We start from the raw sequence: 57,217 nt of genomic DNA, 5'->3' as shown, positions 1-57,217 counted from the left end.
TCGCCGGCATGGCCGTAGAGTCCGCCGAACCTGGCGATGGCCAGGCCGTACCGGGCGGTGTCCAGGCTGCCTGCATCCGGGGATTTGGTGCTGGCCAGCCGGACGCGCTGGAGCCGCGCATCGAGCAGGTTCCCGCGGACCAGCGCCTCGGCCCAGGCGGCCAGGTCCCCCGCAGTGGAAATGCCGGCGCCGGCGGCCCAGACCCACGAGGGGTTCAGCTCCGTGACGTCGCGGGGCTTCAACGCGCCTTTCCTGGCCCGCTGCTGCAGGGCCGCCGGGAGTGCCTGGCTGTACAGCATGCCGGTGTTCGTTCCGTACATGTAGCCCCGCGGGTGCGGTGCCGGCAGGCCGCTGACGCCGGGGAAGGGAAACAGCGTGTCCGCCAGTCCCAGCGGGGTGAACAGGCGGTCCTGGAAAATCCGGGCCAGCGGCTTGCCGTCCAGCTTCTCGGCGATCAGGCCCAGCAGGACGGCGTTGGTGTTGGAGTAGTAGAACCCGTTGTCCGGGGCGAACCAGGGCTTCTGGCCAAAGGCCAGATCCAGCAGCTCCTGGGGCGACCAGACCTTGCGCGGGCCGCTGTCGAGGGCCTGGTTCAGCTCCGGAGTCTCACTGTAGCTGTACAGCCCGCTGCGCATGTTCAGCAGCTGGGCAATGGTGATCTTCCTCCCATTGGGTACCCCGCGGTGGTACTTCGAGACCGGATCGTCCAGCTTCAGCCTGCCTTCCTGGACCAACTGGAGGATCACGGTACCGGTCCAGGTCTTCGTGATGGAGCCGATCCGGGTACGGTCCGCCAAGGTTACCGGGTCGGATCCGCGGTACGTCCTGGTGCCGTGGGCGAAGTTGAAGTCCCCGTGAGGAGTCTTCAGGACGACGACGGCACCCGGCACCACGAGCTCGGCGGCCAGGGACTTCACGGTCTTCTGCAGCGCCTGCCTGTTGAGCGGACGAAGCGCCGGGTTGCGCGCCGGTGCAGAGGCGGTTGGCGCTTTGGCCGTGGCGGCCGGGGACGTGCCCGGGACCGTTGCCGGCTGACCTGCAGCCGTGGCAGTGGAGACAGCAGGCGTGCCTGACGCCGGCGCCGAGGCCGCGGGCGCCGGCGCAGCCGGGGCGGACTGCGGAGGCGCCGTCGTCGTGCATGCGCACAACAGCACGGCGGAGACTGCCGCAAGCGCTGCGGACGTGGCCGCTCCCCCGCTTCTCACCGCCGGGCTCCGCCGTCCACGTGGACTCCCCTGCCAGACTCCGGGCCGCTCTCCAGGTCCGGCCGGCCGGCCGGACCGGACGCGTCATGGAACTTATTGGCGACGAAGCGTTCCACGGATTCTCCAGTGCTGCATCAGGCACGTTCAGGCGCTGCGTAGGTGCCATGATGGCACAGACGCCGGCGGCTGTCTGCTGCATCCATTCACCCCGGCAGCAGGCACGTCAGGAGAGCAACACCGGATCCGGAAAACAGCAGGAGCCGCCCGGTGAACGGCTCCTGCTGTCAAAACAAAGGACCTGCCGGAAAGATCCGGCAGGTCCTGATCGGTGGAGCTGAGGGGACTCGAACCCCTGACCCCCTGCATGCCATGCAGGTGCGCTACCAGCTGCGCCACAGCCCCGTACGGGAGACGGACAACCCCTTCAAGAGAGTCCGTCAGTGGAGCTGAGGGGACTCGAACCCCTGACCCCCTGCATGCCATGCAGGTGCGCTACCAGCTGCGCCACAGCCCCGTTTCCGGTTTGCTTTCCTCGAAAGCAACTCGAATATTCTATGCAGACTTACACGCGTATTCCAAATCGAGGAACCGGGGCGTGTCGGGCGGACCGCCGGTGCCGCTCCCCCGCCGGCTCCTGTCCGCCGAGGATCCTTGCTGTACGCCTTTGCCTGTGAGGCAATGCCCTGACCTGCGGACATGGGGCGGACGGGGGCGTTAAACAACGGAGCAGCCCGCCCCACCGGGGACTGGCTGCTCCGTATGCCGGCCGCCGTGGCGGCGGAGACCGTGGTTTCCTGCGGCCTACTCTGCGTCGACCTGGCTGGGCGCTTCCTCCAGCTGCAGGTCGATGGCCGGGCAGTCCTTCCACAACCGCTCCAGGGCGTAGAAAACGCGGTCCTCCTCGTGCTGGACGTGGATAACCACTTCCGCGTAATCAAGCAGGACCCAGCGGCCCTCGGTGCGGCCCTCCCGGCGCACCGGACGCAGATCCTGCTTGTGCAGTTCTTCCTCGATGCTGTCCACGATCGCATTCACCTGGCGCTCGTTCGGGGCCGAGGCGATCAGGAACACATCGGTAATCGCCAGCCGGTCGCTGACATCGATGGCGATGATGTCGCGGGCAATCTTCGCCGCGGCCGCTTTTGCTGCGGCGCGGGCGATCTCGATGGACTTTTCAGAGGCGGTCACGGGACTCCTTGTAAGGTGGCTGCCGGCAGCAGCAAGGGTAATGGACGCAGCATGGGCCGCGGTATCAGTTGCTCATTCCGATGATCATCATGATCAGGCCGAGGGCGAAAGCCAAGCCGCCCAGGGCCAGCGAGCCGATGACCAGCAGACGGTCCCGGTTGGCCTTGGCCAACCCGGCAGTCCGCGCGTCCAGCGGTTCGAGTCCGTGCGCGCGGGTGGCCCGCAGCGGCTGGGCGCCGCCCTCGGCAATATCCGGCAGCGGTGCCGGACGGCGGGTGGCCGGGGCCGGACTGCGGCGCGTGGCAGATCCCTGTCCCTGGCGTGTAGCCGGGGTCTGGCTGCGGCGGGTGGCGGGCGCCTCGCTCCGGCGGCCGGCCTGGCTGCGGCGGGTAGCCGGTGCGTCGCTGCCGCGGGCGGCGGGCGCCTCGCCCCGGCGGCTGGCCGGAGCCTCGGCACGGCTCGAGGCGGAAGCCTCGGCACGGCGGGGCTGGACTGAGGCGGCGCTGCCCGCTGCCGCCTCAGCCTTGGCCAGCAGGCGCGAGCGGGCACCGGACTGATCCGCTGTGGCTGCTTCCGGCGCCTGCCCCGAGGTGGACGATGCCTTGGGTGCAGGCCGGACCGTGGATACCGGCTGGGTCCTGGGGGCGCTTCCGCCGGCCTTGGGCTTCACCGCCGCCACCGGCTGCGTCCTGGGGACAGCTTCCGGCTTCGGTGCAGGCTTGGCCTTGGCCGCCGGCTGAGTCCGCGGTGCGGGCGCCGCCTTGGGGGCTGCAGCCAGCTTGGGCACGGCCTGAGTGCCGGTCCCGGCCGCCCCGGAACCGGAAGACTGCGGGTTGTCCGCGCTGCCGGGCGTACGGCCGGACTTGGTTCCGGCCGCTGCCGGCGCTTCCGACTTTGCCGGCTGCTGAACCGGAGCCGGGTCCGTAGTAACCGGCACGAAGGAAGTCGCTGCCGGGCGCATCACCTGGCGGTCGCTGCCGGGCAGCCGGACGAATTCCATCGGTGCCGACACCGGGTCCCGCACTACCGCCGGCAGGACAGCGGCTTCGCGGCCCTGCTTGGTTTGCTCACTCAGCCGCTGCTTGTCCGCGGCACGGCGGTTCAGGATTGCCGCACGTTCGGCCAGAGCCTTCTGTTCGGCCAGCAGCTTCAAGTCAACCTGACTGGGATCCTGTCCCGCCTCGGTTTCCAGCAGCTGGGCCAGGCCGGCCGCGTGGTTCATCAGCTCGTCACGGGCAGCCACCGCGTCTTCGGCAGTGAGGTTCGCGCCGTCGTCCGGTTGGGACTCCCGGCGCTCACGCCGGTCCCTGCGCCCGCCGCGCAGCGCGGGCCGCTCGGGATTGTAGGCGGCGTCGGCCACCATGCCGGGGCCCTCCAGGTCCCCCGCTCCGGACTGCTGCAGCTGCGCCGCCTGGTCCCGGGTGCCCTCAGCCGGTGCCGGCACCACGGACGCCGCGCCGCCGGCACCGAGCCCGCCGACGTGCTCGCGCTCCAGCTGCTGCATGCGCAGCTGGCGCCGGGTGGGCACAGCCGCCGGCTCCTGCACGATCTTTGGCATCGAGCCGGTGAGCGCATTGAGCACCTGGCGCGCCTCACGGTCGCGGGCCCGCACCTGGGAGGCGCGCTCGGACCCGGCACCCGCCGAAGTCTCCGCCGCTCCCCCGCCGGCACCGGCCGGCGCCGCACCGCGGGCCGGGGCTGCAACGGCATCCAGGGACCGGGGGGTCTCGAGCGCCACCCGGCCTCGCTGGTCCGAGCCGGACGGCGCGAGGCGGGCCTGCAGGCGGGCCTCTCGGCGGCTCCGCGGCGGCTGGGAATCCTGGCTCATGAAACTTACTTCTATCCCGTACTGTGGTCTTCGTCGCGGCCGGCTCTAGGCCGGCACTTCCGCCCCGGAAGTTACCGGGCGGTAAAGACGATGTTTGGCTATGTACTGTACTACCCCGTCAGGTACCAGGTACCAGACGGGATGATCGTGCGCGACCCGCTCGCGGCAGTCCGTGGAGGAAATGGCCATCGCGGGTACTTCCAGCAGGCTGACATCGTCCCTGCCGAGGTTGTGCAGAACATGGCCGGGCCGGGTCACGCCCACGAAGTGGGCCAGGGCCCACAGCTCGTCCTTGTCCTTCCAGGACACGATCTGCGCCATCGCGTCGGCACCGGTGATGAAGAACAGCTCGGCTTCAGGTCTGGCCGCACGCAGGTCGCGCAGGGTGTCGATGGTGTAAGTGCGTCCCGGACGGTCGATGTCCACCCGGCTCACGGTGAAGCGGGGGTTCGAGGCCGTGGCGATCACCGTCATCAAATACCGGTGCTCGGCCGGGCTGACTTCCCGGTGCGACTTCTGCCACGGCTCGCCGGTGGGGACAAAAACCACTTCGTCGAGACCGAAAACGGCAGCAACCTCGCTGGCGGCAACCAGGTGGCCGTGGTGGATCGGATCGAACGTCCCACCCATCACGCCCAAACGGACCTTCCGGCCGGCCGCAGGTTTGTGGCCCAGCACCGTTAGTGGCGGACGCCCTGGCCGTGATCGTGCTTGTTCGGGTGCTGGCGGTGCGGATCCGCGTGCTCCTCAACTGCCGGGTGGCGGTGCCCCACGCTCCGGAAGGCAATGGTCGAGAACATCAGCAGCAAGAAGATGCCGAAGATCACGGATCCGACGAGGAGGGGCGAGACGTGCGCCTCGGCGTGGGTTTCGGTAGCGGCAAGGAGCTGGATCAGCATGGTTCTCCCTGGAAGATGGTCGGTCCGGCGGCACCCGCCGCACGGTAAAAGGAATCATTCCCATGGTACGCGGTTCACCGCGGTATCCGAATTCCGCAACGCAGCCGGATACCTGCCCTGGCGCGCCGCACCGTCCCACTGCTCGCTTCGCTCGCAGCGGCGCCTTCGGAGTGGGGCGCGAGGGACCGCAAGAGAACGGCCAGGGGTCCCCGTGCGCGAAGCGTGCGGGGCAGGCCGTGAACGGGCGGCGCAACCGCCGGTCCAAGCCTTCCCGCAGCTCGCAAGCTCGCCGCAGGGCCCTTCGGCCTGAACCTTTGCGGGATCGCCCCAATCCCTAGCGCGTCGCACCGTCCCACTGCTCGCTTCGCTCGCAGCGGGGCCCTCGGAGTGGGGCGCGAAAGACCCGTAAGAGAACGGCCAGGGGTCCCCGTGCGCGAAGCGTGCGGGGCAGGCCGTGAGCGGGCGGCGCAGCCGACACTGCGGGAGCACCCCAATCCCTAGCGCGTCGCACCGTCCCACTGCTCGCTTCGCTCGCAGCGGGGCCCTCGGTGCTAGCTGCGGGTCTGGCCCTCGCCCTGGACGATCCACTTGGTGGTGGTCAGTTCCTGCAGGCCCATGGGGCCGCGGGCGTGCATCTTCTGGGTGGAGATGCCCACCTCGGCGCCGAGGCCGAACTCGCCGCCGTCGGTGAAGCGCGTCGAGGCGTTGACGATCACCGCCGCGGAGTCGATTTCGGCAATGAACTTCTCGGCGTTGGAGAGGTCGTTGGTGATGATCGCCTCGGTGTGCCCGGTGGTCCACCGGCGGATGTGGCTGATGGCCTCGTCCATCGAGTCGACCATCGCCACGGCGAGGTCAAGGTCCATGTATTCCCGGCCCCAGTCCTGGTCAGTGGCAGGCTCCGCGGCCACGCCGTCGGGCAGGAGCTGCGCCACGCGGCCATCCACGTGCAGCCGGACTCCGGCGGCGGCCAGGGCGGCCAGCACGGCCGGGGCCGCGGCGGCGCCGGAGTGGACCAGCAGGGTCTCCACCGTGTTGCAGACCGAGGGGCGCTGGGTCTTGGCGTTGAGCAGGATCTCCACGGCCATCTCCTCGCGGGCGGACTCGTCCAGGAAGATGTGCACGTTGCCTTCGCCGGTTTCGATCACCGGGACCCGGGCGTTGTTCACGACCGTCTGGATCAGGTCCCGGCCGCCCCGGGGAATGAGCACATCGACGCGGCCGCGGGCCTGCATCAGGACGTTCGCTCCGGCCCGGCCGTACTCATCCACGGTCTGGACGGCGTCCGCGGGCAGTCCCACGCGGTCCAGGGAATCGCGGATGATGCCGATGAGGGCGGCATTGGTGCGGGCGGCCGCGCTGCCGCCGCGCAGGATCACCGCGTTACCGCTCTTGAGTGCCAGACCGGCAATGTCCACGGTCACGTTGGGGCGTGCCTCGTAGATCGCGGCCACGACCCCCATGGGGACGTGGACCTGGCGCAGGCGCAGGCCGTTGGGCAGGGTTTGGCCGCGCGCGACCGTACCGACCGGGTCCGGCAGCGCGGCCAGGCTGCGCAGCGCGGCGGCCAGTCCGTCGATCCTGCCGGCGTCCAGGCTCAGCCGGTCCAGCAGGGCCTTGCTGGTCCCGTTCTGCCGGCCCGCTTCGAGGTCCTCCCGGTTGGCGGCAATCACCGCGTCCCGCCGGGCGACCAGCGCATCGGCGATCTCCAGCAGGGCCTGGTCCTTCCAGGCGCGGTTGGCGCGCGCCATCCGCCGCGACGCTTCCCGGGACCGGTCGGCGATGGCGTGGACAGCCGCGGTGACGTCCTGCGGAACGGTGCCGGCCTGCGCTTCGGGTGCGGCGGTTCCGGAGGTGTTCGTTCCGGCGGCGGTGCGGGGTACGGCGGTCTCAGTCATACCTTCGATACTACAATCCCAGGGCAATCCGGGCCGAAGTCGCGAGTGGTGCGCTCCCTACAGGACCACCAGGTCATCCACGTGGATCACTTCGCGTTCGTACTGCCGGCCCAGGCTGGAGGCCAGTTCCCTGGTGGAGCGGCCCAGCATGCGCGGCAGTTCATAGGAGGAAAAGTTCACCAGCCCGCGGGCCACTACCTGGCCCTGTGCATCGGCCAGTTCCACCGGGTCGCCCGGTTCGAAATCGCCCTTGACGGAGGTGATCCCTGCGGGCAGCAGCGAGCGGTGGCGGTCGCGCACCGCCTGCACGGCGCCGTCGTCGAGGGTCAGCCGCCCCTGGATGGAGGCCAGGTGCGCCAGCCACAGCAGCCGCGGGGTCCGGCGCGAACCGTTGACGCTGAACCAGGTGCCCACGTCCTCGCCGGCCAGGGCCGCCGCCGCATTGGCGGTGGAGGTCACCAGCGCCGGGATGCCCGAATTGGCGGCGATGTTCGCGGCCTCGACCTTCGTCACCATCCCGCCGGTGCCCACGCCGGCCTTGCCGGCGCTGCCGATGTTCGCGTCGGCCAGGTCGTGCGGGCCGGTGACCAGGGGGATGCGGGTCCCGCCGGCCTGCGGCGGCCGGTCGTAGATCGCGTCCACGTCGGAGAGCAGCACCATGGCGTCGGCCTTGACCAGGTGCGCCACCAGGGCCGCCAGACGGTCGTTGTCGCCGAAGCGGATCTCGTGCGTGGCCACCGTATCGTTCTCATTGACCACGGGAACGACGCCGAGGTGCAGCAGCCGGTTCAGCGCCCGGTAGGCGTTGGCGTAGTGCTGGCGCCGCATCAGGTCCTCCGCCGTGAGCAGGACCTGGCTCACGGTGATGCCGTGGGCACCGAAGGCCTGGGTGTACCGGGCCACGAGCAGGCCCTGGCCTACGCTGGCGGCGGCCTGCTGGGTGGCCAGGTCCCGCGGCCGGCGTCCCAGGCCCAGCGGTGCCAGCCCGGCGGCGATCGCCCCGGAGGAGACCAGGATGATCTCCGAGCCGGCGTTGCGGCGCTCGGCCAGCACGTCCACCAGGGAGAGCAGGGCCTCTTCGGAAATGCCGCCGGCAACCGAGGTCAGCGAGGACGAGCCGACCTTGACCACCAGGCGCTTGGCGGTGCGCAGCAGGCTGCGGTCGGCCCGCACCGGCCGCTTCGCCCGCGCCGGGGTCTTCACGCTGCCGCCGGTGTTCTTGACCCGCTCGGCCATCGGTGCACTACTCGTCATCGTCGTCGCCGGCCTGCTGCTCACCGTCGATGGACTCGGTCCAGATGCCTGCCTTGCGCTCGGCTTCCAGTTCGGCACGGGCGGCCGCCTTGGCGTCCTTGCGCTCCTGGTACTCCTCGCGCTTCTGGACGCGGGTGGGGCGGATGAACTCCTCCAGGCGCGCGTCCGTGCCACGCGGGGACGCCAGCAGTTCGGCGCCGCCGACCATGGTCGGCTCCCAGTCGAAGACCACACCGTCCTCCCCGCCGATGACCACCGTGTCCCCTGGCTTGGCTCCGGCCTTGAACAGGCCGTCCTCGACCCCGAGCTTGGCCAGGCGGTCGGCCAGGAAGCCGACGGCTTCGTCGTTGTTGAAGTCGGTCTGCTGGACCCAGCGCTCGGGCTTGTCGCCGAGCACGCGGAAGAGCGGCTGGAGGCCTTTTTCCTCCCGGCGGATGGTAAAGCCGGCCTGATTGACCGCACGCGGGCGCAGCACTGCGGGCTTGACCTTCGGCGGGGCGGTCTTGACCGCCTCGCGGGCTGCCTCGACGATCTCCGCCATGGCGAAGCCCAGTTCCCGCAGACCCTCGCGGGTCATGGCGGAGACTTCGAAAACGCGGTAGCCGCGCTCTTCCAGTTCCGGGCGGACAAACTCGGCCATCTCCTTGCCGTCGGGCATGTCCACCTTGTTCAGCACCACCAGGCGAGGACGCTGGTTCAGCGGCACCACTTCCCCGTCCACACCGGCGTAGCTCATGTCGACCGCGTACTTGTCCAGCTCGGCCTCGATGATCTCCAGGTCCGAGATCGGGTTGCGGTCGGTCTCGAGCGTGGCGCAGTCGAGCACATGCACCAGCGCCGCGCAGCGCTCCACGTGGCGCAGGAAGTTGTGGCCCAGTCCCCTGCCTTCGCTGGCACCTTCGATGAGGCCGGGCACGTCGGCAATGGTGAACCGGGTGTCCCCGGCCTGCACCACGCCCAGGTTCGGGATCAGCGTGGTGAACGGGTAGTCGGCGATCTTCGGCCGGGCGGCGGACATCGCCGCGATCAGGCTGGACTTGCCCGCCGAGGGGAAGCCGACCAGCGCAATATCGGCGATGGACTTCAGTTCCAGGACGATGTCGCGGGCTTCCCCGGGGATGCCCAGCAGCGCAAAGCCGGGCGCCTTGCGCTTGGGCGAGGACAGGGCGGCGTTGCCCAGTCCGCCCTGGCCGCCGGCAGCGGCCACGAACTCGGTCCCCTCGCCGACCAGATCCGCCAGGACCTCGCCGTCCAGGCTCTTGACCACTGTTCCGTCCGGCACGGGCAGGACCAGCGTCTCGCCGTTCTTCCCGTCCCGCCAGTCACCCATGCCGCTGCCGCCGTTGGTGGCATGGCGGTGCGGGGCATGGTGGTAGTCCAGCAGGGTGGTGGTCTGGTGGTCCACGCGCAGGATGACGTCCCCGCCGTTGCCGCCGTTGCCGCCGTCGGGCCCGCCGAGGGGCTTGAACTTCTCCCGCTTGACGGAGACGCACCCGTGGCCGCCCGTCCCGCCGGATACATGCAGAACTACCCGGTCAACGAAAGTTGCCACGTCTATCTCCTTGATGCTGGTGTGCGGTACTGGCGCGGTGCTGGTGCCGGGACGCAGTGCCGGGCGGGCCGGCGGCTGGGACGGCCCACTTGTGATTCTAGTCTGGTTAAAAAGCGGTGAGGCGGACCCGTGGCCCGCCTCACCGTGGAGCTGGTTACTGCAGCAGATTACTCGGCAGCTGCCGTGACGATGTTGACGACGCGGCGGCCGCGGCGGGTACCGAACTCGACGGTGCCGGCCTCGAGGGCGAAGAGGGTGTCATCCTTGCCGCGGCCAACGTTGGCGCCCGGGTGGAAGTGGGTGCCGCGCTGGCGGACGAGGATCTCGCCGCCGTTGACGAGCTGGCCGCCGAAGCGCTTGACGCCCAGACGCTGTGCGTTGGAATCGCGACCGTTGCGAGTGGAGCTCGCACCTTTCTTATGTGCCATTAGCTATGCCTGCCTTATCTAGCCTGTGATGTCGTGGAAAACTTCTGAAGGACCTGCAGCGCCCTTAGGCGATGGAGGTGACCTTGACCTTGGTCAGTTCGGAACGGAAGCCCTGGCGCTTCTTGTAGCCGGTCTTGTTCTTGAACTTCTGGATGACAATCTTCGGGCCGCGAAGATTCTCGATGACCTCGGCGGTCACGGTGACCTTGGACAGGGCATCTGCTTCGGAGGTGACCTTGTCGCCGTCAACCAGGAGCAGTGCGGGCAGCTCGATGGTGCTGCCGGCTCCAACGGCGACGCGGTCCAGGGTCACGAAGTCTCCAACGGAAACCTTTTCTTGGCGGCCGCCGGCGCGGACAATCGCGTACACCACTTGGGAACTCACTTCTCTCGACGTCTAATACATTTCTGCGCTTCGATATGCAGGCGGCGATTCCGCCCGTTCAGCGCTGTGCAGTCGCGCCTACGAGATTTTCCCTTCGAAGGCGGTCGCACCGAAGATCCAGCCTACGCCATGGCGGCTAATTCCCGCAAATGGCGCAGCTGCGGGACGGCGCACCGTCCACCAGGATCTCCGTCCGGCCGGAGGAAGGCCTCCGCCGGGGCGGAGCCGGTTCCACGGCCGGGGCCAGTCTACGCCCTGCCGGGGCGGCGGTTACGCATAGACACGCGGGGCATCGAAGAAATCCAGCTCGTAGCGGCAGGACTGCTCGAAGGCCGTGCGCATCCGCTGCCGGCCGGCAGCGGTTTCCGCGGCCGCCGCTGCGTCCATGATCGCCACGGCCTGGCGGGTAGCCTCGGCGAAGCTCTCGTCCGCGTACGTCTGCAGCCAGGCAGCGTAGGGATGGTCCTGGTCCGCGGCGGCCGGGCCGGCCTGCAGCTGCTCCCCCACATGGGCGTAGAGCCAGTAGCAGGGCACGACGGCGGCCACCAGTTCGCCGTAGCTGCCGTTGCCGGCAATGGCGAGCAGGTGGTCCACGTACTGTTTGGTGACCGGTCCCTGGCCGCCAGGCACCTCGCGTCCGGCCAGCCAGCTGCGGTGCAGTTCGGCCTCGACCTCCAGGCACTGGTGCGCGCCCTTGGCCCAGAACAGCTGTTCCGCCTCGGTCGGCGCCAGCGCACTGGCCCGGGCCAGCACCCGGGAATAGCTGTTGAGGTAGCGGGCATCCTGGGCCAGGTAGTAGCCGAAGTGCTCCTCCGCCAGCGTACCGGCGGCCAGTTCGCGGATGAACGGCAGGGCCAGGATGTCCTCGCGCACGCCGGCGGTCTGCCGCCACAGCTCCTGGCTGAATCCCTGCGCCGGGTGGTCCGCCGGCTGCAGGTGGTGGAAATGGTGGATCGGTCCGTGCCCGCGGCCCACCTCGAGTTCCCCGGAGCGCTCCAGGGCCCCGGTGAGCCAGTGCTTGACCTGGCGAAGGGTCAGGGTCCAGTCCAGGGTGCGGGCCTGGACGGTGGCCACCGCCGCGGAGAGCGAACAGCCGGTGCCGTGCGTATTCACGGTGTCCACCCGCGGTGCGGACAGCTCCACCACGTCCTGCCCGGGGCCTGCGGCGGCGTCCACCAGCGCGTCCGGGCTGTCGGCTCCCTGCAGGTGGCCGCCCTTGACCAGCACCTTCAGCCCGTGGCGGCGGGACAGCTCCCGGCCCTGCTCCAGCGCCTGTGCCCAACTGCCGGCCACGGGCACTTCCAGCAGGGCGGCCAGTTCGGGCAGGTTGGGCGTGACCAGGTCCACCAGTGGCAGCAGCCCGCGCAGTGCGTCCTCTGCCTCGGGCCGCAGCAGGCGGTCGTTGCTCGTGGCCACCATGACCGGGTCCAGCACGACGATCGGCGGGCGGGTTTGCTCCAGCCAGGTCTTGACGGCCAGGATCGCGGGGGTGTCTCCGAGCATGCCGATCTTGACCGCGTCGATGGCCACGTCGTCGCTGACCGCCCGCAGCTGCTCGGCCAGGAAGTCGGCCGGCGGTGTGTGGACCGACCGGACACCGCAGGTGTTCTGCGCCACCAGCGCGGTGACCGCGGCCATGCCGTAGCCGCCATGTGCGGCAATGCTCTTCAGGTCCGCCTGGATCCCGGCGCCGCCGGTCGGGTCGGTGCCGGCAATGCTGAGCACCCGGGGTACCGGGCGCGGCAGGGCTGACGGCGCATACTCCGGTTCCGGTGCCTGCCGTGCCTGCTGTGCTGTGTCCAAGACCGTTGCTTCCGTCACTTCTGCTGTCGCTCCTTCTATGGCTTCTGTTCTCGCCATGGGCGGTGTTTCTTCCTGGGTCAGTTCCACTGCGCTGCAAGCTGCCGGGCAGCGGCGGCCGGGTCCGCGGCCGCGCAGATGGCGGAAACGACGGCGACGCCGGCGGCTCCTGCCGCCTTCAGCGCCGCGACGTCCGCCGTCGTAATGCCGCCGATGGCCACGCACGGCAGCGGTGCGGCCGCTGCGGCGGCCGCGAATCCTGCCACGCCCAGCGGCTGCGGGTGGTCGGGTTTGGTCGAGGTGGGGTGGATGGCGCCCACGCCCAGGTAGTCGACGGTGCCGGTGGGCAAGCCGGCGGCTTCGCGCAGTTCGGCGCCGGTGGCGGCGCTCAGTCCGATGATGGCCTCCGGGCCGGCCAGCCGGCGGACCAGCTGGGGGGGGGCAGGTCGGACTGGCCGATGTGCACGCCGTCCACATCGGCTCCGGCCGCACGGGCCGCCAGGTAGACGTCCACCCGGTCATTGAGCAGCACCGGCACCCGGCCGGCGGCCGCTTCGGCGACCGCGGCCAGCAGTGCCAGCAGCTCGCGGGCCGGCGCGTCCTTGTCCCGCACCTGCACGCAGGTCACGCCGCCGGTGATGGCTTCGGCGACCACTGCCGCGGTGCTGCGCTCTCCGCACAGCCGGGTGTCGGTGACCAGGTACAGCGGCAGACACGACGAGGGTTCCCTGCGGGCCATCAGCGCGCTGCTTCCGGCTGCGGCGCTTGCTCCAGCCCGTCCGGGTCCAGCGCCGCCAGACGCAGCGAGGCGGCGATGTCCGCCGGCGTCACGGAGGCCAGTTCGTCGAGGAAGGCGGGCGCGAAGCTGCCCGGGCCGGATGCCAGCCGGGCCGCCCGTTCGGCGGCGACGGTGTAGGTGCCGGTGGCCGCGGCGGCGGCTAGGACGGCGTCGGACGTTACGGCGCTGAAGGCTGCCATCACGGCCCCGAGCGCGCAGCCGCCGCCGGTCACCCGGGTCAGCAGCACGTCGCCGTTGTCGATGCCGAGGCAGGTCCGCAGGCCGCCGGGGCCGAAAACCAGATCCCGGGCGCCCGACACGGCCACCGCCGCTCCGGTGTCCCCGGCCAGCTGCCGGGCCGCGCCTGCCGCAGCGGCAGGGCTGTCAGTGGCGTCCACACCCCGGCCGCCGGCACCGCTGCCGGCCAGGGCCAGGATCTCCGAGGCGTTGCCGCGGATGATGGCCGGGCCCATCCCCGCCAGCTCCTGCGCCGCCGCGGTGCGGACCGAGAGGGCACCGACGGCCACAGGGTCCAGGACCCAGGGGGTGCCGGCGGCCCGGGCTGCACCGGCGGCCTCGAGCATGGCGGTGCGCTGGGAAGCCGCAGGCGTACCCAGGTTGACCAGCACCCCCGAGGCAACCGGGGCGAACTCGGCGGCTTCGCCGGGAATGTCCACCATGGCGGGGGCTGCGCCGACGGCCAGCAGCACGTTGGCGGTGAAGTTCGTGACCACGGCATTGGTGAGGCACTGGATGAGCGGCTGCCGGGTCCGGACCGCCTCCAGCAGCCGGGCACAGTCCTCTGGTGTGTAGCGAATAGCCATCCGCGACATCCCTTCGCTAGTCCTAACTAGATCAGGTTCAACGGGTATTCATCTCAGCTGCGCCCGACGGCCAGCACCCCGTGTCACTGGGTTCAGACTACCGCAACGGCCCGCGGCCGCCGCATTGTTGCGCAGCTCCGGCCGCTGTCCTGCCCTGGCCGTTGCCGAAGGGCCGGGCGGGGACGCTGGCGGCGGACATGATGCCTTCCGTATTTGTCCTCGGGTCCTCCGCGGTTGGGGCAGATGTGGAGTAGCGTCATTTGTGTCACCAACGTCACCACAGAAAGATTTGAACAGCCCGCCGGCCCCGGCTACCTTCCAGGTCATCCAGGCACCTGGGAAAGCGTTCCTCCCATGAGAGGACTTCCGGCCGCCGCGCTGACGGGCGTGACCGCTACCGTCGTTATCCACAGACCCGGGCCGTGACCTGCACCGTCCGGGAGCAGCCGAGCGACCCGGATCCGGCCCTCACCCAGCTGATCGGGGTCCGCCCCAGCGCGTCTACGTCGACGACGTGACGTCCGACTGCTACCGCACGATAAGCCCGCAAGGTTCGGCAATGGATGCGCCAACTCAAGGAAAGAAGCCGTGAGCGACCGCCGCCCTCGCTTCGAGATCGTCGACGAGCCCGACGGTCGGGCCTCGATCCTTGACCACGCCGCCCGCGTCGCCTACCCGTTCCTCGACCGGTCGACTGCCGAGGAGGTCCTCGCCAAGCTGACGCCGGTCGAGATCATCCGCCGCTACCACCCGTCGGCGTCCCATTACCGCACCCTGACCAGAGAGACCTGACCGTCCACCCGCAGCAAGGGTCGAGGACAACGGCCCGGGGCCGCCGCAGTTGCTGCGGCGGCCCCGGGCCGTTGTCCTGCCGGCCGTTGCCGGCTTCCTGCCCTAGAGCTCCGAGGCCGGAACCCCAACGCCGAGGATGATCGGAGCCTGCTTGGCCTTGCCTGGCTCCTTGGCGGCCTGCTCCGCGGGAGCGGGCGCAGCAGGTGCCTGTGCGGTGAAGGAATGCCCGGCGGGGCGTTCCTCCACGGCAGGCCCGGAGGCCTGTTCGACGGCGCTCTCGTTGGCCGCGCCCTGAGCCCGGCTGGCGGAGCGGTGCCGGCGTCCGCGGCGCCGGCCGGTGTGACCGGAGAGCGCGGCTTCCGCGGTCTCGCCGACGGCGCTGCCCCGGGTCGCGCTGCCGGTTTCGGCCTGGGCGGGTGCCACCCGGTTGAAAGCCTCGGTCAGGCTCTCCAAGGTCAGGGCCGGCTCCTCCACGGCGGCCGCCGGGGAATGCTCGGCGCGCGGAAGGGCCACCTGCTCGCCGTTGATGGTCAGCACGGCGGAACCGGTGTCCGCGGCCGTGCCCGCGCCGGCATCCGGACCGGCGGATGCAGCGGCGGCACGTTCGGCCGCCTCATGGGCGGCATGCTCCTCGGCCTCATGGGCGGCATGGGCTGCGGCGGCGATATTGGCCAACGCGGCCCGGGCCTTGGCCTGGCGCTCGGCTTCCTCGTGCTGCTGCGCCTCGGCGGTCTGCTGGTCCGGCTGGTCCTGTCCGCGGCTGCGCCGCTTCTCGCTGCGCGACGGCTTCTCCACCCGGATCTGCTTCTCGCGCAGCTGGTGCTGGTGGTGCTCGGCGGCAACGGCCGCCCGGCGGTGCTCCACCGGCTCCTCGTGCGTGACCACGCCGCGGCCGCCGCAGTGCTCACACTGCTCGCCGAAGACTTCCAGCAGTCCTGTACCCATGCGTTTGCGGGTCATCTGGACCAGGCCCAGCGAGGTCACTTCGGCCACCTGGTGCTTGGTCCGGTCCCGGCCCAGACATTCGACCAGGCGCCGGAGCACCAGGTCGCGGTTGGACTCCAGCACCATGTCGATGAAGTCGATCACGATGATGCCGCCGATGTCGCGCAGCCGCAGCTGGCGGACCACCTCTTCGGCGGCCTCGAGGTTGTTCTTGGTGACGGTTTCCTCAAGGTTTCCGCCGGAGCCGGTGAACTTGCCGGTGTTGACGTCCACCACGGTCATCGCCTCGGTGCGGTCGATCACCAGCGAGCCGCCGGACGGCAGGAAGACCTTCCGCTCCAGTGCCTTGTGGATCTGCTCGTCGATCCGGTTGGCGGCGAAGATGTCTTCCTCGGACGACCACTTCTCGAGCCGGTCCACCAGGTCCGGAGCCACGTAGGTCACGTACGCCTCGATGGTGTCCCACGCCTCATCGCCGGAGACGATCAGCTTGGAGAAGTCCTCGTTGAAGACATCACGGACCACCTTGATGGTCAGGTCCGGTTCGGCATAGAGCAGTTCCGGAGCCAGCGTCTTGGTGGAGGCAGCCTGGTTCTCGATCGCTTCCCACTGGGCGCGCAGGCGGTTGATGTCGTTCATCAACTCTTCCTCGCTCGCGCCCTCGGCGGCGGTACGGACGATCACGCCGGCGCCGTCGGGCACATGCTCCTTGAGGATCTTCTTCAGCCGGTTGCGCTCCACGTCCGGGAGCTTCCGGGAAATCCCGGTCATGGAGCCGCCCGGCACATAGACCAGGAAGCGTCCGGGCAGCGAAATCTGGCTGGTCAGCCGCGCACCCTTGTGTCCCACCGGGTCCTTGGTGACCTGCACCAGCACCGAGTCCCCGGACTTCAGGGCCAGTTCGATGCGCCGCGGCTGCCCGTCCAGGTGGGCCGCATCCCAGTTGACTTCGCCGGCGTAGAGCACGGCGTTCCGGCCGCGCCCGATGTCGATGAAGGCCGCTTCCATGCTGGGCAGCACATTCTGGACCTTGCCCAGGTAGACATTGCCGATCAGCGAATCCTGCTGGGTCTTGGAAACGAAATGCTCGGCCAGCACACCGTCCTCGAGGACGGCGATCTGGATCCGCTCGTCGCGCTGGCGGACCACCATCTGGCGGTCCACGGATTCGCGCCGGGCCAGGAACTCGGCCTCGGTGATCACCTGCCGGCGGCGGCCGGACTCCCGGGATTCGCGGCGGCGCTGGCGCTTGGCTTCCAGCCGGGTGGACCCCTTCACGGAGGCAACCTTGTTGCTCGGGGCGGTTTCGGCGGCCTGGCGCGGTGCCCGGACCCGGGTAATGGTGTTGGGCGGATCGTCGTCCAGTCCCCCGGACAGCTCCAAGTCCTGGTCGCCACGGCGCCGCCGGCGACGACGGCGGGAGACCACCCCGTCGGTGGCCTCGGCGGTTTCGGCCGCTTCCTCTTCGGCAGGCCCGGCGGTCTCTGCCGGCTCGGTTCCGGCGGCTTCGCCGCGGGTCCGGCTCCGGCCGCGGCGGCTGCGCCGGCTGCGGCGCCGTCCGGCCTCCTCTTCTTCCTCTTCGTCGTACTCCGCTTCGACCGGCTGCGCCTCGGGGCGGGCCGCGGTGATGGCGGAAAGATCCGGGGCGTGGAAGAGCAGGGAGACCGGCGAATCGGGCACGACGAACGGGGAGCGTACTGCGGCGCCGTCCTCGGCGGGGGCAGCCTCCGCTGCGGCCGGTTCCTCGTCCGCGGGGGCAGCTTCGGCTGCGGCCGGCTCCTCCTCGGCGGCAGTCGCCGCGCCGGTGCCTGCGGCTTCCGCTCCGGCAGGTTCTTCCGCTGCCGGGGCAGCCTCGGCCTCGGCAGCCGCCTGGCCGGCGGCCTCCACAACGGCGCCGGCTTCAGCGGCGTCCGGCGCGGGTGTTTCCCCGGCTTCGGCTGCTTCGGCTGCCGCTTCCGGCGCGGCAGCGGCCGGGCTTTCCGCAGGGGCTCCAGCCGCGGATCCGGCGGGCTGCTCCTCGGCGGGTTTCGCCGCGCTCTTGCGGCGGCGCGGCGTCCTGGCCTTGGGCGCGGCTTCGGTGGCTTCACCAGCCTGCCCGCTCACAGCGGCCGCTGCAGCGCCGTCGACGGCCACGGCTTCGGGTTGGGTTTCCGGCTGGGCAAGCGCCGGGGCTGCTGCCTCTGCCGGGCTGCCGGCGGGTGCCTCTTTGGCTGCCGGCACCGCAGTCTTGCGGGTGCGGCGCGTCCGGGGCTTGGCCGGCACGGCTTCCTGCTGCACCTGCCCGGCCGGGGCATCGCCTTCCGGAATACCCGGGATGGCGGTCTGGGTGGGTCCGCCGGCTTCGGCCGGCTCGGCGGCCTTGTGGCGGCGCGGGCGGGCGGGCTTCTTGGCGGGGGCTTCCACCGCTTCGGTTTCGACGTCTGTTACTGCCGGATTCAGCTGTTCGTTATCCATTTATCACTGCGCTCCAGCCCTTGCGGCACCGGCCACATCCCGGCGCCCTCGGGGGCGAGTAGCCGGTTATCCTTCGGGCCCTGGGGCCACCCGTCACCGGAAGTCGTATCGGTATCACCCGGGTTCGCGCCAGCAGTGGGGCGCGGCACACCCGGGGACCAGCGGCGCGTTTCCTAACTACCGCATATATTCTCTTCATCGGTAGGGCTGCCACGCGGATTCCCTGTGTACCCATCCGGGTGATGGGCACCGTATCGAGAAGCATCGCCGGCAGCACCGGAAGCCTGTCGCTGGACCGGCAATGGAATGTGGGTCCATTGCCAGCCAAGACCCATTCTCTCACACCGGCCGGTATTTGGTTATCATTCGCAACTTCCCCACGCGGTAAAATCGTGCCTACCGACAGTCGATGATCAGGAGACCGGTGAACAACAACACTGTTACCGAGGAATCCGCCGCAGTACCTGCCGGCGGTGTCCGGAGCGCGGCCCAGGCTTCCCATCTGAGGCAGGCTCCCTTTGCGTGGCTCCTGCTGGCGACCGGCGTGGTGGGCTGGGTGATGTCCGCCATCCTGGTCCTGGAGCGGCTTGAGGTCTACAGGAATCCGGCCCACGTCACCAGCTGCGACATCAACCCGTGGATCTCCTGCGGCAAGGTTTTCGAGCACTGGCAGGCCTCGCTGTTCGGCTTCCCCAACCCCCTGATCGGCATCGTGGCGTTCGCCGTTCCGATCACCACGGCAATGGTCATGCTGGCCGGGGCACAGTTCCGCCGCTGGTACTGGATCGGCCTGCAGGCAGGTGTGACCCTGGGGTTCGTCTTCGTGGTCTGGCTGTGGAGCCAGGCGCTCTTCGATATCTACATCCTGTGCCTGTACTGCATGGGCGTCTGGGCGATGATGATCCCGATGTTCATCCAGCTGACGGCCCGGAACCTGGCCCACGGCGTGATCAAGGCCCCGGCCGCGTTCGTCCGGTTCTTCACCAGCTGGTCCTGGACCATTATCGTGCTGCTGTGGATTGCGACGGCGGCCAGCGTCTTCTTCCGCTTCCTGAACGCCTTTATCGGCGTCTGACCGCCACCCGGGTCCCGCGGATACATCCGCACGTCCGCAGGCCTTTTCATTTTCTGACTAGCGACGGCGCGCCGGCAGGGCTGGTAGCCTGCTGTCTCCAGCTATGGACCGAATAGCAGGACTGGCGGGAACCTGCGCCAGGGATCGCGGTACTGGAGAGAATGGAGCAAGAAATGCGAGGCAGTAATCTCGTTTGGACCATTGTCGGCGTGCTGCTAGCAATAGCACTCATCATATGGATCGTTTCTGCAATTTGATCAGTAACGCGGCTGGTCCTGGTGCATCAACGGAAGATCGCTGGTGACCGAGTACCGGGAACCTCCCGCTGGGCCCACTACCGCAAGGCCCGGGAAGGCATCCAGTCGGATGCCTTCCCGGGCCTTCTGCGTTCCATGCCGGAGCAGGGGTGGAATTTCAGCTGAACCAGATGGCGATTTCGCGCTCGGCCGATTCCGGGGAATCCGACCCGTGCACCAGGTTCTGCTGCACCTTCAGGCCCCAGTCCCGGCCAAAGTCGCCGCGGATGGTGCCCGGGGCGGCTGCGGTCGGTTCAGTGGTTCCGGCCAGCGAGCGGAAGCCCTCGATCACGCGCTGGCCTTCGAAGACGGCGGCGGCGGTAGGGCCGCTGAGCATGAATTCCACGAGCGGCTCGTAGAACGGTTTGCCGATGTGTTCCTCGTAGTGCCGTTCCAGCAGCTCGCGGGTGGCGGTGACCAGCTTCAGCTCGACCAGCTTGTAGCCTTTGGCCTCCACCCGGGAAAGGATCGTGCCGGTCAGTCCGCGTGCCACGCCGTCGGGCTTGATCAGTACGAGTGTGCGCTCAACGCTCACGTAGTTGCTCCTCTGGTTTCCTCACGGTTTCTACAGTCTTGTCCCACTTTAGAGGGTGGGGTGCCGGCTTCGCCCGCACCCCACCCTACTTCTCCGTGGCCTCCGGGTGGTTGCGTTCCCATTCGGCCTGCGCGGCGTCGCGCTCCTTGTTTTCCCTGTCGATCCGGGCGCCCGTCACGATGCCGTACCACCAGGTCAGCGCGAACAGAACGCCGACCAGGAACATCATCGGCACCACGAACCCGGTGGCGATGATCAGCAGCTGCAGCACCCAGCCGAGCCGGTAGCCCAGCGGCTTGCGCAGCAGGGCGCAGCACAGGACCAGCAGCAGGGACAGGACCATCCCGGCCCCGAGGATCAGCTGCGGCGGGATGCTGTCCCGCTGCAGGCCGAAGGCGACCAGCGTGCCGAAGAAGACCACGAAGGCCTCCAGCGACAGCACCGTCGAGGCAAAAGTCACCTTGATGGACCGCCGCTTTTTCGGCATGTCCGGGCGCCATTCGCGCTGTGCTTTGGTCAGTCGTGCCATGGCTTAGTTCCCCATAATGTCCGGGCTGCCCGGCTTGTCCGGCTTTCCCAGCAGGATGCGCGCATCCGCCACCAGCGTGATGGAACCGGTGATCAGCACGCCGCCGGCCAGGTCGTTGTTGGCTTCGGCCTGCTCCACGGCCCAGACCACCGCCTCGTCCAGCTGCGGTTCGATGTGCACGGCGTCGGCGGGGAACCCTGCGGCGACCGCGTCCTCGGCCAGCTGCTCGGGGTCGATCGCCCGCGGCGAATTGGACGCGGTCACGCAGATTTCCTGCACCAGGTCTCCGAACTGTGAGCGCAGCGCCTCGAACACGCCCACGGAATCCTTCTCCTGCAGGATGCCGACCACGGGCACCAGCTTGGTGAAGTTGAAGGCCTCGGTGATCGCCTCGGCGCTCACCCGCATGCCGTCCGGATTATGCGCCGCGTCCACAATGATCGTCGGGGCGGTACGGACCACCTCGATCCGTCCGGGCGAAGTGACGGTGCGGAAGGCCTCGCGCAGGACTTCCACGTCCAGCGGCTTCTCGCCGCCGCCCAGGAAGGCTTCCAGCGCCGCCACCGCCACCGCCGCGTTTTGCGCCTGGTGGGCGCCGTAGAGCGGCAGCAGCAGGTCCTCGTAGCGCCCGGCCAGGCCGGAGACGGTCACCTGCTGGCCGCCGACGGCCAGCAGCCGGGACTCGGCATGGAATTCCACGCCCTCGAACCGGAAGGGCACCCGGAGTTCCCGGGCCTTCTCCAGCAGCACCTGCGCCGCGTCCACCGGCTGTGCGGCGCTGACCAGGAAGCCGCCGGGCTTGATAATCCCTGCCTTCTCGTAGGCAATGTCCTCGGTGGTCTCCCCCAGCAGGTCCGTATGGTCCAGCGAAATGGGGGTGATCACGGACACCTGCCCGTCGATGACGTTGGTGGCATCGGTGATGCCGCCCAGGCCCACCTCGATGACCGCAACTTCCACCGGCTCGTCGGCGAAGATGGCGATGGCCAGGATGGTCATGCACTCAAAGTACGTCAGCCGGGGCTCGCCAGCGGCCTCGAGTTCCTGGTCCACGATCTGAAGGTAGGGACGGATCTCGTCCCAGATCCGCACGAAGGTCTCGTCCGCCACGGGCTCGCCGTCGATGCTGATCCGCTCGGTCACCTTGGTCAGGTGCGGGCTGGTGTAGCGGCCGGTGCGCAGGCCGTGCGCCCGCAGCCCGGCGTCAATCATCCGCGCCGTCGAGGTCTTGCCGTTGGTGCCGGTGATGTGGATGCTGGCGAAGGCCTTGTTGGGTTCGCCCAGGATCTCCATTGCCCGGAACAGCGGAGCCATCCGGGGTTCCATCTTGTTCTCCGGCGCCCGGCCCAGCAGTTCCGCATAGACGCTTTCCACGCCAAATTCATCGCTCATGATGCGCCCCTCAGCCTGGCTCACGCCTCGATCTTTTCGACAGTGACTTCCTGCGCCCCGCCGGCCACCAGCACCAGGTCCACGGTCAGCGTCTCCTCGGAGACCAGCTCGCGGTGGGCGCTGAGCGCATCCAGGACGGTCTGGTCGGCGCTGACGGTGGTGCGGATCCGGTCGCTGACCACCAGGTCGGCGTCCTTGCGGGCCTGCTGGATGGCACGGACCATGTCGCGCGCCACGCCTTCGGCCTCCAGTTCCGCGGTCACCTCGGTGTTCAGCACCACGAAGCCGCCGCCGGGCAGCACACCCACGGAAGCCGAACCGGCGCCGTCGGAGCCCTGGGCGGACACGACCGTTTCCAGCGTGTACTCGTGCGGCTCCAGCGCCAGCCCGCCGGCGGTGACGTTGCCGGCGTCGTCCACCGACCAGTCCCCGGACTTGGAGGCCTTGATGGCCGTCTGCACGTCCTTGCCCAGGCGCGGTCCGGCGGCGCGGGCGTTGACCACCAGCTTCTGCTCGATGCCGAATTCCTCCGGCGAGGCGCTGCCGGCCTCGACCAGCCGGACCGTCTTGATGTTCAGCTCGTCCTTGATGATCTCCTCGTAGGCGCCGGTGAGCTCGCCGGCGTGGGCGGCGACGACCGTCAGCTCGGACAGCGGCAGGCGCACGCGCAGGTTGGCGGCCTTGCGCAGGCTCGAGCCCACGGAGCAGACCCGGCGGGTCGCTTCCATGCGCTCCACGAGGTCCTCCATCACCGGGAACGCCGCGGCATCCGGCCAGTCCTCCAGGTGCACCGAACGTCCGCCGGTCAGCCCGCGCCAGATCTCCTCGGTGACCAGCGGCAGCAGCGATGCGGCAGCCCGGCAGACCGACTCGAGACAGGTGTAGAGCACGTCGAAGGCATCGGCATCCTCGTCGAAGAACCGCTGGCGGCTACGGCGGACGTACCAGTTGGTCAGCGTATCCAGGTACTCCCGCAGCGCGTCGCAGGCGCCGCTGACGTCATAGGCGTCCATGCTGCCGGTCATGCGGCGGATGAGGTCGCCGGTGTTCGCCAGGATGTACTGGTCCAGCGAATCCAGGGAGGCGATGCGCCCGGGGTCGCCGAGCACTGAGCGGGCCTCGTAGCCGGCGCCGCCGTTCGCGGTGTTCGTGTACAGCTTGAAGAAGTGCCACACGTTCCACAGCGGCAGGATGACCTGGCGGACGCCGTCGCGGATGCCCTGCTCGGTGACGATCAGGTTGCCGCCGCGCAGGATGGGCGAGGACATTAGGAACCAGCGCATCGCGTCGGAACCGTCCCGGTCCAGGACCTCGGAGACGTCCGGGTAGTTCTGCAGGCTCTTGGACATCTTCTGCCCGTCCGAGCCAAGCACGATGCCGTGGCTGATCACGTTCCGGAAGGCCGGACGGTCGAACAGCGCGGTGGCCAGGATGTGCAGGGTGTAGAACCAGCCGCGGGTCTGGCCGATGTACTCGACAATGAAGTCGCCCGGGTTGTGGTGCTCGAACCAGTCCTGGTTCGCGTGCGGGTAGTGCACCTGGGCGTACGGCATGGAACCGGAGTCGAACCAGACATCGAGCACATCCGGCACACGGCGCATCATCGACTGGCCGGTCGGATCGTCCGGGTTGGGCCGGGTGAGGTCGTCAATGTAGGGCCGGTGCAGGTCCGGCTCGCCGGCCTCGTTGCGCGGCAGCCGGCCGAAGTCGGCCTCGAGCTCGGCCAGCGAGCCATAGACGTCCGTGCGCGGGTAGTCCGGGTTGTCCGATTCCCAGACCGGGATTGGGCTGCCCCAGTAGCGGTTGCGGCTGATCGACCAGTCCCGGGCGTTCTCCAGCCACTTGCCGAACTGGCCGTCCTTGACGTTCTCCGGGATCCAGTTGATCTGCTGGTTCAGCTCGACCATCCGGTCCTTGAACTTGGTCACCTCGACGTACCAGGAGGAGATGGCGCGGTAGATCAGCGGCGTGCGGCAGCGCCAGCAGTGCGGGTAGTTGTGCTCGTAGCTGGCCTGCCGCAGCAGCCGGCCTTCGGCCTTGAGCACGCGGATGATCGGCTTGTTGGCCTCGAACACCTGCAGGCCGGCGATTTCGGCCAGCGGCCCCTTGGTGAAGGTGGGCAGAAACTTGGCGCCCTCGTCCACGGACACGATCACGGGGATGCCGTTGGCCTCGCAGACCCGCTGGTCGTCCTCGCCGAAGGCCGATGCCTGGTGGACCAGGCCGGTGCCGTCGGTGGTGGTGACATAGTCGTCGGGCAGGATCCGCCAGGCGTTCTGCGTGCCCCAGGTCTCGGTGTCCGCGTAGTAGTCCCAGAGCGGCCGGTACTGCAGGCCCTCCAGCTGCGCACCGGTGTAGGTGGTGGTGACCGCCGCTGCCGCGGCAGCGGCGTCGTCGTACCCCAGGTCCTTCGCGTACGAGCCGAGCAGGTCCTGCGCCAGCAGGAACTTCTCCCCGGCGGCGGAGGTGCCGTTGGGTCCGGCGGGGACGACGGCGTAGGCGATTTCGGGGCCGACGGCGAGCGCGAGGTTGGTCGGCAGGGTCCAGGGCGTGGTGGTCCAGGCCAGCGCGTTCACGCCCTCGAGCTCGCGGGACAGCTCGCTGTCCCCGGCCAGGATCGGGAAGGTGACAGTGACCGTCTGGTCCTGGCGGTTCTTGTAGACGTCCTCGTCCATGCGCAGCTCATGGTTGGACAGCGGCGTCTCGTCCCGCCAGCAGTACGGCAGCACGCGGTAGCCGTTGTAGGTCAGGCCCTTGGAGTGCAGCTGCTTGAAGGCCCAGATCACCGACTCCATGTACTCGACGTTGAGGGTCTTGTAGTCGTTCTCGAAGTCCACCCAGCGGGCCTGGCGGGTGACATAGGCCTGCCACTCCTTGGTGTAGCGCAGCACGGACTCGCGGCAGGCGGCGTTGAACTTGTCGATGCCCATGGCCTCGATCTGCTTTTTGTCCGTCATGCCCAGCTGTTTCATGGCTTCTAGTTCGGCGGGCAGGCCGTGGGTGTCCCAGCCGAAGCGACGCTCCACGCGCTTGCCGCGCTGGGTCTGGTAGCGGCCCACGATGTCCTTGACATAGCCGGTCAGCAGGTGGCCGTAGTGCGGCAGGCCGTTGGCAAAGGGCGGGCCGTCGTAGAAGACGAATTCGTTCGCGCCGTTCTCCCCGGCTTCGCGCGCGTCGATGGATGCCTGGAAGGTGCCGTCGGCGTCCCAGTACTTCAGGACCAGTTCCTCGATCTCGGGGAACCTCGGGGAGCTCTGGGCGGCGGCCTCGCCGGCGGTGGCGGCCTTGGGGTAGATCTGTGGCATGTGCGTCATCCTGGAAAGACAAGCTGCTGGGCAAGGGCGGTTGTTGCTGCGAGGACGTGCCCTGCGCCGGCTGCCTGCAGCGTGCTGCTGCGGCCGGCCTGCGCGGAACCCGCGGTACCACCTCACTTGCCGCCCGCCGCCGGTCCCGTTGCCGGGGCCTGCCAGGGACAGCCACTCATTCTCTGCTGTGACGGGCAGGCCCGCCCGGTTCTACTGAGCTTGCGCCGTTCTTCCGGAAGCTCCCCGGTGATGGCCGGATCAACGCCGTTGGATCCAGTTTAGCGCAGCGGGCGGGCTTGCATTTGCCGGCGGACAGGCCTGCTCAGGAACTCCTGCGGATGAGCTTGTGCGCGGCCGCCTGGGCCACCGGGCGCATGACGATCTGGTCCAGGTTCACGTGGTGCGGCAGGTTCAGCGAATACGCCACCACATCGGCCACGTCTTCGGCCAGCAGGGGCTTCTCCACGCCTTCGTAGACCTTTTCCGCGGCCTGCTGGTCCCCGCCCAGCCGGTTGAGCGCGAATTCCTCGGTGCGCACCAGTCCGGGGGCGACCTCGATCACGCGCACATTGTGCTCGGCTTCTTCCAGCCGCAGGGTGGCGGCCATCGAGTGCTCGGCGAACTTGGCCGCGACGTAGCCTCCGCCGCCCTCGTAGGCCACCAGCCCCGCCGTCGAGGTCAGCAGCAGCACCGAGCCTTCGCCGTTGTCCCGCAGCGCGGGCAGGAAGCCCTGGAGCATGCGCAGGGTGCCGAGCACGTTGACGTCGTACATCTTTTCCCAGTCGGCCAGGCTGCCCTCCGCGACCGTATCCACGCCGAAGGCGCCGCCGGCGATGTTCACCAGCGCGTCCACGCCGCCGCCGGCGAGGACCTCGGCCACCAGGCGGTCGACGTCGTCCTGGTTGGTCACATCCGCGACAAACGGCACTGCCCCGGTTTCCCGGGCCAGGTCCTCGAGCAGGTGGGCCCTGCGGGCGACGGCGGCGACCTCCCAGCCGCTGCGGCACAGGGCGCGCACACTGGCGGCGCCGATACCCGAACTTGCCCCGGTCACTACTGCACGCTTGGTCATGACACCCAAGCGTAGCGGCGCGGAGCGCTAGCGGTGTCCGAGCCTTTCGAGGATGACCTGGCGCAGGACGACAGCCTGGTTGTGCTCTTCGTCCTTGGCGCCAAAGAGCAGGCACAGCTTCCGTTCCCTGCGCGCCAGCTGCACCAGCTGTTCCACGGCTTCGGAGCCTTCCAGCTCACGCCGGTAGGCGGCGGCGAAGTCCTCGAACTTCTCCGGATCGTGCCCGAATTCCCGGCGCAGCCCGTCCGACGGCCCGGCTGCCTTGAGCCACAGGTCGATCCCGGCGTCCTCCTTCCGGATGCCGCGCGGCCACAGGCGGTCCACCAGTACGCGGTAGCCGTCCCCGGCCTGGTCGTAGATGCGCTTGATCCGTATATCGGCCATGCCCGCACCGCCTCTTCAGCTCAGGCTCTTCAGCTCAGGCCGCTTCGGCCCGGGCCGCAGGCCTCTGCGGATGGCGGCCCACGGTCGGTTCCACTAAGTCCTGTCAGTCACTGGGAGTGATATCCGTTGTGAGGCCGCGGTTATCCGGCGTGCCGGCCTCCTCGTCAGCCGCCGGTCCCGCGGCAGCATTCAGCCCCCGCGCCTCCGCCTCGGCGGTACCGCTGCTACTGCCACCCTCGGCATTGCCAGCATCCCGGGTGGCAACCCCGCCGGCGCTGTTGGCAGTGCCTGGCTCGCTGCCGGAGCCGCCGGGAACATCGCCGAAGCCCTCAGCACCGCCCCCGGGTTCCGCCTGGCTGTCTTCACCGTCCCTGGGCACGGGGTCTGCCGCACCGCTGAGACCGTCCCGCACCAGGTCCTCCGAGCCCTTCGGGCCGCTCAATTCCTCGCTCATGCTTTCCCTGCCTCCCCATGGTTAGGTCCTGTCCGGGAGTTTCCCCTCAATGCTAAGCAGGCTGACTATGGGTGTCGAGGAGGATGGCAGGAACGGACGGAATGTGCGGGTGCGGCCGGCCAGCCGCGAAGGTGAACCCATCCGTCGCCGCATGGAAGAATGGCACCTATGGCAGAACATGACCTGGGCACAGACACGCCCACCACCGTAAACGTCCCCGACAAACCCGCGCTGGAGGGCCTCGAGGACATCCACTCCCGGCGCTGGCGCGAGGAAGGCACCTACGCCTTCAATCCGGACACTGTGCGGGAGCAGGTCTACTCGATCGACACTCCCCCGCCCACCGCCTCCGGCTCCCTGCATGTGGGCCACATGTTCTCCTACACCCAGACCGACGTGCTGGCCCGCTACCAGCGCATGCGCGGCAGGAATGTCTTCTACCCCATGGGCTGGGACGACAACGGCCTGCCCACCGAACGCCGCGTGCAGAACTACTACGGGGTACGCTGCGATCCGTCGGTGCCGTACGACCCGGACTACCGTCCCCCGGCCAAGCCGGCGAAGAACCAGCGCGATTTCGACGTCGTATCGCGCCGTAACTTCATCGAGCTATGCGAGGAGCTGGCCTCCGAGGACGAGAAGGTCTTCGAGAACCTCTTCACCACCTTGGGCCTGTCCGTGGACTGGGACCTGACGTACCGGACCATTGACGACGCCTCCCGCGCCGTCTCCCAGCGCGCCTTCCTGGCCAACTTGACCGCCGGCGACGCCTACCTCGCCGAGGCCCCGACGCTGTGGGATGTCACCTTCCGTACCGCCGTCGCGCAGGCCGAGCTGGAAGACCGCGAAATGCCGGGCGCCTATTACCGCTACGGCTTCAACACCCCCGGAGGGGACAAGGTCTACATCGAGACCACCCGGCCCGAACTGCTGCCCGCCTGCGTGGCGCTGGTGGCCCATCCCGACGACGAGCGGTACCAGCCGCTGTTCGGCACCAAAGTCACCTCGCCGCTGTTCGGCGTGGAGGTCGAGGTCAAGGCCCACCCGCTGGCCAAGCCGGACAAGGGCGCCGGCATCGCCATGGTCTGCACTTTCGGCGACCTCACCGACGTGACGTGGTGGCGCGAGCTGCAGCTGCCCACCCGTGCCATTGTCGGCCGCGACGGGCGCATCATTGCCGAGACGCCGGAGTGGATCACCTCCGACGAGGGCAAGGCCAACTATGCCGAACTGGCCGGCAAGACGGTCTTCTCCGCAAAGGAAAAGGTCGTCGAACTGCTGGGTGCGGCCGGCGAACTCGACGGCGAGCCGAAGACCATGATGCATCCGGTCAACTTCTACGAGAAGGGCGACAAGCCCCTGGAAGTTGTCACCTCACGCCAGTGGTACATCCGCAACGGAGGCCGCGACGAGGAGCGCCGCGCCCGGCTGATCGGCCGCGGCCAGGAGATCGACTTCCACCCGTCCTTCATGCGCTCGCGCTATGAAAACTGGATCGAGGGCCTCAACGGCGACTGGCTGATTTCCCGCCAGCGCTTCTTCGGCGTGCCGATTCCGGTCTGGTACCCGCTGGACGACGCCGGCGAGCCGGATTACGAGCACCCGATCCTGCCGGGCGACGGCATGCTGCCGGTGGATCCGGCGGCGGAGCCTGCTCCGGGCTATGACGAATCCCAGCGCGATGCGCCCGGCGGGTTCATCGGCGACACGGACGTGCTCGACACCTGGGCCACCTCCTCGCTGACCCCACAGATCGTGGGCCGCTGGAGCCGCGACGAGGACTTCTTCGCCAAGGTCTTCCCCTTCGACCTGCGCCCGCAGGGCCACGACATCATCCGGACCTGGCTCTTCTCCTCGGTGGTCCGCGCGGACGCGCTGCAGGAGGCCGCACCGTGGAAGCATGCGGCGATCTCCGGCTGGATCCTGGACCCGGACCGGAAGAAGATGTCCAAGTCCAAGGGCAACGTGGTGGTTCCCACCGACGTGCTCGAGCAGTTCGGCTCGGACGCGGTCCGCTACTGGGCGGCTTCGGCCAAGCTGGGCGCGGACACCGCCTACGAGGTGGCGCAGATGAAGATCGGCCGCCGCCTGGCCATCAAGCTGCTGAACGCCTCCAAGTTCGTGCTCAACCTCGGTGCCACCGAGGCGTCGGTGATCACCGGTGATGCTTCGGTCGTCACCAATCCCTTGGACAAGTCGCTGCTGGGGCAGCTGGCGGATGTGGTCGAGCAGGCCACGGCGGCCTTCGAGAACTACGACTACGCGCGTGCCCTGCAGATCACCGAGTCCTTCTTCTGGTCCTTCACCGACGACTACGTCGAACTGGTCAAGGACCGCGCCTACGGCGGCGCCGGTGAGGCGGAGCAGGCCTCGGTGCTGGCAGCGCTGGCCACGACGCTGGATGCCCTGCTGCGGCTTTTCGCCCCGTTCCTGCCCTTCGCCACCGAGGAGGTCTGGACCTGGTGGCGCGCCGGTTCCGTGCACCGGGCCGAGTGGCCGGGCGCGCAGGCCCTGGCCGGAATCGCCGCCGCAGCGGACAAGGACCTGCTGGGTACCGTGGGCCTGGCCCTGGGCGGGCTGCGCAAGGCCAAGTCCGAGGCCAAGGTCAAGCAGCGCACCGAGGTGCTCTCCGCCGTCGTCACCGCTCCGGCGGCGCTGATCGCGCAGCTGCGGGCCGGCGAGGGCGACCTAAAGGCGGCGGGCAATGCCCGGGCGCTGACCTTCGAGGAGTCCGACGGCGACCTGACCGTCAAGAGTGTGGAACTGGCTCCGGCCGAGGCCTGAGCCGGCCCGCCGGGGCATTAAAGAGGGGAAGCCCCATCAGCGTTTAGCCGTTGGTGGGGCTTCGACTCTGTGATCCAAAGGTGACGCTTTGGGTCTCGCGAACTCCTCGGAATTTCAGGTCTTCCTAGCCTCGTCACCGGCTGGCAGTTAGCGGAACGTGTCCGCTACTTGTCACTGAATCTTTGGTGTTCGGTCCGGCATCTTTTGACGGATGCCTAACTCCATATATACGCCGATGCACGGCGACACGCCAGTACCAGTGCGGTCTTATTTAAGGAAAAACCCCGCTGTGGGTTTCTGCTGCCGGTATGGACCGGGAGCAGAAACTCACAGCGGGGGACGGCCCTCACTGACCGGAGTCAGTTGAACTCGGGGCTGGTGGTCCGGGAGCGCTTGATCTCGTAGAAGTAGGGGTACTCGGCCAGCGCGACGGCGCCGTCGAAGATGGTTCCGGCCTGTTCCCCGCGCGGGATGCGGGTAAGCACCGGGCCGAAGAAGGCGGTGCCGTTGAGGGCGACCACCGGCGTGCCGACTTCGTCGCCGACCTTGGAGATGCCCTCCTGGTGGCTGGCCCGCAGCTGCTCGTCGAACTCGGTGGAGGCAGCGTAGGCAGCCAGGTCGGCCGGCAGCGCCAGCTCGTCCAGGGCTTCGGCGATCACCGCGTCGTAGTCGTTGTTTCCTTCATTGTGGATGCGCTTGCCCATGGCGTCGTACAGGGGCTTGACGAACTCGTCTCCATGCAGCTCCCGCGCGGCAGTCAGCACACGGACGGGGGCCCAGGCCTTCTTCATGCGCTCCTTGTAGGCTTCGGGCAGTTCCTCGCGGCCGTCGTTAAGCACCGCCAGGCTCATGACATGCCAGTCCACCTTGATGTCCCGGACCTCTTCAACCTCCAGGATCCAGCGCGAGGTAATCCAGGCAAACGGGCATACGGGGTCGAACCAGAAGTCAACGGTCGAGGGGGCGTTGGATGCGGGCATGCGTCAGCTCCAGATGGGTAGGGAACGTTCGGACGGCACGACAGTGCCGTAGTACGTAACCGGCGGTCAGGCGGATTTGTTCCTGCGCTTGGCCACCACGTCGTGGGAAATCAGGGTGGGCTCGGCCTTGTTCAGCACCACGTCGGGGGTGATCACCACGGCGGCGATGTCCTCCCGGCTGGGCAGCTCGAACTGGATCGGCAGCAGGGATTCCTCCATGATGGCCCGCAGCCCGCGGGCACCGGTGCCCCGTTCCAGGGCCAGGTCCGCCACGGCTTCGAGCGCCTCCTGCTCGAAGCTCAGTTCCACGCCGTCGAGCTGGAACATCTTCTGGTACTGCTTGATCAGCGCGTTCTTCGGCTCCGTGAGGATCTTGATCAGTGCCGGGCGGTCCAGGTTGGCCACGGTGGTAATGACGGGAAGGCGCCCGATGAATTCCGGGATGAGCCCGAACTTCAGCAGGTCCTCCGGCATGACATCACCGTAGGAATCCATGTCCTTGCGGGCTTCGTTCAGCGGGGCGCCGAACCCGATGCCCTTGCGTCCGGCCCGCGACCCGATGATCTCTTCGAGGCCGGCAAAGGCGCCGGCCACGATGAAGAGCACATTGGTGGTGTCGATCTGGATGAATTCCTGGTGCGGGTGCTTGCGGCCACCCTGCGGCGGGACCGAGGCGACGGTGCCTTCGAGGATCTTGAGCAGGGCCTGCTGCACGCCTTCGCCGGAGACATCCCGGGTAATGGAGGGGTTCTCGCTCTTGCGCGAGATCTTGTCGATCTCGTCGATGTAGATGATGCCCTGCTCGGCCTTCTTGACGTCATAGTCCGCGGCCTGGATGAGCTTGAGCAGGATGTTCTCCACGTCCTCGCCCACATAGCCAGCCTCGGTAAGCGCGGTGGCATCCGCCACCGCGAAGGGGACGTTGAGCCGGCGGGCCAGGGTCTGGGCCAGATAGGTCTTGCCGCAGCCGGTCGGGCCGATCAGCAGGATGTTGGACTTGCCCACCTCCACATCCTCCAGCGGACTGGCGTCCGAGAGGTTGGCCGTGCCCTTGGGCGCGTGGCCGGACTGGATGCGCTTGTAGTGGTTGTACACAGCAACGGCCAGGGCCCGCTTGGCCGGCTCCTGGCCGATGACGTATTCCTGCAGGAAGTCGAAGATTTCCCGCGGCTTGGGCAGTTCGAAGCTCCCCAGGTCCGAGACCTCGGAGAGTTCCTCCTCGATGATCTCGTTGCACAGATCGATGCACTCGTCGCAGATGTAGACCCCGGGCCCGGCGATCAGTTTGCGCACCTGCTTCTGGCTCTTGCCGCAGAAGGAGCATTTGAGCAGATCAGCGCTCTCACCAATGCGAGCCATGTTCTGTCCCCTTACCTGGTCCTGCAATAGTTACCGTCAATGCCGCTGACAAAACTGTGACATCCGCATCCGACACTTAGTCCACTGTAGTTCACTTGGTGGACAGATTCAGTAACAGCCCGGCCCGCAGCGCCCTCCGGCGACAAATAAAGCCATATTCACGCCCATGGCTCGGCGGATGGAACACTGCGGGCCGCAGCTGCCCGGACGCGCCGGGCGGGACCGCTCCCTAGCTCTTGTTGATGGCAGGCTTGCGGATCTTGCGCGAATCCAGCACCTGGTCGATCAGCCCGTATTCCTGGGCGCCCTCGGCGGTGAGGATCTTGTCGCGCTCGATGTCCCGGTTCACCTGCGCACTGGGCCTGCCCGAGTGCAGGGCCAGCGTGTCCTCCAGCCAGGTGCGCATGCGCATGACCTCGTCGGCCTGGATCTGCAGGTCGGTGGCCTGGCCACGTTCGCCGCCACCCAGGGCCGGCTGGTGGATCAGCACGCGGGCGTTCGGCAGGGCCAGGCGCTTGCCCGGCGTGCCGGCAGCCAGCAGCACGGCCGCGGCACTGGCCGCCTGGCCCAGGCACACCGTCTGGATCTCCGGACGGATGTACTGCATGGTGTCGTAGATGGCGGTCATCGCGGTGAACGACCCGCCCGGGGAATTGATGTAGAGGGTGATATCCCGGTCCGGGTCGGTGGATTCGAGCACCAGCAGCTGCGCCATGATGTCATCCGCCGAGGCGTCGTCGACCTGGACACCGAGGAAGATGATGCGGTCCTCGAAGAGCTTGGTGTAGGGATCCTGGCGCTTGAAGCCGTAGGGGGTCCGCTCCTCGAACTGCGGCAGCACATACCGGCTCTGCGGCAGGTTGGCGGCATAGCCGCCGGCAGCGGCACCGAAGGTGTAGTTCATTGTCTTTCTCCTGCTTCCGGTGATCGTTGGGACTGAAGTCGCAGACCCGCCGATCACGACTCCTTCGTAGTGTTGTTGCTCGTGCCGCCGCCGCCGGAGACCGACCCGGCATGGGCGGAGATGTGGTCGAAGAAGCCGTAGGCCAGTCCCTCCTCGGCCGTGAACCACTTGTCCCGGTCGTTGTCGATCAGGATCTGCTCGACGGTCTGGCCGGTCTGCTCGGCCGTCAGCTCCGCCATGACCTGCTTCATGTGCAGGATCAGTTCCGCCTGGATCTTGATGTCCGAGGCAGTACCGCCGATGCCGCCGGAGGGCTGGTGCATCAGGATGCGCGCGTGCGGGGTAGCGTAGCGCTTGCCCTTGGTGCCGGAGGAAAGCAGGAACTGCCCCATGGACGCGGCCAGGCCGGTAGCCACGGTGACCACATCGTTGGGGATGAACTGCATGGTGTCGTAGATGGCCATCCCCGCGGTGACGGAGCCGCCGGGCGAGTTGATGTAGAGGTAGATGTCCTTCTCCGGATCCTCGGCCGAGAGCAGCAGCAGCTGGGAGCAGATGGCGTTGGCGTTCTCGTCGCGCACCTCGGAACCGAGCCAGATGATGCGTTCCTTCAGGAGACGGTTGTAGATGTAATTTTCCTGGGTCGCCGGATCGACGGTGGCCATCCTGGGGGTGGCGGCTTCACGGGACATTCTGAATTACCTCTCGCTTCTGCCTGGGGGCCTGCCGGTAGGGGCCGGTCCCCGGGACCTGTTTCCTTCTTGGACACTAACGCGAATCCGGGGCCAATTCCCTCTATTTCGGGCCCTGTTCGCTGACGGCGCACCGGTCCGCCGGCTGGTTAAAAGCGGACAGGCCGCCGGCCCCGTCAGGGGCGGGCGGCCTGTCCGAACAGACGTTGTTGCCTGATGCCTACTTTTCGGCGTCGACCGTCTCGGCGGCGGTCCCGGGCGCCTCGGCAGCGGCGGCCTCGGGTGCCTCCGGTGCCTCCGGTGCCTCGGCAGCTTCGGCTTCCTCGCCGGCTTCGCCACCCGGGCGCACGAAGTCGCTCAGGTCCACCTCGGCACCGTTGCTGTCGGTGACCTTGGCCTGCTCCAACACCTTGGCCAGGGCCTTGCGGCGGCGGACCTCGCCAACCATCATGCCGACCTGGCCGCTCTGGTCCAGCAGCTGCGCGAACTGGTTCGGGTCCATGCCGTACTGGCTGGAAGCGGAGACAATGTAGTCGATCAGCTCGGCCTGGTTGACACCGATCTCTTCCTTGTCCGCCACGGCGTCCAGGATGATCTCGTTCTTGAAGGCACGCTCGGTGTTCTCCCGGACCTCGGTGCGGTGTTCCTCGGTGTCGTGCTCCTCGGGGCCGTGGGCGTTCTCCGGGCGGAAGTGCTGCTCGAGCTGCTCCTCGACGACGGATTCCGGCACCGGAACCTCGATCATCTCCACGAGCTTGTCCAGCACCTTGTCGCGGGCCTCGATGCCCTGCTCGACCACCTTGGACTCGGCGGCCTGCTTGGCCAGGTCCTCGCGCAGTTCGGCGATGGTGTCGAACTCGCTGGCCAGCTGGGCGAAGTCGTCGTTGGCCTCGGGCAGCTCGCGCTCCTTGACGGCCTTGAGCACGACCTTGACCGTGGCGTCCTGTCCAGCGTGCTCGCCGCCGGCCAGCTTGGTCTCGAAGGTCGCGTCCTCGTCGGCGCTCAGGCCGGTGACTGCCTCGTCCAGGCCCTCAAGCATGGTGCCGGAGCCGACCTGGTAGGACAGGCCGGTCGCGGAATCCACTTCCTCGCCGTCGACGGAGGCGGTCAGGTCGATGGTGATGAAGTCACCCTCGGCGGCCGGGCGGTCCACGTTCTTGAGCGTGGCGAAGCGGCCGCGCAGGTCGTCCAGGGCCTTCTCGACGTCGGCGTCGGTGGCCTCGGCGGCGTCGACGGTGACCTCCAGGCCGGCGTATTCGGGCAGTTCGATCTCCGGGCGGACGTCAACCTCGACCTGGAAGACCAGCTGGCCCTCGGTGCCGGCGGGGTCCGGAACCTCGGTGATCTCCACCTCGGGACGGCTCAGCGGGCGGATGCCTGCTTCCTGGACAGCCTCCTGGTAGAAGCCGTTCAGGCCTTCGTTGATGGCGGTTTCAATCACATAGCCGCGTCCAACGCGCTGGTCGATGAGCTTGTTGGGCACCTTGCCCTTGCGGAAACCCGGCACCTGGACCTGGGAGGCAATCGTCTTGTAGGCCGCATCGATGCTGGGCTTGAGTTCCTCGAAGGGAACCTCAACGTTGAGCTTGACCCTTGTCGGGGAGAGGTTTTCGACAGCGCTCTTCACAGCGTTTGAACTCCTGATAGCTAATGGATGGAAATCTGCACCAAGAAATACAGAGTCGGGGCGACAGGACTCGAACCTGCGATCTCCTGCTCCCAAAGCAGGCGCGCTAGCCACTACGCTACGCCCCGTAGTGCACAGGCAAGTCTACGGCCTAACCGGACTGCGTGCACAATCAGCCCATCCTAAATGTTTAGCGGTTCTTCGGCACCCTGGCACACCGTGCGTCGGCGATTTGCGGACCGCGCGGCCACCCGTGCTAAAGTTTCTACGTCCACGGGGATGTAGCTCAATGGTAGAGCCTCAGTCTTCCAAACTGATTACGCGGGTTCGATTCCCGTCATCCCCTCTGGCTGTGAAGGCGGATCCGCAAGGATCCGCCTTCACGCGTTTCAGGGGTCCCGGTACGCCCGCCGCGCGAGCTACGCGCCCAGCGGGCCCTGGCAGCCGGGGCACCAGTAGAGCTTGCGGCTGCCCATGTCGGCCAGCGCCACCGGCGCCGCGCAGACCCGGCACGGCAGCGACTGGCGCTGGTAGACGTAATGCGCATTGTCCGGCCACAGCGGCAGCGTGGAGTCGGCGCGGTGCCCGGGACGGGTGGTGATGATCCTGCCCTCGCGCACGCCGTCGGCCATCACTGATACCAGGTCTTCCCAGAGCGCCGCTGCGGCCCGGGGAGCCAGGTCCTTGCCGCGCTGCCAGGGATTCAGCCCGCACCGGAAGAGCGACTCGGCCCGGTAGATGTTGCCCACCCCGGCCACCACTTCCTGGTTCATCAGCAGCAGGCCCACCGCGGTACCCCTGGCGGTCAGCCGGCGGACAAAGCCGGCGGCGCCGGCGCCGCCCGGATCCGGCTGCAGCGGATCCGGGCCCAGCCTGGCGACGACGGCGGCGCGCTCTGCCCCGGTCACGACCTCGCATGCTGCGGGGCCGCGCAGGTCGGCCCAGCCGTGGTCGCCGACCAGGCGGGCACGCACCTGTCCCACCGGTTCGGGCGGGCCGGAATACGCGCCGGCCTCCCCCGCGGCGTCGTACGTCTCCCGCTCGCCCACCCGGCGCGGCGCCCCGATGCTGGAGGCGCCGCGGAAGGTGCTGTCCCCGCCGAAGTCCCAGGCCCCGTAGAGCCCCAGATGGACGCGCAGGTACAGGTCGTTGTCGAAGGCCAGGAAGAGCTGCTTGCCGTGCGCGGCCGCAGAACGCAGCACGGCGCCGTCGATCCGGGCGGCGCCGGCCGCGAACTTCCCCTGCGGGCTGGTCACTGCCAGCCGGCTGCCGCCGAAGACGGAGTTGAACTGGGCGGCCAGCCGGTGAATCGAATGTCCTTCGGGCATCGGGACTAGGCCACTACCTCGCCGGTCTGCTCGTAAGTGGCGATTTTGCCAATCCGGCGCTTGTGGCGCTCGGCGTTGCTGAACGGCTCGGTCAGGAAGGCCTCGATGATCCGGGTGGCTTCCTCCACGCTGTGCTGGCGGCCGCCGACGGCCACGACGTTGGCGTCGTTGTGCTCGCGCGCCAGCTTGGCGGTGTCCAGGTTCCAGGCCAGCGCCGCGCGGATGCCCTTGACCTTGTTGGCGGCGATCTGCTCGCCGTTGCCGGAACCGCCGAGCACGATGCCCAGGGCGTCGACTCCCGCTGTCTGGTCCGCCACCACTGCCAGGGCGGCATTGATGCAGAAGGCGGGGTAGTCGTCCTCGGCGTCGTACTCCTTCGGGCCGTGGTCCACCATGTCGTAGCCCTTGGCCCCGAGGTGCTTGATCAGGTGGGCGCTCAGCTCGAGGCCGGCATGGTCGGTGGCAATGTGGACGCGCATGGTCTTCCTCAACGGGTAGTACGGGTAATCCGGTGGATCGGGTGAAGGTGGCGGATGCCGCCCTCCAGCCTACTGTGTTCCCTTCAAGAGCTGTTCCAGGGCGGAAGTATAGGCCTCGAAGGCATAGCGGCCGCGGCTGGTCAGCGCGATGAAGGTGGCCGGGCTGCGGCCTTCAAAGGTCTTGTCGAGGACGACATAGCCGGCGTCCTCCAGCTTGCGCAGGTGGGTAGACAGATTTCCCGGAGTCATCTGCAGCAGCTTCTGCAGTTTCGGAAAGGCGATCCGGTCCCCTGCGGCCAGCGAGGCCAGCGTGGCCACCACCCGCAGCCTGGCCTGGGCGTGGATCACCGGGTCCAGTTCCAACACGCTCACCCCGGCACCACTGCCGCCCGGCTGCGTTCCCGCCGCCGGTTGACCAAGTCCGCGGCGGCGGCCAGCAGCATGCCGCCGCCGCCGGCAACGGCCATCACCAGATAGCCGGCCGGCGCGCCTGCCATTGCCGCCGCGCCGCTGATCAGCGCAATCCACGCACCCAAGGCGAACATCCGCCACTCCCGCCAGATCACCCCGCCGGCCATGTACAGGGCGGCAACAACCAGGCAGCACAGCGAATTGGCCAGGACGGACATGACTTCCACCGTAGCGCCGGCCCGGGCTACCCCGGTGAGGATCAGGAAAACAGCGGCGAAGCTGACGGCCCAGGACCAGCCATACAGGGTGCCGGTGACGGCCGAGTCGCCGCGTACGCCCGCCGAGCGCCTGCCGATGTGGATGCCCGTGAACACCATGGCGGCGGCCAACAGCCCGGCAAAGACGAAGAAGGCCCACCCGGCCGGAGTCCCGGCAGCCGGCATCCAGCCCAGGAACAGCACCAGATAGCCGGCGAGCCAGGCCAGGCCCCAGACGCCGAAGAGCAGTCCCCCGCTGGGTTCGGTGGCTTCACGCGCTCTCTGCTGCTGCCCGCGGATCAGCGCCAGGAGCACGGCAGGATCCGACGGCAGGTCGTCCGCGGCGCGTGCCGGTGGTCCGCCGCGCGCTGCTCCGCCGGCATGTCCCCGGCCCGACCCTGCCCGGCCGGTCCGCCGGCAGCCCCGCAGCGCCTCGCATGTCGTCGGAACCCACATCGTCCTCCAGTCCGCCAAACAACTTTGTATTGCAAACTACTCTGCCAGCGCCGGACTGATTGGGCAAGCCCGCGCCGACGTAACAACACACCCGGTCGGTTCAAACTGCTGCGCGGGCGGGCCTGAGGTGAGAGAATGACCGCACTGTTCAGGGCTTGTTTCATACTTGGCCCGCGGCCGCAGACCTGAACCCGGCCGGCACCACCGGCCCGTCCATCTATCCACATTGGAGGCGTTACTGTGCCAGGAATGAATCTGACCCGCGAAGAAGCCCGGGAACGCGCCGCGCTGCTCACCGTCGAGTCCTACGACGTCGTCCTGGACCTGACCCGCGGAGACCAGGTCTTCGGCTCCCGGACCACCGTCCGCTTCAGTGCCACGCCCGGCTCCTCCACCTTCATCGACGCTGTGACTGCCGAGGTCCGCTCGGTGACGCTGAACGGCACGGACCTGGATCCGGCACAGGTGTCCGACGGCGTGCGAATCCAGCTGCCGGACCTGGCCGGGCAGAACGAACTGGTCATCGACGCCGACGCGCTGTACATGAACACCGGCGAAGGGCTGCACCGGTTCGTGGACCCGGTGGACAACGAGGTCTACCTCTACAGCCAGTTCGAGGTCCCCGACGCCCGCCGGGTGTTCGCCGTGTTCGAGCAGCCCGACCTGAAGGCCACGTTCCGCTTCACGGTCACCGCGCCGGCGCACTGGGACGTCATCTCCAACTCCCCCACGCCGGAGCCGGTGCCGGCCGGCAAGACCGGCACGGCCGCCACCTGGGCCTTCGAACCGACGCCGCGGCTGTCCTCCTACGTCACCGCGCTGATTGCCGGCCCCTACCAGTCCGTGCGCAGTGAACTGACCAGCTCGGACGGCCGGACCATCCCGCTCGGAGTCTTCGCCCGCAAGTCCCTGATGCAGTACCTGGATGCCGAGAACATCTTCACGCTCACCCGGCAGGGCTTCGAATTCTTCGAGCGGCAGTTCGGCACGCCGTACCCGTTCACCAAGTACGACCAGCTCTTCGTGCCTGAGTTCAACGCCGGTGCGATGGAGAATGCCGGCGCGGTGACGTTCCTGGAGAACTACGTGTTCCGGTCCAAGCCCACCGAGGCCACCGTCGAGCGCCGGGCCATCACCGTGCTGCACGAACTGGCGCACATGTGGTTCGGGGACCTGGTGACCATGCGCTGGTGGAACGACCTGTGGCTGAACGAGTCCTTCGCCGAGTTCATGTCCACGCTCGCCGCGGCCGAGGCCACCGACTGGAAGAACGCCTGGACTACCTTCGCCTCGGTGGAGAAGTCCTGGGCCTACCGCCAGGACCAGCTGCCCTCCACCCACCCCATCGTCGCCGAAATCAAGGACCTCGAGGACGTCCAGGTCAATTTCGATGGCATCACGTACGCCAAGGGCGCCTCGGTGCTGCGCCAGCTGGTGGCGTGGGTGGGCCAGGAGCAGTTCATGGCCGGGGTGCGCGAATACTTCGGCAAGCACGCCTGGGACAACACCGAGCTGGCGGACCTGCTGGCCGAGCTGGAGGCGGCCAGCGGACGCGACCTGAAGGAATGGTCCACCGAGTGGCTGGAAACGGCGGGCGTGAACACGCTGCGCGCCGAGATCGGCGCGGACGGGGACGGGACGATCGGTTCCTTCGCCATCCTGCAGTCGGCCGTGCCGGAGCACCCCACCCTGCGCCGGCATCGCCTGGCCGTCGGCTTCTACAACCTGGACGCCGAAGGCAAGCTGGTGCGCACCCACCGGACGGAGCTGGACGTGGACGGCGAACGGACCGAGGTCCCCGAGCTCGCCGGCCTGCCGCGCCCGGCACTGGTCCTGCTCAACGACGACGACCTGGCCTACGCGAAAATCCGGCTGGACGAACACTCCCTGGCCACCTCGAAGACGCACCTGAAGGACTTCGCCGAATCGCTGCCGCGCACGCTGGTCTGGACCTCGGCCTGGGACGCCACCCGGGACGGCGAGACCCCGGCACGGGCCTACGTGGAGCTGGTGCTGAACAACATCGCCTACGAGACCGATTCCTCGGTCGTGATGGTGCTGCTGCGCCAGCTGGCCACCACGCTGACCTACTATGTCCGCCCGGAGGACCGTGAGCGGCTCTCCACCGCCGCCGCGGACCGGCTGTGGGAGCTGAGCGACCAAGCCCCGGCCGGCTCCGACCCGCAACTGCAGTTCGTCAAGGCCTTCGCCGGCCTGGCCCGGACCGGGGGCCAGCTGGACATCGTGGCCGGGCTGCTCTCCGGGGAGCGGATACTCGAAGGGCTGACGGTGGACGCCGACCTGCGCTGGGAACTGCTGACCTCGCTGGTGGCCGGCGGCCGGGCCGGCCAGGCCGAGATCGACGCGGAGCTGGGCCGCGACGCCACCGCCACCGGCCAGCGGGCCGCAGCCCTGGCCAAGGCGGCCATCCCGACGGCGGAGGCAAAGGCGGCAGCGTGGGACGCCGTCGTCGTTGCCGGCGATCTGCCCAACGCGACGCAGCAGTCGGTGATCACCGGCTTCAACCGTGTCCACGAGCCGTCGCTGCTGGAACCGTATGCGGACAAGTACTTCGCCGCGGTCCGCGAGGTGTGGGCCACGCGCACGCACGAGATCGCCCAGCAGATCGTCGTCGGGCTCTATCCGTCCCGGCTCACGACGCAGGAAACGGTGGAGCGGACGGACAGGTTCCTGGACGGGCTGGGCGATGCCGTTCCGGCGCTGCGCCGCCTGGTCCTGGAGAACCGCGACGGCGTGGTCCGCGCCCTGAAGGCCCAGGCCGCGGACCGGTAACCGGCTGCCCGGCCGGGCTTGCCGCCCGGCCGGCGCCGGTCACCGTCTGCGCCGCAGGCCGCCGATCCGCAGCAGGGCCCCGGCCGCCGGGGTGCGCAGCAGGCTCCGGACGGCCGGCACGGCGCCGAGCCTGCGCTTGAGCGGAACGGCCCCGCTGTGCTTCACCGACAGGTTGCCGTTCTCGGTGGCATAGACCCGCAGCGGCGGCCGCTGGGTTACCTCGAGCTGGCCGAAGGACAGGCGCTGCTCCTTCCGGCTGCCCGGGATGACGATGAAGAAGTCGAAAATGTCCAGCGGCTCGCTCCGGACAAACGGTACGTGCCAGAACCGTCCGTTCATCGGTACCCGCACGCCTTCCGCTTCCCGGCGCTTGCGGACAAGCAGCTCCGCGCCGTCGGGCACCTGGTCTTCCGCGGGCAGGATGAGGGTGCTGCCTTCCCAGTATGCGCGGCCGCCCGCCGGGCGCGGGACGGACTGCCGGCCTCCCCGCGGGGGCTTGGAGAGCACTTCGGCCCACCGGGCCACGAAGGCGGCTTCGCTGAATCCGGAAACGGCGGCACGGCAGCCCGCGCCCAGCCGTTCCCGCAGCTGCGGGTCGCGCATGAGCTGCAGGATCCGGGCTGCGAGCGCGTCGTGGTCCCCGAACGGCGCCAGGAAGCCGTTTTCGCCGTCGACAATCACCTCCCGCGGTCCGTAGTTGGAGTCGTAGGCAGCCACCGGAACGCCGCAGGACATGCTTTCGAGCAGGATCAGCCCGAACCCTTCGGAGGCGGATGTGAACAAGGTGGCGCAGGCGCCGGGATAGATGGTGCCCGAGTCCTCGGCAAAGGGCATGAACCGCACGCTGGCTCCGACGCCCAGTTCGGCGATGAGGGCGTGGACCTTGGCTTCCTCGGCACTCTTGGAACCCAGCCCGTAGATTTCCAGGACAGCGTCCGGGTTGCCGTCCAGCACCGTGCGCAGGACCCGGATTGCCTCGTCCACGCGCTTCTTGGGATGCGTGCGGGCCACCAGGACAAGCCTGTTCGGGTCCGGGCGGGCGGCGGACGGGCGCGCCGGAGGGGCCGCCGGCGGGATGACCTCCAGCAGGTCTTCGTGGCCGAAGTCGGCGACGAAGTCCCGGCGCTGCGCCTCGGTCCAGACCACGAGCGCATCATAAGCGTCCAGCTGGCGCACGAGCCGTTTCCAGTTGGGGCTGATCCCCGATCCGGCCACATAGGGCTCTTCCAGGTGGTTGCTGTGCGCCACGGCGACCTTGAGCAGGTTCGGGTGGCGAAGCGCGCCGACCACCTCGTCCACGTTGCGGCCCGGGAAGTTGTCCAGGTGGTCCCGGAACTCGGAGCAGATGGCCGGCGCTTCCTCGTCGGCCAGGAGGCGTTCGAGGGCGAACTGGTAGAGGTCGCCCATGTCGGCAAAGGACCGCGGATTGGCGCCAAAGAGGACGCTGTCCCCCCAGAGCTTCGACCCTGGCTTCTGCCGTACGGCCAGGAAGCACTTGCCATCACGGCCGATGTGCCGCTGGATACTGGGCGTCGCGGCCCCCGGACTGTAGTGGAGGACCCGGACGAGCCGGCCTTCGCCGTTCATTTCCTCCCGGCGGATCCGGAGGCCGGCCGCGTCAAAGTGGTCGATGGATGCCGCCAGGCCATTCCACCCGAACCTGATGTCCATCTCGGGCAGCCCGTCCCGGAAATAATGGATGGTGCGGCCCGGCGCATCGGCCTTCACCGCCGTCAGGGCCGGATCGGCGGGCGCCCGTACCGGCTTCCTGGTCTCGGTTCGGGCGCTGCCGTCCAGCGAGGACAGCACGCTGCGCACCTTCACCTTCGGGTGGAGGTGGCCGCCCCGGCGCAGCGCCGCAACGTCGGCGTCAAGCCGGGCCTGGAAGCCGAGCACCTCGATCCAGACCTGCTCCAGTGTCCCGGCCGCGGCCAGGGAGTTCGCCCGGGCGCGCACGGCCTTGACCAGGCCCCCTCGCCGGAGGGCCAGTGTGTTGACCGCGAAATGCGCTGTACGCTGCATGGCGCCACTCTAGCCAAGCAGCACCCGGCGCAGAAGGGGCAGGTCACAGCGGATTTTTCAGGCCCGGGGAGGGAACGGGCGTGGCAGCGCGAGTGCCTGGCCCGGCCCGCCGGCGCTTGCTTCCCTGCTTCAACCGTTCCTTCCCCGCTTTAGGCTTCAAACAACGCCCTGACCTGCGGCGATGCCGGGACGCCGGGTTAAACCCGGGAGGGAAGGTGCGCAGGTTTCCCGGCGGATGGCCCGCGGGGCGTACTGGCGCACGGCGTGGGCTTGGCCAATACTGGTCTCGGGGTGAGCCCTATGGACGCTGCCGCAGTGGCGGGACAGCTACTGGTACTGCTCGGGACCTTCTATCTTCCGGGGTTCCTGGCCCTCTACGGCCTGCGGTTGAAGGTTTTTCCGGCCCTGGCGCTCGCCCCTGCGGTGTCTGCCGGCATCGCCGGCGCCGCCAGCATCGTCTGCCTCGCCACCGGCTGGCGCTGGGAGCCGGCGAGCGCGGGGCTGCTGGCCCTGGCTGCCGTGCTGCTGTGTTTCCTGTTCGGCTGGCTGACCGTCCGTCGGAAACCCCCTGTCCCGGCGGACCCTGAAAAGCAGGCGGGTGCACCCCTGTCCCTGAAGATCCTGACGGGAACCGCGCTGGCTGCGGCGGCGGCACTGATCGGATCGGTCATGCTCCGGGGCGTGGTCTCTTTGGACCGCGTGAACCAGGGCTGGGATCCCACCTTCCATGCCAACGCCGTGCGCTGGATCCAGGACAGCGGACAGGCCAGCGCCTGGAGCCTCGTGCCGATTTTCGGCGGGGCGCCGCCGTCGTACTACCCGGCCGGCTGGCACGAACTGGTCTCGCTGGTCCCCGGCGACGTCGTGACCGCGGCGAACCTGTCCTGCCTGCTGATCGGCGCAGTGATCTGGCCGACGTCGCTGGCCTACCTGGCCACGGCGCTGTTTCCGCGGCAGCCGGTGACCTGGGTCCTGGCCCCGCTGTTCGGCGCCGCAGTGCTGGCGTTTCCCTTCATCCAGCTCGTCCGCAGCGGGCAGTGGCCCAACGGCTTTGCGACGGCGGTGATCCCGGCGGTCCTCGCCCTGGGCATCAACCTGCTCTACGACAGCCGGCTGCGCTGGCGCAGGCCGCAGCAGCCCCCGGCGCCACCCGGGCCGGGGACCGCGGCCCGGACGGCCGCGCTGCTGGCTGCTGCTGCCGGGGCCATCTGGATCCATCCCTCGGCGCTCTTTGCGCTGCTGCTGCTCGGCGGCTTCTACCTCGGACGCTTCCTCATCCTGGGCTTCCTTTACCAGTGGCGGCAGGGCAAAGTCCGTGCCGTGGTGGTGTCCGCGCTGACCGCGGCCGCCCTGGCGGGCCTCGGCCTGGGCCTGTCCCAACTGCCGGCGCTGATCCGCTTGCTGGACTATCCGCGCGCGCATAACGCCGACTGGCCGGATGCGCTGGCCTGGCTGTACTTCGACCTGCCCGGCCGCCCGTCGCCGTCAGCGCCCAACCCGGGCATCCACGGCTACGCGACCACCGCGCTGATGGTAGCCGGCGCCGCCGCGGCGCTGGCGTTCAGGCGGTCCCGTCCCGCGGTGGGGGGCATGGCCGCAGCCACGGGCTTGTTCATCCTCGCCGCCGGACCGGAGAACCCGTACCGCTGGCTGGCAGGGTTCTGGTACAAGGACCCGCCCCGGATCGCGCCCCTGATGTTCACCTTCGGCTGTGTCTTTGCCGCCCTGGCCGTGGAACGGATCTGCAGCCTGGCGGCGGCGGTCCTGCGGTCTGCCCACCCGCGGCGCAGGCAGGTGCTGGCCGCGGCTTTGGGCCTGCTCGCCGCCGGCGCCCTCTTCACCGCCTCCGGCGGGTTCCGCGACAGTCTGCGGCTGCAAGCAGCGGCCGCCCCCTACCTGACCATCGATGCACCACGGGGCCGTGCCCTGCTGGGGGACGAACAGGAGTTCATCCGTTCCCTCGGCCCGGTGCTGCCCCCGGACGCAGTGGTGGTCGGCGATCCGTTCAACGGCCTGCCCTACATCTACGCACTGACCGGGCACCGCGTGGTGTTCCCGCAGATGATCAACCGGCCCGGCAACGAGGACGAGGCCTACCTGCGCCGGAACTTCCGCAACATCCTGACCGATCCCGAGGTCTGCCGGGCGCTGGGCCGGCTGGGTGCCACCCATGTGTACGACGACGGACCGATCCGGGCACGCCGGACCGACCGGCACCTGCAGTGGCCGGGCTTCCGCGGCGTGGACTACTCCCTCGGGTTCGAGCTCGTGGCCAGGCAGGGCACTGCCGCCATCTACAAGATCACCGCCTGCATGCCCGGTGCACAGCCGTGGACGGACCAGCCACAGCCTGGGATTTAATGTGGCCATGGGCATCTTCGAGCACCGCTACACCGTGAACGTCACCTGGACCGGCAACCGCGGGGACGGCACCTCCGGCTACCGCAGCTACGGCCGCGACCATGTGGTCCGGGCCGCCGGTCTGCCCGAGCTGGCCGGCAGCGCCGATCCAACCTTCCACGGGGACACCGACCGCTGGAACCCCGAACAGCTGCTGCTGACCGCCCTGGCCCAGTGCCATATGCTCTCCTATCTGCACGTCGCGGTGAACCACGGCCTCGTGGTCACCGCCTACAGCGACGACGCCGAGGGCACCCTGCACCTGAACCGGGACGGCAGCGGGGAATTCACCTCCGCCACGCTGCACCCGAAGGTGACCATCGCCGATCCGGCGCAGGCAGAGCTGGCCCGCAGGCTCCACCACAACGCCAACAAGGTCTGCTTCATTGCCCGCAGCGTGAATTTCCCGGTGCTGCACGAACCGGAAATCCTGACCGCTTGACACGCCCGGCGGTCGCCGGGTGACGAATGTCACACGACCCGCACCGGTCCCGCAGGCAGCCGCCCCTAAGGTAACGGTTGGGTAACGCCTCCTGGTCTGCCGGCACAGCGGACTGCGCAGCCCGCCGGCTCCCGGCGGCTACCCTTGATAGGTCCTCCGAACCAACAGAAAGCATCGCCGGTCGTGACGCAACAGACGCAATCAGTAACGGAACAAGCACAGGAAGTCACCGGGCAGATCACCCAGGAAGTGACTCAACAGACGATGACGCTGATCGACAGGGTCTCCCCGGGCGGCGACATCTTCCAGGCCGGCGTCATCGTCCTGGTGGGCTTCCTGATCTGGACCATTGCGCACTTCGTCATCAACCGGATCACCGAACGCATCAAGCGCGGCACATCGATCTTCAAGAAGCCCCACTTCCGCTGGGCCCAGCCGATTGTCCTGCGCAACCAGTCGCAAAGCCGCCGGATCCAGCGGGCGGATACGGTCGGCTCCATCCTGAAGTCGGTGGTGAGCATCTTCGTCTCCGGCATGGTCATCATCATGGTCATGGACACCTTCGAGCTGCCCATCGCCCCGCTGCTGACCAGCGTCGGTATCGCCGGTGTGGCCATCGGTTTCGGCGCCCAGCAGCTGGTCCGGGACTTCCTCGCGGGCATCTTCATCACCATCGAGGACCAGTACGGCATCGGCGACACCATCGTCACCTCCGAGGTGGTCGGACGCGTGGAGGCCGTGGGCCTGCGCGTCACCCGCGTGGTGGACGAGGAGGGCGTGGTCTGGTACCTGCGCAACGGCGAGATCCTGCGCGTGGGCAACCGGTCGCAGGGGAATTACCAGCCCAAGGAAAACGTTGAGGAAGGCAGACCCGCCCTCGCAGAAGAATCAGCAGAATAAACCATGACTTCAAATCCCCAGGACGCCTCCGGCACCCCGGTCCCCCCGCGTTTCGGCCAGCCGCTGGCCACCGTGCGCCCGACGAACACCGGCCCGTTCACCGACCCGGCCATCACGGAGAGCTTCTACGACGCCGTGGGCGGGCACGAGACCTTCGTCAAGCTGGTGGATGCCTTCTATGAAGGTGTGGCCGGGGATGAAGTACTGCGCGCCATGTACCCGGAGGAGGACCTGGGACCGGCGAAGGAACGGATGTGCATGTTCCTGGAGCAGTACTGGGGCGGCCCCGGAACGTACAGCGAGCAGCGCGGCCATCCGCGGCTGCGGATGCGCCACATGCCGTTCAAGGTGGATTTCGACGCCCGGGACCGTTGGCTGGCCCACATGCACCGGGCGGTCAAGTCGCTGCAGCTGCCGCCGCTGTACGAAGACACGCTCTGGGACTACTTTGAGCGCGCCGCCCACTCCATGGTCAACTCCATGTAGCGTGGGCCCCGCGCCCCAATCCGCTAAAGCGAGGCGCCGCTGCGCACCAGCACGTGCCCGCGGCCGGTGCTCAGCCGGGTCCAGCGCCCATTGGTGAAGACGTCCACGTCGTGCCCGTCCAGGAAGCCCAGGGCCATCGCCGCGAAGGCGGCGCCGGCCGGCACGGGCGGCTCCACCGGCCGGTCCGCAGCGGTCAGCTGCGCGCCCCAGACGGCGCTGCGCAACCCGTCGACCACCGGCCGGCCGGCGCTTTCCGGCACGGCCTCGGCAACCCGCCGCGCGCCGTCGCGCGCCGCTTCCTCCAGCAGCGCCGAGGGCAGGCGCCCGGCCGGCGACCAGCCGCTGCGCGGCGGCAGCACGCCGGTCCAGGATTCGGTGACCCGGGTGGGCGGCAGCGACAGTACGACGGCGTGGCCGGCCATCCGCGCCAGCCGGTCCGCCACGGAGGCCAGCGAGACGGTCAGCTCTGCCTCGGCCGGCTTGGCCAGGCGCATGGTGCGCAGGCCCAGGACGGTGGGCACCGCCTCGCCCAGGAACCGCGGCCGCATCAGGCACACGTAGGCCGCCAGGACGGTGCCGGAGGCACTCAGGTGCACGGCGCCGTCGTCGGCGGCCCGGGCGCGGACGACGAAGGTCCGCAGGTCCGCCACCACCTGCGGATCGGCCAGTTCCAGGGAGTCCGGGGTCAACATCCGCCTACGCCTCCTGCCGGTCCTGCGCCGGGACCGGCCGCCGGAACGGGACGTCCGGACCGGCAAAGCGCAGCAGCGCGGCCCGGTAGGCCTCGGGCAGCTGCACCGGGCGGCCGCTGGCGCGCTCCACCAGGACCATGGTGGCGGACCCGACGGCGTAGGTGGCCGAATCGTCCGGCTCGGCCAGGACATAGCCGGTCCGGAAACTGGAGCCGCCCACATGGGTCACCCAGATATTCACCGACACCGGCTCCGGGCGCAGCGACAACGGGGCGCGGTATTCGATCTCCTGGCCGGCCACCAGCGTGAACTTTCCGGGACCCTGCACGTCGCGGATGACCGGGCCGGCCGGATCCGCCGCATCCGCGGGCAGGTTGTGCAGCCGCACCCGGGCCTCCTCGAAGTAGCTGAAGTAGGTCGCGTTGTTCACGTGCCCGTAGGCGTCAAGGTCGCCGAAGCGGACCTGCAGCGGGAAGCAGGCGGCGGAAGGGGGAACTGGCATGCGGCCATCTTCTCAGACCACGCCCGGCCGGGCGAACCCGGGGGCCGTGTATCCGATAGCCTGTACCGGCAGGTAACTTCACCGAGGAGACGCATGGACATCGCACCCGGCCACGTGGATACGACCGCACGAATGCTCGCCCTGCTGGATCTGTCCGACGCCGGAGGCGCGGCCACGACCGACGAGGATATCTTCGTCGGCCAGTCCGAGAAGCAGCCGCACGGGCGGGTGTTCGGCGGACAGGTGCTCGCCCAGTCGGTGATGGCCGCCATCCGCACCGTGGATCCGGCCCGTCCCATCCATTCGATGCACGCGTACTTCCTCCGTCCCGGCGATGCGAACCAGCCGATCACCTTCGGCGTCCAGCGGCTGCGCGACGGCCGCTCCTTTTCGGCCCGGCGGACCCAGGCCTACCAGAACGGCGTGCCGATCCTGTCCATGATCGCGTCCTTCGAAGTCCCCGCCGCCGGGCTGGAGCACCAGGAGGAGTTCCCCGAGGGCATCCCGGATCCGGAGACCTTGCCCACCACTGCCGAACTGCTGGGCAAGGTGGACCATCCGGCCCGCTCCGCGGTGCTGGAGCGGCCCTACGACATCCGCCACGTCCAGCCCCCGCTCTACGTTGCGGCCAAGGGCGAACGCGCGGCGGTCAACGCCGTCTGGATGAAGACCAAGGGGCCGATGCCCGACGAGGCCAATCTGCACCGGGCGGCGCTGGCCTACGGCAGCGACTACACCGTCCTCGAATCCATCCTGCGCCAGCACGGGATCAGCTGGGTGACCCCGGGCATGCGCGTGGCGAGCCTGGACCATGCCATGTGGTGGCACCGGCCGGTCCGGGTGGACGACTGGCTGCTGTACGTGCAGCACTCCCCCAGCGCCTCCGGGGCGCGCGGCCTGGGCATGGGCAAGATCTTCAACCGGCAGCGCGAACTGGTGGCCACAGTGGCACAGGAAGGCATGCTCCGGATCCCGGACGAGGTCCTGGCCCGCCGGTCCTGACCAGTACGGCCCGGCCGGTCTGCCGCCCGGACCGTGTTGGTCAGGCGAAGTCGAAGACCACCGGGAAGACCACGACCACGATGGCGGCCCAGGCCCCGTAGACCGGCAGGTAGCGCGTCTGCCAGCGCTCGAGGTCATTGAACGGCCGCCGCCTGCGCAGGAACCCGACGGTGAGCCAGGCTGCCCGGACCAGGTGCACCAGCAGCAGCAGGTTCAGGCCAAGCGCGGCGATCTTGTTGGGGCTGAAGCCGAACTCCGCGATGCGGGTCAGCATCGCGGTCAGCATGACCGCATCGACCGCGAGGGCCGCGACGACGAGGACCAGCTGCAGGACATCGAACAGGCCGGGCGGTGCGAGCGAGTCGCGGGCGGAAATTGCGTAGAGCAGCAGGGCCAGGACGAGCACGAGGATCGCGTCCATGAGGATGAGCAGATCGCGGTCGACGTCGACCAGGCCGCCGGCGGCCGTGAGCACGGCCAGGTGGGCCAGCAGCATGACAATCGTCAGGGGCAGGAAGACACGCGTCAGGACGGGGGCGATGTTCTCGACGACGTTCTGCTTGGCCTCGACCAGCCAGGCGGCGACGACGAGCGCCCCGGGCACGGCGAACGGCAGGATCCAGTCCTCCAGGACCGGTTCGAGGTCGGCGCCGACGACCTGCAGGACCGCGAACGTGAGCCCGACCAGGACGGCGCCGCCCAGGGCCAGGAGCGTGTAGTAGATCGCGAGCTCGCCGGTGAACCGGACGAAGTCCATCCGCCGGCCGTCGGACCGCCACCTCCCCCCGACGTACGCCACCCCGGCCAGCAGCCACAGCACGACCGGGGCGTGCAGTGCGGCGAGCACCTCGGTGGAACCCCCGGCGGCGAACGGGTAGACGTTGAGCAGAACCGCCAGCGCAGCGAACGGGACGAGCAGCGCCGTTGCCACCTGTCCGGTCAGCCGGCGCTTCCAGGCGAAGTACGCGGCGAGGAACGGGAAGACGAGCAGTCCGAGGTTGCGCGCGAGCACTTCGCCGTCGCCGATCCAGGTCAGGCCGGCCTTGACCGCCAGCCCCGCCCCGACCGCGAGTGCGAGGACGACCGCCAGCTCGCGCCGCGGCGCAGCGGCGTCGCTGGAGTCCTCCGGAACGAGCACGAGCTGTTTCCACAGCCGGTCCGAATGCTCGCGGGCAAACTCGCGCGAGACGGCGTCGAGGTTGCCCAGGCGCTTGATCGCGACGAGGAACGCCTCCTCGTCGTCGAGCCCGGTCGCCTGCAGGTCGGCCACCTGCTCACGCAGGTGGTCCTCCAGTTCCTCGACGTCGGCGGGAGAGATCGCCTGGCGCCGCTGGACGTACCCCCGCCACCGGTCGATATGGGCCTCCAGCTCCGCGTGCAGCTCCATCACGCCCACCCCTCAGCCACGGCGGGGGGCCGCTGCGCGGTCTGCCACACCTGCCGCAGTGCGTCGGCAACGACGGCCCACTGCTCCTGCCGGTCGGCGAGCGCAGCCCGGCCCGCCGGCGTGATCGCATAGTGCTTGCGCCGGCGCCCGGCCTCGGAAGTTCCCCACGACGAGGATACGTAGCCGAGCCGCTCGAGCCGGTGCAGCAGCGGGTAGAGCATCCCGTCCGTCCACTGCATGGATCCGCCCGAAAGCTCGCCCACACGTTTCAGGATCGCGTAACCGTACAGGTCGCCGTCCGAGAGTATCCCCAGCACGAGCGGAGTGGCTGCGGCAGCGACCAGGTCCTTATCGATGCGCACTGCGCCTCCTATACCTAGATCTACAAGGTATCTTACCCCTAGCAGCTCTAGGTATGGTAAATGGTCCCGGGAACAGCACAAAGGCCGGACCCTGCGGACAGGATCCGGCCTTTGTGCTGCGTCCGCGGGGCGGGTTAGTCGCGCGTCAGGCGGCGGTGGGTGACGCGGTGCGGCTTGGCGGCCTCCGGGCCCAGCCGCTCGATCTTGTTCTGCTCGTAGGACTCGAAGTTGCCCTCGAACCAGTACCAGTTCGCCTCCTCTTCCTCGGTGCCTTCGTAGGCGAGGATGTGGGTGGCCACGCGGTCCAGGAACCAGCGGTCGTGGGAGATCACCACGGCGCAGCCCGGGAACTCCAGCAGCGCGTTCTCCAGGCTGGAGAGCGTTTCGACGTCGAGGTCGTTGGTGGGCTCGTCCAGCAGCAGCAGGTTGCCGCCCTGCTTCAGGGTCAGCGCGAGGTTCAGGCGGTTGCGCTCACCGCCCGAGAGCACCCCGGCCTTCTTCTGCTGGTCCGGGCCCTTGAAGCCGAAGGCGGACACGTAGGCGCGGGAGGGCATTTCCACCTGGCCGACCTGGATGTGGTCCAGTCCGTCCGAGACAACTTCCCACAGGCTTTTGTTCGGGTCGATGCCGGCCCGGGACTGGTCCACGTAGGAAATCTTGACGGAATCGCCGACCTTCAGGTCGCCGCCGTCCAGCGGCTCCATGCCGACGATGGTCTTGAACAGCGTGGTCTTGCCGACGCCGTTGGGGCCGATGACGCCGACAATGCCGTTGCGCGGCAGGGAGAAGGACAGCCCGTCGATGAGCTGCCGGTCGCCGAAGCCCTTCTTCAGGTCCGTGGCTTCGATGACCAGCTGGCCCAGCCGCGGTCCCGGCGGGATCTGGATCTCCTCGAAGTCCAGCTTGCGGGTGCGCTCGGCCTCGGCCGCCATTTCCTCGTAGCGGGCCAGGCGGGCCTTGGACTTGGTCTGCCGGCCCTTGGCATTGGAGCGGACCCATTCGAGTTCCTCGGACAGGCGCTTGGCCAGCTTCGCATCCTTCTTGCCCTGGATCTCCAGGCGGGCGCGCTTCTTCTCCAGGTAGGTGGAGTAGTTGCCCTCGTACGGGTACAGGTGCCCGCGGTCCACTTCGGCGATCCACTCGGCCACGTGGTCGAGGAAGTAGCGGTCGTGGGTCACGGCCAGGACGGCGCCCGGGTAGTTCTTCAGGTGCTGCTCGAGCCAGAGCACGCTTTCGGCGTCCAGGTGGTTGGTCGGCTCGTCCAGCAGCAGCAGGTCCGGCTTCTGCAGCAGCAGCTTGCAAAGGGCCACACGGCGGCGCTCGCCACCGGAGAGGACCGTGACGTCCGCGTCGCCCGGCGGGCAGCGCAGCGCGTCCATGGCCTGCTCGAGTTGCGAGTCAAGGTCCCAGGCGTCCGCGGCATCGATGGCTTCCTGGAGCTTGCCCATTTCCTCGAGCAGGGCGTCGTAGTCGGCGTCCGGGTTGGCCATCTCCTCGGAGATTTCGTTGAAGCGCTGGATCTTGCCGTAGATCTCGCCAACGCCTTCCTGGACGTTGCCCAGGACGGTCTTGTCCTCGTTCAGCGGCGGTTCCTGCAGCAGGATACCGACCGAGTAGCCAGGGCTGAGCCGGGCCTCGCCGTTGGACGGGGTGTCCAGGCCGGCCATGATCTTGAGAATGGTGGACTTTCCCGCACCATTGGGGCCCACGACGCCGATCTTGGCGCCGGGGAAGAAGGACATGCTCACGTCATCCAGGATGACCTTGTCCCCCACGGCCTTGCGGGCCTTGGTCATTGTGTAAATAAATTCCGCCATGCCTTCAAGGCTAGTGGCTGCGGGACCAGAACTCATATTTCGGACGCCGCCGGCCGCGGCAGCGGCGTCCGCCCCGTCCGTCCCGGTTGCCGTCCCCGCCCAAGGGCTCAACCGGCCATCTTGAAGCCGTCCTGCGCATCACCCTCGGCGGCGGGTTCGTCTTCGGCCGGATCAACGTCGTCCAGCACTTCCCCGGTTTCCAGGTCCACGTCCCCCGCCCCGAAGGAATCCGCTTCCTGAACCGGATTGTCCGCCGGACCGGACTTGGTGCTCCGCACGAACCTAGCCGTTCCCCACTTCAGATCGTGCCCGATGGATTCGGCAATGATTTCGGGCGCCGTTCCATGCCTGCCGTCCTGTCCGGTCCACTGGCGGAGCTGCAGCTTGCCGGTGATGACCACCCGGTCCCCCTTGTGCAGGCTGGAGCCGATGTTCTGGGCCAGCTGCCAGAAAGCCTTGACCGTGTACCAGTTCGTGGAGCGGTCGACCCACTGCTGGGTCTCCGGATCACGCCGCCGCTCGGTGGATGCCAGGCGGAAGTTCGCTGCCGGAAGGCCTCCGTTCGTCAGTCCCCCGTCGACGTCGCTCGCCACAACGCCGCGGACCGTAATGATGTCAGTCATGCCGCACCTTCTGTCCCTGTCGGATGTCCGGTTGGTGTTCCGGGTTGCCTGCGTATGCCGGCTCCTTCAGTGTGCTGGCTTCGGCAGAAGCCCGGCACCGCCCAGCAGGCCGATGTGGAACAGGCTCAGGGCAAGGCGGATGTGTAGAAGGAGTCGAACCTGACCGTTTCGTACAGGAAAGGCGAACGCGTTGATCCTGCCCTGGCCGGCCCCGTGCAGTCTCAGCTTGTGGGCAACCTCGTGCGGGTAGTCCACCACGCCCCTACGCCTGGATCGAGCCCCATCCGCACGGACATTCTGCTCAGCGTGGGCCCTCAGCACGTTGAGGTCTTGGGCACAGGCGCCGGAAAGAATGGGCCTTACATCGAGATCAAGGGCTAGTCGCAGCTTCCCGACACGAATGAAGAAGCCCCGACCTATTGGCGGGGGCTTTTTCATTCTAGGAGCCTTACCTCAGGCTATGCACAAACCCAGATGGCGGTATGTGGTTGCACAGCAAGGGCCACCGCGCAGGGTGGCCTTCGCCTGTTGCGGCGGATGCTGGCCGGCTCTAGCTACAAGGATCAATGTCTCACTGAGCAGACCGCCCCTTTAGCATGGCGGCGATCAGTGCCCCGATCATGTCCGGGTCGCTGCTGCCATATGGGCCAAGTACGAATCCGTTCCGTTCCGCATTGAGCTTTCCGGCATCATGCTCAACACCCCGACGACAATTTCCAGCCACTCCTCCATGGCGCGGTAATCTCCCCGCTGACCCCGCGTTCCCCTCCGGTGTTGCCCTCCCGATAAGTCACCGTGAGCTTTAAGTTCTGTTCAGACCAAGTCATGTTGAGGTCCATGTGCCGACGATAGCCAAGAACTGCTGACTTGTTCAGGTGGCACCGGCAGGGTGGCCCGCCCGCAGCCGCGTCCGGCCGTCAGCTTTCCGCGCCGTAGATGTCTAGAGCAGGCTTCACACTGGAGGCGTACCACCGTTTGCCGCCCTGCGGCGTGGGAAGGTCCGCCGCGGTGAGTGCATCTGCAATCTTGCGCAGGGAATCCCCATTGTCTTTGGCCTGCCGGATGAATGCCACGGTTTCGCGATCGACGGCCCGGCGCCGGCCGGCGAAGTCGGAGACTGCGCGGAATACACGGTCCAGCCGGGTCGACATAAGGTGATCGGCCTTGCCCTTGTCCAGCATCTCCAGTGCTTCCCGGAGCGCGGGCGGTTCAGACTCTTAGCTGACTGGCCGGCATCTTCCATGATCTGGACATCCCGGCCGCGCCGCGCCGCCTCCCCTGTGAATTGGGCTTTCTGCGCCGTTGTCTGCTTGTTCGATCGTGGATACACGGACGCAAGGAAGGGCCAGGGGGCGGGTACGGACGGCGGTCTGTGTCGTGGTCATGGCATGAGCGCACAACAAAGGAACCTTTGTTGTACATAGCCCTCCGCTGATTTCCCCTTGCGAGCTATCCCAGCAGCTGAGAGCCGTAAGCAGGCACCGCCCTCAGCTGCGGGGATCAGCCGAAAGTCGACAGCCAGTACCACGAAGCGAAGATCACTCCCAGTACGGAAAGGACAGCCACCATCGCGGCGAAACCCCACTTTGTGCTCATGATTTCCCCCAATCCCCCAGAGGGCTAACATGCCCTCCTATCCAGCTTGGCGTGAGTGAAGGCAACGATCAATAGCTGGCGACCCGCCGCTAGATGAGTGAGCCCGAATAGGCGCTCGTCGAAGGCTGTTGCCTGGAGGCGGAGGGTGTTAAACCCTGTGTGTGAAAACCGACCTTAACACCCTCCTGACCACACTCTACGTCCATCTTGATGACCGCGTCCTGCCCGGTTTGGGCTGGTCGCGGCGCCACCTGCCCGGCCGGAAACCGGCCCTGTCCGATGCGGAGCTGCTGTGCCTGGCCGCGGCCCACCACCTGCTGGGCATCTCCTCGGAGCGCCGCTGGATCCGCTACGTCCGGGAGCACCTGGCTGGGATGTTCCCGCACCTTCCGGGGCAGTCGGGTTTCGGCAGGCGCCTGCGCCGGCAGGCCGGGCTGATCGCCGCGGCCATCGCGGTCCTGGCCCGGGAGGTGCCCTCCTGGGAGGCGGACCTGCGCCTTGTCGATTCCACTCCGGTGCCCTGCGGAACCTCGAGGGAAACCGTCAAACGCTCGGCCCTGGCCGGGCAGGCCGGCTACGGCTGGTGCCGCTCCCACTCCCGCTGGTTCCGGGGCTTCCGGCTCTACCTGCTGGCCACCCCGGAGGGCATGCCCGTGAACTGGGGTCTGGCCCACGCGGGGATCGGCGAACGCGAGGTCACGCGGGCGCTCCTTGAGCGCGACCGGCATCTGGTCCGCCCCGGCCAGATCATCCTGGGCGACAAGGGCTTCGCCGGGAAGGACTTCGAGGCCTTCATCGCCGGGCTCGGGGCCGTGCTGGTCCGGCCCGACCGCCGGGACGAACCGCAGCGTTTTGGTACGCTGGGCCGGCCGCGCCAGTGGATCGAGTCGGTCTTCGACACGCTCAAGGGCCAGCTCGGCCTCGAAGCCCACAGCGGACGGACCGCGGCCGGGGTCTATGCCCGTGTCGCCGCGAGACTTTTCGCCCTCGCCGCCGGGATCTGGCACAACTGGATCATCGGTGCACCGGACAAACGGTCCCTGACCGCTTACGACCACTAAACCCAAACGGACTTACTCATCTAGCCTATTTGTCCTTGTCGGACGCCCGTTCCGGGGTGAAAATGTGCCTGTGGCCGCCTGCCGACGCCGTCCACCTATGGTCTTCCTGAGGCCGTCATCTAGCCGGGCGCCGGGAGCCGTCTGCGGGCCCTTAACTGTTGCGGCACCCGGTGCCGAGCACGCGGATTAGATTCCGTTTTCCCATCCGGCCCCCCTCGGGCGGCCACGCCGTAACCCCTGATGCAGGCAGTGAGGAGATTAACGGGACCATGTTGGCCGAATCCCAGGATGAGGAACAGCTCATTGCCCGGGTCGCCGCCATCGACATCGGCAAGGCCGAACTGGTGTGCTGCGTCCGGATTCCCGGACCGGGGAACATCCGAAGACGGCTGCAGGAAGTGAGCACGCATTCGACGATGACCGGCTCGCTGGCCGAACTGGCCAATCACCTGGTCGACCTTCGCATCGAGCGGGTGGTGATGGAGGCGACCAGCGACTACTGGAAGCCGGTGTTCTACCTGCTCGAGGCCCACGGGCTCCAGCCGTGGCTGGTCAACGCCCGGGACGTGAGGCACCTGCCCGG

Annotated in this window: 49 protein-coding genes, 4 tRNA genes, 1 pseudogene and 1 riboswitch (1 of these 55 cut by a window edge); of the genes and pseudogenes, 12 read left to right on the top strand and 42 right to left on the bottom strand. The window is 68.4% G+C overall.

The genetic code is table 11. From position 1 onward, the window contains the following. The 16 genes from HGG74_RS16955 to thiM form a co-directional block, all read right to left on the bottom strand. On the bottom strand, positions 1-917 hold the 5' portion of the coding sequence (locus HGG74_RS16955) for a serine hydrolase domain-containing protein (protein ID WP_312856882.1). The gene continues 172 nt to the left of window position 1, outside the view; 917 of the gene's 1,089 nt are visible here — the first part of the coding sequence; its start codon is at positions 915-917; its stop codon lies beyond the left edge, outside the window. A gap of 617 nt (positions 918-1,534) precedes the next feature. Next, a tRNA-Ala gene (locus HGG74_RS16950) sits at positions 1,535-1,607 on the bottom strand. Between the two features lie 39 nt (positions 1,608-1,646). After that, positions 1,647-1,719: transfer RNA gene (locus HGG74_RS16945), tRNA-Ala, on the bottom strand. Between the two features lie 287 nt (positions 1,720-2,006). Then, complete coding sequence (gene rsfS, locus HGG74_RS16940) at positions 2,007-2,393, bottom strand: ribosome silencing factor (RefSeq protein WP_168488271.1); 387 nt, start codon at positions 2,391-2,393, stop codon at positions 2,007-2,009. A gap of 64 nt (positions 2,394-2,457) precedes the next feature. Then, positions 2,458-4,221, bottom strand: coding sequence for a hypothetical protein (locus HGG74_RS16935; RefSeq protein WP_168488269.1), 1,764 nt, complete (start codon positions 4,219-4,221; stop codon positions 2,458-2,460). Positions 4,222-4,266: 45 nt separating this feature from the next. Then, entirely contained in the window at positions 4,267-4,851 is a 585-nt protein-coding gene (gene nadD / locus HGG74_RS16930) for a nicotinate-nucleotide adenylyltransferase (RefSeq protein WP_246262983.1), read from the bottom strand. A gap of 50 nt (positions 4,852-4,901) precedes the next feature. After that, positions 4,902-5,120, bottom strand: a complete 219-nt coding sequence (locus tag HGG74_RS16925; RefSeq protein WP_168488265.1) for a hypothetical protein — start codon at positions 5,118-5,120, stop codon at positions 4,902-4,904. Between the two features lie 551 nt (positions 5,121-5,671). Then, entirely contained in the window at positions 5,672-7,018 is a 1,347-nt protein-coding gene (locus HGG74_RS16920) for a glutamate-5-semialdehyde dehydrogenase (protein WP_168488263.1), read from the bottom strand. Between the two features lie 57 nt (positions 7,019-7,075). After that, positions 7,076-8,173, bottom strand: a complete 1,098-nt coding sequence (gene proB / locus HGG74_RS16915; RefSeq protein WP_246262981.1) for a glutamate 5-kinase — start codon at positions 8,171-8,173, stop codon at positions 7,076-7,078. 88 nt (positions 8,174-8,261) lie between these two features. Then, the gene (gene obgE, locus HGG74_RS16910; protein WP_168488261.1) at positions 8,262-9,824 is read right to left on the bottom strand and encodes a GTPase ObgE; all 1,563 of its coding nucleotides are present in this window, start codon (positions 9,822-9,824) and stop codon (positions 8,262-8,264) included. 167 nt (positions 9,825-9,991) lie between these two features. Beyond that, positions 9,992-10,252, bottom strand: coding sequence for a 50S ribosomal protein L27 (gene rpmA / locus HGG74_RS16905; RefSeq protein WP_168488259.1), 261 nt, complete (start codon positions 10,250-10,252; stop codon positions 9,992-9,994). A gap of 64 nt (positions 10,253-10,316) precedes the next feature. Continuing rightward, the gene (gene rplU / locus HGG74_RS16900; RefSeq protein WP_168488316.1) at positions 10,317-10,625 is read right to left on the bottom strand and encodes a 50S ribosomal protein L21; all 309 of its coding nucleotides are present in this window, start codon (positions 10,623-10,625) and stop codon (positions 10,317-10,319) included. A gap of 282 nt (positions 10,626-10,907) precedes the next feature. Next, the gene (thiD, locus tag HGG74_RS16895; protein ID WP_168488257.1) at positions 10,908-12,497 is read right to left on the bottom strand and encodes a bifunctional hydroxymethylpyrimidine kinase/phosphomethylpyrimidine kinase; all 1,590 of its coding nucleotides are present in this window, start codon (positions 12,495-12,497) and stop codon (positions 10,908-10,910) included. 20 nt (positions 12,498-12,517) lie between these two features. Beyond that, on the bottom strand, positions 12,518-12,829 hold the full coding sequence (locus HGG74_RS22015; protein ID WP_281356164.1) for a thiamine phosphate synthase: 312 nt from the start codon (positions 12,827-12,829) through the stop codon (positions 12,518-12,520). After that, positions 12,826-13,176, bottom strand: coding sequence for a thiamine phosphate synthase (locus tag HGG74_RS22010; RefSeq protein WP_281356162.1), 351 nt, complete (start codon positions 13,174-13,176; stop codon positions 12,826-12,828). Before HGG74_RS22010 ends, HGG74_RS22015 begins: the two co-directional genes overlap by 4 nt. After that, the gene (gene thiM, locus HGG74_RS16885; protein ID WP_376766152.1) at positions 13,176-14,039 is read right to left on the bottom strand and encodes a hydroxyethylthiazole kinase; all 864 of its coding nucleotides are present in this window, start codon (positions 14,037-14,039) and stop codon (positions 13,176-13,178) included. The genes HGG74_RS22010 and thiM overlap by 1 nt, the downstream gene beginning before the upstream one ends. Then, a riboswitch (TPP riboswitch) is annotated at positions 14,031-14,130 on the bottom strand. Its footprint overlaps the gene before it by 9 nt. Before the next feature lie 497 nt (positions 14,131-14,627). On the opposite strand from thiM, the gene HGG74_RS16880 reads away from it, so the two are divergent. Beyond that, on the top strand, positions 14,628-14,831 hold the full coding sequence (locus HGG74_RS16880; protein WP_168488253.1) for a hypothetical protein: 204 nt from the start codon (positions 14,628-14,630) through the stop codon (positions 14,829-14,831). Positions 14,832-14,933: 102 nt separating this feature from the next. Here HGG74_RS16880 and HGG74_RS16875 read toward each other — a convergent pair whose 3' ends face one another. After that, the gene (locus tag HGG74_RS16875) at positions 14,934-18,230 is read right to left on the bottom strand and encodes an Rne/Rng family ribonuclease (RefSeq protein ID WP_168488251.1); all 3,297 of its coding nucleotides are present in this window, start codon (positions 18,228-18,230) and stop codon (positions 14,934-14,936) included. Between the two features lie 409 nt (positions 18,231-18,639). Between HGG74_RS16875 and HGG74_RS16870 the strand changes: the two genes are divergently transcribed. After that, complete coding sequence (locus HGG74_RS16870) at positions 18,640-19,305, top strand: vitamin K epoxide reductase family protein (protein ID WP_168488249.1); 666 nt, start codon at positions 18,640-18,642, stop codon at positions 19,303-19,305. 414 nt (positions 19,306-19,719) lie between these two features. On the opposite strand, the gene ndk is transcribed toward HGG74_RS16870, so the two are convergent. From ndk to HGG74_RS16835, 7 genes are all read right to left on the bottom strand, one after another. Next, the gene (gene ndk, locus HGG74_RS16865; RefSeq protein ID WP_168488247.1) at positions 19,720-20,136 is read right to left on the bottom strand and encodes a nucleoside-diphosphate kinase; all 417 of its coding nucleotides are present in this window, start codon (positions 20,134-20,136) and stop codon (positions 19,720-19,722) included. An 85-nt stretch (positions 20,137-20,221) separates the two neighbouring features. After that, a complete protein-coding gene (locus HGG74_RS16860; RefSeq protein ID WP_168488245.1) occupies positions 20,222-20,665 on the bottom strand; it encodes a DUF4233 domain-containing protein in 444 nt (147 codons plus the stop codon). A gap of 3 nt (positions 20,666-20,668) precedes the next feature. Continuing rightward, the gene (locus tag HGG74_RS16855; protein ID WP_168488243.1) at positions 20,669-22,057 is read right to left on the bottom strand and encodes a bifunctional folylpolyglutamate synthase/dihydrofolate synthase; all 1,389 of its coding nucleotides are present in this window, start codon (positions 22,055-22,057) and stop codon (positions 20,669-20,671) included. 20 nt (positions 22,058-22,077) lie between these two features. Continuing rightward, the gene (gene ileS, locus HGG74_RS16850; RefSeq protein WP_168488241.1) at positions 22,078-25,371 is read right to left on the bottom strand and encodes an isoleucine--tRNA ligase; all 3,294 of its coding nucleotides are present in this window, start codon (positions 25,369-25,371) and stop codon (positions 22,078-22,080) included. 313 nt (positions 25,372-25,684) lie between these two features. Then, a complete protein-coding gene (locus HGG74_RS16845) occupies positions 25,685-26,434 on the bottom strand; it encodes an SDR family oxidoreductase (RefSeq protein ID WP_168488239.1) in 750 nt (249 codons plus the stop codon). Between the two features lie 27 nt (positions 26,435-26,461). Further along, positions 26,462-26,818, bottom strand: coding sequence for a DUF488 domain-containing protein (locus HGG74_RS16840; protein WP_205762081.1), 357 nt, complete (start codon positions 26,816-26,818; stop codon positions 26,462-26,464). Positions 26,819-26,921: 103 nt separating this feature from the next. Then, on the bottom strand, positions 26,922-27,272 hold the full coding sequence (locus HGG74_RS16835; protein ID WP_168488237.1) for a hypothetical protein: 351 nt from the start codon (positions 27,270-27,272) through the stop codon (positions 26,922-26,924). A 168-nt stretch (positions 27,273-27,440) separates the two neighbouring features. Between HGG74_RS16835 and valS the strand changes: the two genes are divergently transcribed. Then, positions 27,441-30,056 carry a valine--tRNA ligase gene (gene valS / locus HGG74_RS16830; RefSeq protein WP_168488235.1) on the top strand — a complete coding sequence of 872 codons (2,616 nt, stop codon included), beginning with the start codon at positions 27,441-27,443 and terminating at the stop codon, positions 30,054-30,056. Positions 30,057-30,415: 359 nt separating this feature from the next. Here the strand turns inward: valS and HGG74_RS16825 are convergent, their stop codons facing one another. From HGG74_RS16825 to HGG74_RS16800, 6 genes are all read right to left on the bottom strand, one after another. Continuing rightward, on the bottom strand, positions 30,416-31,036 hold the full coding sequence (locus tag HGG74_RS16825; protein ID WP_168488233.1) for a mycothiol-dependent nitroreductase Rv2466c family protein: 621 nt from the start codon (positions 31,034-31,036) through the stop codon (positions 30,416-30,418). Positions 31,037-31,102: 66 nt separating this feature from the next. Then, positions 31,103-32,395: an ATP-dependent Clp protease ATP-binding subunit ClpX gene (gene clpX / locus HGG74_RS16820; protein ID WP_168488231.1), complete on the bottom strand. Its 1,293-nt coding sequence runs from the start codon at positions 32,393-32,395 to the stop codon at positions 31,103-31,105. Between the two features lie 229 nt (positions 32,396-32,624). Further along, positions 32,625-33,299 (bottom strand): ATP-dependent Clp protease proteolytic subunit, encoded by a 675-nt coding sequence (locus HGG74_RS16815; protein WP_168488229.1) that lies wholly within the window; start codon positions 33,297-33,299, stop codon positions 32,625-32,627. A gap of 53 nt (positions 33,300-33,352) precedes the next feature. Then, complete coding sequence (locus HGG74_RS16810) at positions 33,353-33,964, bottom strand: ATP-dependent Clp protease proteolytic subunit (protein ID WP_168488312.1); 612 nt, start codon at positions 33,962-33,964, stop codon at positions 33,353-33,355. Between the two features lie 247 nt (positions 33,965-34,211). Continuing rightward, positions 34,212-35,618: a trigger factor gene (gene tig / locus HGG74_RS16805; protein ID WP_168488227.1), complete on the bottom strand. Its 1,407-nt coding sequence runs from the start codon at positions 35,616-35,618 to the stop codon at positions 34,212-34,214. Between the two features lie 55 nt (positions 35,619-35,673). Beyond that, positions 35,674-35,746, bottom strand: a tRNA-Pro gene (locus HGG74_RS16800). A gap of 147 nt (positions 35,747-35,893) precedes the next feature. Between HGG74_RS16800 and HGG74_RS16795 the strand changes: the two genes are divergently transcribed. Next, positions 35,894-35,964: transfer RNA gene (locus HGG74_RS16795), tRNA-Gly, on the top strand. A gap of 73 nt (positions 35,965-36,037) precedes the next feature. Here HGG74_RS16795 and HGG74_RS16790 read toward each other — a convergent pair. The 4 genes from HGG74_RS16790 to HGG74_RS16775 form a co-directional block, all read right to left on the bottom strand. After that, a complete protein-coding gene (locus tag HGG74_RS16790) occupies positions 36,038-36,946 on the bottom strand; it encodes an Fpg/Nei family DNA glycosylase (protein ID WP_168488225.1) in 909 nt (302 codons plus the stop codon). 5 nt (positions 36,947-36,951) lie between these two features. Beyond that, positions 36,952-37,425, bottom strand: coding sequence for a ribose-5-phosphate isomerase (locus HGG74_RS16785; RefSeq protein WP_168488223.1), 474 nt, complete (start codon positions 37,423-37,425; stop codon positions 36,952-36,954). Between the two features lie 69 nt (positions 37,426-37,494). Continuing rightward, on the bottom strand, positions 37,495-37,797 hold the full coding sequence (locus tag HGG74_RS16780; protein ID WP_168488222.1) for a transcriptional regulator: 303 nt from the start codon (positions 37,795-37,797) through the stop codon (positions 37,495-37,497). After that, positions 37,794-38,408 carry a hypothetical protein gene (locus HGG74_RS16775; protein WP_168488220.1) on the bottom strand — a complete coding sequence of 205 codons (615 nt, stop codon included), beginning with the start codon at positions 38,406-38,408 and terminating at the stop codon, positions 37,794-37,796. The genes HGG74_RS16780 and HGG74_RS16775 overlap by 4 nt, the downstream gene beginning before the upstream one ends. Before the next feature lie 390 nt (positions 38,409-38,798). Here HGG74_RS16775 and pepN point away from each other — a divergent pair, with 390 nt between their 5' ends. Next, positions 38,799-41,342 (top strand): aminopeptidase N, encoded by a 2,544-nt coding sequence (pepN, locus tag HGG74_RS16770; RefSeq protein ID WP_168488218.1) that lies wholly within the window; start codon positions 38,799-38,801, stop codon positions 41,340-41,342. Between the two features lie 39 nt (positions 41,343-41,381). On the opposite strand, the gene HGG74_RS16765 is transcribed toward pepN, so the two are convergent. Next, positions 41,382-43,364, bottom strand: a complete 1,983-nt coding sequence (locus HGG74_RS16765) for a glycosyltransferase (RefSeq protein ID WP_168488216.1) — start codon at positions 43,362-43,364, stop codon at positions 41,382-41,384. A 300-nt stretch (positions 43,365-43,664) separates the two neighbouring features. On the opposite strand from HGG74_RS16765, the gene HGG74_RS16760 reads away from it, so the two are divergent. The 4 genes from HGG74_RS16760 to HGG74_RS16745 all read left to right on the top strand — a co-directional run bounded on the left by HGG74_RS16760 (position 43,665) and on the right by HGG74_RS16745 (position 47,592). Next, positions 43,665-45,725 (top strand): DUF6541 family protein, encoded by a 2,061-nt coding sequence (locus HGG74_RS16760; RefSeq protein WP_168488214.1) that lies wholly within the window; start codon positions 43,665-43,667, stop codon positions 45,723-45,725. Between the two features lie 7 nt (positions 45,726-45,732). Then, positions 45,733-46,206, top strand: a complete 474-nt coding sequence (locus HGG74_RS16755; RefSeq protein ID WP_168488212.1) for an OsmC family protein — start codon at positions 45,733-45,735, stop codon at positions 46,204-46,206. A 264-nt stretch (positions 46,207-46,470) separates the two neighbouring features. Continuing rightward, a complete protein-coding gene (locus HGG74_RS16750) occupies positions 46,471-47,106 on the top strand; it encodes a mechanosensitive ion channel family protein (protein WP_168488210.1) in 636 nt (211 codons plus the stop codon). A 3-nt stretch (positions 47,107-47,109) separates the two neighbouring features. Beyond that, the gene (locus HGG74_RS16745; RefSeq protein WP_168488208.1) at positions 47,110-47,592 is read left to right on the top strand and encodes a globin; all 483 of its coding nucleotides are present in this window, start codon (positions 47,110-47,112) and stop codon (positions 47,590-47,592) included. Between the two features lie 23 nt (positions 47,593-47,615). Here the strand turns inward: HGG74_RS16745 and HGG74_RS16740 are convergent, their stop codons facing one another. Together HGG74_RS16740 and HGG74_RS16735 are read right to left on the bottom strand one after the other, a co-directional pair. Further along, entirely contained in the window at positions 47,616-48,284 is a 669-nt protein-coding gene (locus tag HGG74_RS16740) for a DUF8185 domain-containing protein (protein WP_168488207.1), read from the bottom strand. A 4-nt stretch (positions 48,285-48,288) separates the two neighbouring features. Then, complete coding sequence (locus HGG74_RS16735; RefSeq protein ID WP_168488205.1) at positions 48,289-48,786, bottom strand: acyl-CoA thioesterase; 498 nt, start codon at positions 48,784-48,786, stop codon at positions 48,289-48,291. 93 nt (positions 48,787-48,879) lie between these two features. Here HGG74_RS16735 and HGG74_RS16730 point away from each other — a divergent pair, with 93 nt between their 5' ends. Beyond that, on the top strand, positions 48,880-49,788 hold the full coding sequence (locus tag HGG74_RS16730) for an acyl-CoA thioesterase (protein ID WP_168488203.1): 909 nt from the start codon (positions 48,880-48,882) through the stop codon (positions 49,786-49,788). Positions 49,789-49,828: 40 nt separating this feature from the next. Here the strand turns inward: HGG74_RS16730 and HGG74_RS16725 are convergent, their stop codons facing one another. From HGG74_RS16725 to HGG74_RS16705, 5 genes and pseudogenes are all read right to left on the bottom strand, one after another. Then, positions 49,829-51,175, bottom strand: coding sequence for a permease prefix domain 1-containing protein (locus tag HGG74_RS16725; protein ID WP_168488310.1), 1,347 nt, complete (start codon positions 51,173-51,175; stop codon positions 49,829-49,831). Then, positions 51,175-51,537, bottom strand: coding sequence for a PadR family transcriptional regulator (locus HGG74_RS16720; protein WP_168488201.1), 363 nt, complete (start codon positions 51,535-51,537; stop codon positions 51,175-51,177). The genes HGG74_RS16725 and HGG74_RS16720 overlap by 1 nt, the downstream gene beginning before the upstream one ends. A gap of 134 nt (positions 51,538-51,671) precedes the next feature. Beyond that, complete coding sequence (gene ettA, locus HGG74_RS16715; protein WP_168488199.1) at positions 51,672-53,354, bottom strand: energy-dependent translational throttle protein EttA; 1,683 nt, start codon at positions 53,352-53,354, stop codon at positions 51,672-51,674. Positions 53,355-53,461: 107 nt separating this feature from the next. After that, complete coding sequence (locus tag HGG74_RS16710; protein WP_168488197.1) at positions 53,462-53,977, bottom strand: single-stranded DNA-binding protein; 516 nt, start codon at positions 53,975-53,977, stop codon at positions 53,462-53,464. 917 nt (positions 53,978-54,894) lie between these two features. Continuing rightward, positions 54,895-55,170 (bottom strand): annotated as a pseudogene (locus tag HGG74_RS16705) (hypothetical protein); the annotation flags it as partial. A 564-nt stretch (positions 55,171-55,734) separates the two neighbouring features. Between HGG74_RS16705 and HGG74_RS16700 the strand changes: the two are divergent. Both HGG74_RS16700 and HGG74_RS16695 read left to right on the top strand, forming a co-directional pair. Then, positions 55,735-56,634, top strand: a complete 900-nt coding sequence (locus HGG74_RS16700) for an IS982 family transposase (RefSeq protein WP_168488193.1) — start codon at positions 55,735-55,737, stop codon at positions 56,632-56,634. A gap of 269 nt (positions 56,635-56,903) precedes the next feature. After that, positions 56,904-57,217 (top strand): IS110 family transposase (locus HGG74_RS16695; RefSeq protein WP_168488191.1); only part of this gene is annotated, 314 nt, incomplete at its 3' end.

This window comes from Arthrobacter mobilis, from assembly GCF_012395835.1.
Lineage (GTDB): Bacteria > Actinomycetota > Actinomycetes > Actinomycetales > Micrococcaceae > Crystallibacter > Crystallibacter mobilis.
This window is presented reverse-complemented; position numbering and strand designations above follow the sequence as displayed.

Coding starts and splice junctions, on each gene's coding strand:
- HGG74_RS16815 (WP_168488229.1), bottom strand. CDS start 33,299: ATGAACTACACCTTCGGTGCCGCTGCCGGCGGCTATGCCGCCAACCTG.
- HGG74_RS16860 (WP_168488245.1), bottom strand. CDS start 20,665: ATGGCACGACTGACCAAAGCACAGCGCGAATGGCGCCCGGACATGCCG.
- HGG74_RS16725 (WP_168488310.1), bottom strand. CDS start 51,175: ATGGAGCTGCACGCGGAGCTGGAGGCCCATATCGACCGGTGGCGGGGG.
- HGG74_RS16855 (WP_168488243.1), bottom strand. CDS start 22,057: ATGAGCGATGAATTTGGCGTGGAAAGCGTCTATGCGGAACTGCTGGGC.
- HGG74_RS16765 (WP_168488216.1), bottom strand. CDS start 43,364: ATGCAGCGTACAGCGCATTTCGCGGTCAACACACTGGCCCTCCGGCGA.
- HGG74_RS16925 (WP_168488265.1), bottom strand. CDS start 5,120: ATGCTGATCCAGCTCCTTGCCGCTACCGAAACCCACGCCGAGGCGCAC.
- HGG74_RS16790 (WP_168488225.1), bottom strand. CDS start 36,946: ATGCCCGAAGGACATTCGATTCACCGGCTGGCCGCCCAGTTCAACTCC.
- HGG74_RS16935 (WP_168488269.1), bottom strand. CDS start 4,221: ATGAGCCAGGATTCCCAGCCGCCGCGGAGCCGCCGAGAGGCCCGCCTG.
- valS (WP_168488235.1), top strand. CDS start 27,441: ATGGCAGAACATGACCTGGGCACAGACACGCCCACCACCGTAAACGTC.
- HGG74_RS16740 (WP_168488207.1), bottom strand. CDS start 48,284: ATGTTGACCCCGGACTCCCTGGAACTGGCCGATCCGCAGGTGGTGGCG.
- HGG74_RS16825 (WP_168488233.1), bottom strand. CDS start 31,036: ATGCCCGCATCCAACGCCCCCTCGACCGTTGACTTCTGGTTCGACCCC.
- ettA (WP_168488199.1), bottom strand. CDS start 53,354: ATGGCGGAATTTATTTACACAATGACCAAGGCCCGCAAGGCCGTGGGG.
- clpX (WP_168488231.1), bottom strand. CDS start 32,395: ATGGCTCGCATTGGTGAGAGCGCTGATCTGCTCAAATGCTCCTTCTGC.
- HGG74_RS16920 (WP_168488263.1), bottom strand. CDS start 7,018: ATGACTGAGACCGCCGTACCCCGCACCGCCGCCGGAACGAACACCTCC.
- HGG74_RS16870 (WP_168488249.1), top strand. CDS start 18,640: ATGATCAGGAGACCGGTGAACAACAACACTGTTACCGAGGAATCCGCC.
- thiM (WP_376766152.1), bottom strand. CDS start 14,039: ATGGCTATTCGCTACACACCAGAGGACTGTGCCCGGCTGCTGGAGGCG.
- HGG74_RS16760 (WP_168488214.1), top strand. CDS start 43,665: ATGGACGCTGCCGCAGTGGCGGGACAGCTACTGGTACTGCTCGGGACC.
- HGG74_RS22010 (WP_281356162.1), bottom strand. CDS start 13,176: ATGGCCCGCAGGGAACCCTCGTCGTGTCTGCCGCTGTACCTGGTCACC.
- thiD (WP_168488257.1), bottom strand. CDS start 12,497: ATGGCGAGAACAGAAGCCATAGAAGGAGCGACAGCAGAAGTGACGGAA.
- HGG74_RS16750 (WP_168488210.1), top strand. CDS start 46,471: ATGACGCTGATCGACAGGGTCTCCCCGGGCGGCGACATCTTCCAGGCC.
- ileS (WP_168488241.1), bottom strand. CDS start 25,371: ATGACGCACATGCCACAGATCTACCCCAAGGCCGCCACCGCCGGCGAG.
- rpmA (WP_168488259.1), bottom strand. CDS start 10,252: ATGGCACATAAGAAAGGTGCGAGCTCCACTCGCAACGGTCGCGATTCC.
- HGG74_RS16735 (WP_168488205.1), bottom strand. CDS start 48,786: ATGCCAGTTCCCCCTTCCGCCGCCTGCTTCCCGCTGCAGGTCCGCTTC.
- HGG74_RS16875 (WP_168488251.1), bottom strand. CDS start 18,230: ATGGATAACGAACAGCTGAATCCGGCAGTAACAGACGTCGAAACCGAA.
- HGG74_RS16745 (WP_168488208.1), top strand. CDS start 47,110: ATGACTTCAAATCCCCAGGACGCCTCCGGCACCCCGGTCCCCCCGCGT.
- HGG74_RS16840 (WP_205762081.1), bottom strand. CDS start 26,818: ATGGCCGATATACGGATCAAGCGCATCTACGACCAGGCCGGGGACGGC.
- HGG74_RS16755 (WP_168488212.1), top strand. CDS start 45,733: ATGGGCATCTTCGAGCACCGCTACACCGTGAACGTCACCTGGACCGGC.
- HGG74_RS16785 (WP_168488223.1), bottom strand. CDS start 37,425: ATGCGCGTCCACATTGCCACCGACCATGCCGGCCTCGAGCTGAGCGCC.
- nadD (WP_246262983.1), bottom strand. CDS start 4,851: ATGGGTGGGACGTTCGATCCGATCCACCACGGCCACCTGGTTGCCGCC.
- HGG74_RS16810 (WP_168488312.1), bottom strand. CDS start 33,964: ATGGCCACCGTCGATCCGGCGACCCAGGAAAATTACATCTACAACCGT.
- pepN (WP_168488218.1), top strand. CDS start 38,799: ATGAATCTGACCCGCGAAGAAGCCCGGGAACGCGCCGCGCTGCTCACC.
- HGG74_RS16845 (WP_168488239.1), bottom strand. CDS start 26,434: ATGACCAAGCGTGCAGTAGTGACCGGGGCAAGTTCGGGTATCGGCGCC.
- HGG74_RS16730 (WP_168488203.1), top strand. CDS start 48,880: ATGGACATCGCACCCGGCCACGTGGATACGACCGCACGAATGCTCGCC.
- HGG74_RS16835 (WP_168488237.1), bottom strand. CDS start 27,272: ATGAGCGAGGAATTGAGCGGCCCGAAGGGCTCGGAGGACCTGGTGCGG.
- HGG74_RS16710 (WP_168488197.1), bottom strand. CDS start 53,977: ATGACTGACATCATTACGGTCCGCGGCGTTGTGGCGAGCGACGTCGAC.